The sequence below is a fragment of the Streptomyces sp. NPDC047886 genome (genome assembly GCF_043204435.1).
Classification (GTDB): Bacteria; Actinomycetota; Actinomycetes; order Streptomycetales; family Streptomycetaceae; genus Streptomyces.
The window spans coordinates 630,640-687,307 of sequence record NZ_JBIDCF010000002.1 but is presented as its reverse complement, the minus strand read 5'-3'; the positions used below and the strand labels follow the sequence as shown (position 1 = coordinate 687,307).

Here is a 56,668-nt window from a genome sequence, read left to right as displayed (position 1 = left end):
CCGGCAGGTCGCCCTTGATGTAGAGGTCCAGGCACGAGGTGACGAACGCCTTGCGGGAGGCGGGCGTACGGGCCGCGTCGGAGAAGTGGGTGGACCAGCTCCAGCCGCCCAGCGAGATCATCACCTTCAGGCCGGGGTGCCTGGCTTTGAGTTCGCGCAGTTGGTTGAAGTTCCCCGCGAGCGGCTGATCGGCGGTGTCGGCGACGCCGTCCACCGAGTCGGCCGCGTCGAGCGGACGGGCGTAGTCGGCCCAGGCGTCCGCCTCGCCGGGAATGTTGCCGGTGAAGCAGGTGCCTTGCGGACTGACGTTGCCGAAGGCGTAGTTGATGTGGGTGAGCTTGCCGGCCGTACCGCTCGTATCGAGGTCCTTGACCTGGAAGTCCCGCCCGTAGACGCCCCACTGGGTGAAGTAGCCGACGCGCTTGTACGTGGTCGGGTGCCCCGTGCCGTGCGCGGCGTCGGCCGTCCCGACGGCGGAGGCGGCGGCGGGGGTGGTCGTGGCGGGGGTGGTGGCGGCGGTGGCCGGGGCCAGGCCGGAGAGGAGGGAGAAGGAGCAGGCGGCGATGGTCAGCCGGAAGAGGTCGCGTCGACGCATGAGGCTCATTTCGGTACGGGGTCATTCGGTCGGACGTGCCGGAGCCGTGCTGAGCGTGCGGCAGGAACCTATTGGTCTGGACCATTCCGGTCAAGAGGGTGGGCGCCCTGTCGGGCGGGGTGGCGCTTTCTACCCCGGGTAAGGCCGGGTGAACCAGCAGCCATCACTTCGAGTGAAACATTGGCCCATGCTTGCGATTCTCGACGGACCGTTGCGACTCTGTAGCTGTCTGTCAACCTGATGGGAGTGGCCCGTGACTTTCGGTGAGCAGCCCGCCTATCTGCGCGTTGCGAGCGATCTGCGGAGAAAGATCGTCAACGGCTCGCTGCCGCCGCACACGCGGCTTCCCTCGCAGGCCCGTATCCGCGAGGAGTACGGGGTCTCGGACACGGTCGCGCTGGAGGCCCGCAAGGTGCTGATGGCCGAAGGTCTGGTCGAGGGCCGCTCCGGTTCGGGGACATACGTCCGCGAGCGGCCCGTGCCGCGCCGGATCGCCCGCTCCGGATACCGCCCCCCGGCCGGTATGAATCCGTTCCGGCAGGAGCAGGCGGCCGAAGGCGCGCGCGGCACCTGGGAGTCCAGCAGCGAGCAGGAGCACGCGAGCGGACGGGTCGCCGAGCGGCTCGGAATCGCCCCGGGAGACCCGGTGATGCGCACGCGGTACGTGTTCCGGGACGGCGGCGAGCCGATGATGCTCTCCACCTCCTGGGAGCCGCTCGCCGTGACGGGCCGTACGCCGGTCATGCTGCCGGAGGAGGGGCCGCTCGGCGGCTGCGGCGTCGTGGACCGGATGGCGGCGATCGACGTCGTCGTGGACAACGTGGTGGAGGAGGTCGGCGCCCGGCCGGGGCTGGCGGAGGAGCTGCTGACCCTCGGGGGAGTGCCGGGTCATGTGGTGATGGTGGTGGAGCGTACGTACTTCGCGTCGGGGCGGGCGGTGGAGACGGCGGACGTGGTGGTGCCGGCCGACCGCTACCGGATCGCCTACCACCTACCCGTGCGGTGAACTGACGTGCGCTCAGCCCCGCTGGGCGCACGTGGCCCGAGGGGGCAGGGGGCAGGGAGCAGAGGGCAGAGGGCAGGGGGCGGGAGGCAAGGGGCAAGGGGGCAAGGGGGCGCACTCGGCCGGGTGCGCCCCCTTCTGCCGTGGGTTCACTGGCCGGATGTGTATCTCTTTGTAAAAACACGGATCCTCTGCGTGAAGGTCAGGCGTAAGCTCAGGCATATGCGGATTGCGGTTTCCTCGGGACCCTTAGAGGCATGCGGCCCGGCGGGGGGAGAGACGTGATGAGCGACAGCGGTGCGATGCTCCCCTGGCTGGTGATCCGCCAGGACGACAACGGCAACCACTACCGGGTGGGGAGGTACGCGACCAGGGACGAGGCGCAGCAGGTCGCCGACAGTCTCGACGCGCGCGGACACGAGCAGCTGTACTGGGTCGAGCGCATGGGCCAGCCCGCGCGCTGACCCGCGCCGAACTTCGCGGGCCGCGCGCCCGCGCACGATGACCGGGCCGGGGCGGCGACCTCCTGAGCGCACCGTTCGGCGAGGCCGACGTCCACGGACCGAAGACGCACGGGCCGATGCCCGCGTGCGCCCACACTCCACGCGTCCGCGCCCCACGCGTCCACGCCTCACGCGTCTACGCACGGGGCGACCCCTGTCGTGTGCGGCGGTGCCGCGTGCGCCCAGGCGTCCATGCCCGACGCCCACGCGTCCATGCCACCGCGCGTCCATGCCCGACGCCCACGCGTCCATGCCCCGTGCGTCCAGCCCGACGCGTCCGTGCGCCGATGTCCCGCGCTCCCGTGCCCACGCCCCGGGCCCCGGGTCGCCCGGGGGATACGCTCGCGGGCATGACCGAACGTGTGGTGGTGGCCGGGGCCGTGGTGGACCGTGGGCGGCTGCTGGCGGCCCGGCGGAGCGCGCCGCCCGCGCTGGCCGGCCGCTGGGAGCTGCCCGGCGGAAAGCTGGAGCCCGGCGAGACGCCGGAGCAGGCGCTCGTACGGGAGCTGCGGGAGGAGCTGGGGGTCGAGGCCGAGCCGGGTGAGCGCATCCCCGGCGAGTGGCCGCTCGGGCCCGGGTACGTCCTCCAGGTGTGGACCGCCCGGCTGCTCTCCGGCGAGCCGAGGCCCCTGGAGGATCACGACGAACTGCGCTGGTTGTCCCGTCAGGAATGGGACAGTGTCGACTGGCTGGATCAGGACCTCCCCGCCGTCGCCGAGGCCGTGCGCCGACTGCCTGTCAGCACCGAGGACCAGGACGGCTCCACCGGCTCGGTCGGCCGCCCCGAAGACGCCCCGCCGCCCGGAGTGCGCGACTGACCCGGTACGCCGTTCGTGCCACGATGCGCCCACCTCTGCGATAGTCCGCCGTAAATATCGGGTATGGACTGATTAACCCCCCGAAAACGGACGTGGGTCTGCTGCTGGTCTGGGGATGTGGTCGGTGTGATCGACACCGAGGGAGAGTGCGCCGAGTGGACCTTTCCGGCTGAGCTCGACGCCGTACGCAACGCCCGTCATGCCGTACGCGACACGCTGCGCGCGTGGCAGCTGGACGCCGCGATCGGGGATATGACGGTGCTCCTCGTGAGTGAGCTCGTGACCAATTCCTTGCGGTACGCCTACGGGCCGATCGGCGTACGGCTCGTCCGCCTTCCCCGCGACGGCGAAGAGTTTCCGCCACACCCCGCCCTGCTGGTGGAGGTCTCCGATCCGCTTCCGGATCCGCCCCGTGAACGCGACGCGGGACCGGACGACGAAGGGGGCCGTGGCCTGCGGCTCATCGCCTGCTCGGCCCGCCGGTGGGGGACGCGCAAGGGACGCACGGGCAAGACGGTGTGGTTCGAGCTGGCCCTGCCTGGTTAGAAGACTGAAGGGACAACGATCACTCCGGGCCCGGCGCGAAATGAACGAGACCAGCCTGTGATCGTGAACGGCGTGCCGACGGGGGCCGTAGTGCTGAATACTGCGGGAATGGCCGGTCCGGTGCGGTGAGCTGGAGGGGACGGTCGCGTGAGCGAGATACCTGAGACGGCGAACGGCGTCATGTGGCAGAGCAGCCCGCCTGGCTCGATCTATGACTACATCAGAGTCGCGTCGTTCTCGATCGGCCCCGACGGGCTGGTCGACCAGTGGAGCCTGCGCGCCGCCGACCTGTTCGGCATCCCGGCCGACCAGGCGATCGGCAGGGACCCGGTCGAGGCGTTCATGCCCGCCGACCTCCGTCCCCGGGGTCACCGCAGGGTCGCGGAGATCCTCGACGGCAAGGAGTGGACCGGACTGGTCCCGTTCCGGATGGGCGGGGAGCGGCCGATACGGGGCATCGCCGAGCTCTACGTCATGCCGACCGAGACGGAGACCGGCGAGCGCGCGGCGCTCTGCATCGTCGTCGACGTCCGGGCGCTGCGCCGTATAGAGACAGATCTTGCGGCCTCGCAGGCGATTTTCGGTCAATCCCCCTTCGGCTTCCTGCTGTTCGGTACGGATCTGACGGTGCAGCGGGCCAACCAGCGCTTCGTCACCGTCTTCGGCGGCTCCGCCGACGACCACCGGGGCCGGACCGTCCACGACTATCTGTCCCGGTCGGAGGCGGACCGGATGACCGCCGCGCTCCGCCGCGTCCTGGAGACCGGGGAGTCCGTCACCGACCTCCAGATCGTCGGAGCCGTCCCCGGCGGCACCGAGCGCAGGCACTGGGCCATCAACCTCTACCGGGTGCACAGCGGCGCCGGCCGCCCGGTGGGAGTCGCCGGACTCGGCATCGACGTCACCCGCCGCCACAACGCCGCCCGCGAGGCCGCGAACGCCCGCCGCAACCTCGCCCTCCTCAACGAGGCGGGCGCTCGCATCGGCAACTCCCTCGACCTGGAGACCACCGCCCGCGAACTGCTCGACGTCGCCGTCCCCGGCTTCTGCGACCTGGCGTCCGTCGACCTCTACCAGGGGCTCCTCACCGGCGACGAGGCGGCGCCCGGCCGGGGCGACCGCACGGCCGAACTGCGCCGGGTCGCGTTCTCCAGCGCCGTGGCCGACACCCCGCTCCTCGCCGCCGGCGGCGGGACCGGCTGCTGCGAGACCCAGCCGACGGAGGTCGGAGCCGTCCACCGCTACCCGTTCAACTCGCCCTGCGCGCAGGCCCTGCGCACCGGGCGGCCGCAGACCGTGCCGGCGGCCGACGGCAGCCTCGTCCAGTCCACGCTGGCCGTGCCGATGGTCGCGCACGACACCGTCGTCGGGCTGGTCCGGTTCTCCCGTACGAAGGGCAGCGAACCGTTCGGCGAGCGGGACCGCGCCCTCGCCGTCGAGCTGGCCTCCCGCGCGGCCGTCTGCATCGACAACGCGCGTCTCTACCGCAGGGAGCACGAGCGGGCGCTGATCCTCCAGCGCAGCCTGCTGCCGCCCGGCGACCCGGAGGCGGCCGGACTCGACATCGCCTGCCGCTACCTGCCGGGCAACACGGCCACCGAGGTGGGCGGCGACTGGTTCGACGTGATCGAACTGCCCGGCCACCGCACCGCGCTCGTCGTCGGCGACGTCATGGGACGCGGCCTGCGCGCCGCCGTCGCCATGGGCGAACTGCGAACCGCCGTACGCACCTTGGCCCAGCTCGACCTGGAGCCCGCCGAGGTCCTCTCACACCTGGACGAGATCGCCCGTGGGCTCGGCGCGCCGATCGGCGCCCAGCGGGCGTCCCGCGCCGCGCACAAGCCGCGCGGCCCCGAGCTGTCCGAGGTGTACCTCGCGACCTGCGTGTACGCGGTGTACGACGCGGTCACCCGCCGCTGCACGTTCGCCAACGCGGGTCATCTGCCGCCGGTCGTGGTCGAACCCGGCGAGAAGGCGATGCTGCTCGACGTACCGCCGGGGATGCCGCTCGGCGTCGGCGGCGAGCCGTTCGAGGAGGTGGAGGTCGAACTGCCGGAGGGCGCCCTGCTGGCCCTGTACACCGATGGGCTCGTGGAATCCAGGGACCATCCGCTGGACGAGGGCCTCCAGGCGTTCCGGCAGGCCCTCACCGACGGCGGGCGCCCCCTCGAAGACGTGTGCGACCACATTCTCAACACGCTCGACACCCGGCACGGCGAGGACGACATCGCGCTGCTCATGGCCCGCGTCCAGGGCCTGCCCGCCGAGGCCGTCGGCGACTGGCGGCTGCCGCGCGAGCCCCGCTCGGTCGGGCGCGCCCGGGAGTACGCGCGCGCCCAGCTGCTGGCGTGGGACCTCGAACCGCTCCTGGACACGGTCGAACTGCTCGTGAGCGAACTGGTCACCAACGCCCTGCGGTACGGCGAGGGAGAGATCCGCCTGCGCCTCCTGCGGGACCGCACCCTGGTGTGCGAGGTGTGGGACTCCGGCCTCGTCCAGCCCAGACGCCGCCGCGCCCGGGACACCGACGAGGGCGGGCGCGGCCTGCAACTGGTGGGCCTGCTCAGCGCGTGCTGGGGCTCCCGCCGCACCCCGCGCGGCAAGACGGTCTGGTTCGAACTGTCCCTCCCCGACGGCGACGCCACCACGGAACCGACGGTGGACCAGCTGCTGAGCATGTTCTGACCCGCAGGGAGAAGCCCGGAGCCCGGCCGCCCCGGGCCCGCCGGCGCACGTCCCGCGCGGCGGCCGGACACCCGGCCATCACCCGCGTCGACAACCCCGCGGGTCACTACACCTAGGCCGCCGACTTCAGCGCGGCCAGGCGGGCTTCGATCTCCGCGGCGTCGCCCATGGCGTCGAGCTGCTCGAACTGGGCGTCCAGCGACGAGGCGGCGAGTTCCTGCTTGCCGAGGGCCTTCGCCTCCTCGCGGCGCACCTTGTCCTCGAACCTGCTGATCTCGCTCGTCGGATCCAGGACGTCGACGCTCTTGACGGCGTCCATCATCCGGTTGCGGGCCTCCGCCGACCTCGCGCGGGCCACCAGTTCGTCCCGCTTGGCGTGCAGCTCGCTCAGCTTGGCCTTCATCCGGGTCAGGCCGTCCTTCAGCTGTTCCACGACCTCCGTCTGGGAGGCGATCATCGGTTCGGCGGTCGCGGCCTCCTTCTCCGACTGGAGCTGGCGCCCGAGCGCGACCTTCGCCAGGTTGTCGAACTTGTCCGCCAGTTCGGGACGGTCCGCCGCCCGCAGCTCGTCCGCCTTGGTGCTGGCCGCCCGCGCCTTCTCGCCCCACTCGCGGGCCGCCTCCACGTCCTCGTCGTGGTCCTCCTCCAGCAGCCGCAGGTTGCCGATCGTCGCCGCGACCGCCTGCTCGGCCTCGTCGATGTTGGCCGCGTAGTCGCGGATCAGCTGGTCCAGCATGCGCTGGGGGTCCTCGGCCTGGTCCAGCAGGGCGTTGACGTTGGCCTTCGCCAGCCGGCCGACACGGCCGAGGATGGAATGCTTGCTCATGGCACCTCTCCTGATCTGAACCTGTGAACTGCCGGACTCCGTCGCCTTCCGCCGGTGGGTCAGAAGCGGCCTCCGCCGCCCAGCCGCCCCCGCGTCCCCCCGCCGCCGAAGCGCCCGGGGCCGCCGCCCGGCGGAGCGGGACCGAAGCCGCCGCGTCCCCCGCCGAGCACGCCGCCCAGCAGGATGCCGCCCAGCACCGCGCCGCCCACCCCGCCGAATCCGCCGGGACCGCCGCCGCCCGGGGTGCCGTACACGCGGACGTCCTGCTCGGCGAGGTCCTGCGCCTGCCGGGCCAGCGCGTCCGCCCGCTGTGCCTCCGCCAGCGCCGCGAACGGCTCCCCACCGGGCTCGGCACCCGCACCGCCGGCCGCCCGTTCCGCCGCCGCCAGCCGCCGCTGCGCCTCCGCGAGCCGGGTGCGGGCGGCGCTGCCGACGGCGCCGCGGTGCGTCGTGACGTAGTCGGCCGCCGCGGCGGTGGCGGACCTGGCCGCCAGCATCGCCTGGTCGAGCAGGGCCCGCGCCCGCCGCGCCGCCTCCTCCCGTTCCCGCTCCCCGGCCAGGGCCTCGTCGAGCGCGGCGTCGGCCTCCTCGACCCGGCGCAGCGCGTCGATCGGGTCGTACCGCTCGGCGTCCATCTCGTGCCGTACGGCGGCGAGCACCGAATCGGCCCGTGCGATCCGTCCTTGCAGGCCGGCCGTGGACACGCCGTCGGGTGTGCCCTTCAGCAGCCCGTGCGCGTCCGCGAGGTCGGTCTCGGTCTCGGCTACCGCGCCCGGCAGCTTCCCGGCGGCCTCGGCGAGCTCCAGCGCCCGCCGGTCCACCGCGTCGACGAGCCGGGCCGCCTGGTCGACGGCGCCCTCGGCGGCCCGTAGGTGGACGGCGGCCGCACCGTTGTCGTCGGCGGCCACCGCCGCGTGGGCCCGCTCCAGGTTGGCCGCCGCGAACAGCAGCCGGTCCCTGGCCTCATCGACGCCGCCCGCCACCGGCGACGCCGCGGACTCCGCGTACCGGCGCCGCATGGCGACGAGCGCCGCCTCCGCCGTACCGAGCCGGTCGTTCAGCTCCCGGTGCGCGGCGTCGGCGGCGGCGAGCGCCTCGGGGGCGGCCCGCTCCAGGGCCCGCAGCCGGTCGAACGCCTCGGACTCGGCGTCCAGCCGCCGGCCGGCGTCGGCGCACCGGGCGGTGATCTCCTGCAGCATGGCCCTGCGGGTGGCGTCGTCCTCCGGGTACGCGTCGTCCAGCCGTTGCCGCAGCCGGAACGCCGCCGTCAGCTCGCCGCGCGCGTACGCCAGCGCCTCGGTGAAGGGCCGCGCCGCCTCCTCACCGAACCGGGCGACCGCGAACCCCAGCTCCTCCTCGCTGGTGCGGACGGCGTCGTCGGTCTCGACCAGCGCCTTCCCCGCCCGCGCGTCCAGGTCGGCGAGCGGTGGCTCGTGCGTGCCGCCGTGCGGTGTCGTACGGGTCTCGGCCCTGCGCCGGCGTTTGGTGTACGTGTACGCGGCGACCGCGCCGGCCCCGAGGACCAGTGCGGCCGGCAGCACCAGGTCCGACCAGGTCCAGCCGCTGCCGCCCGGGTCGCGCGCGCCCGGCGTGATGGACGGCACCGGTACGGGGCTGCCCGCGAGGGCGGCGGAGTATCCGTCGGCGGCGCCGATGGCCGCGCCCGCCCAGTCGTTGGCGCGCAGGGCCGGTTCGACGGCGATCCGCGCGACCTCGTCGAGTGCCGCCTGGGAGAGCCGGGAGCGGGGGTCGGCCGAGTAGGCGTACTGCCGGTCGTGGGTGGCGACGGCGAGCAGGATGTCGTCGGCGCCGAGCCCGTTCACGGTGGCGGTGGTGTCCGCCCAGTCCTGTGCGGACCGTCCGGAGAAGTCCCGCACGTAGACGACGAAGAGCTGGACGCGCCGGTCGTCGTAGAGCCGGTCGAGGGCGCGGGCGACATCGCGTTCCCGGTCGCCGAGGGCCCCGACCTTGTCGGTGATCTGGCCCTGCCGGGCGAGCGGGACCGGTTCCTCCGCACGGGCGCCCGCGACGGCGGGCACCACCAGCCACCACACCGCCACCAGCACAGCGAGAACGGCCCGGAAGGCCAGGGTGGCTCTTCGCGTCACATATGTGAGGCTAAGCCGCCGCCCGCACCTCCGCGACCGGACGCCCGGCCCCGCCGGTCACCGTCAGCGGGCGCCCTTCCGGCGGCCGATCCTGCTGCCGAGCCAGACCAGCGGGTCGTACTTGCGGTCCACGGCCCGTTCCTTGAGGGGGATCAGCGCGTTGTCGGTGATCTTGATCTGTTCGGGGCAGACCTCCGTACAGCACTTGGTGATGTTGCAGTAGCCGAGTCCGTGCTCCTCCTGGGCCGTCCGCTTGCGGTCGAGGCCCGTTTCGGCGGCCGCGTCCAGCGGGTGCATGTCGAGTTCCGCGATCCGCATCAGGAAGCGCGGCCCGGCGAAGGGCGTCTTGTTCTCCTCGTGGTCCCGCACCACATGGCAGGTGTCCTGGCACAGGAAGCACTCGATGCACTTGCGGAACTCCTGCGAGCGTTCCACATCGATCTGCCCCATCCGGTAGTCGCCCGGAGCGACGCCCGGGGGCGGCACGAACGACGGGATCTCCCGGGCCTTGGCGTAGTTGTACGACACGTCCGTCACCAGGTCCCGTACCACGGGGAACGCCCGCAGCGGGGTGACCGTGACGACCTCGTCGCGGGTGAACACCGACATCCGGGTCATGCACATCAGCCGGGGCCGCCCGTTGACCTCGGCGCTGCACGAGCCGCACTTGCCCGCCTTGCAGTTCCAGCGGACGGCGAGGTCCGGCGCCTGGGTGGCCTGCAGCCGGTGGATGATGTCGAGGACGACCTCGCCGTCGTTCACCTCGACGGAGAAGTCCCGCAGGCCGCCGCCGTCCGCGTCGCCCCGCCACACCTTGAACCGGGCCGTGTACGAGGTCATTCGGTGAGCTCCTCTTCGGCGAGGTACTTGACCAGCTCCTCCTTGTCGAACAGGGCGAGCAGGTCGGGACGGACGGGCTCCGTGGTGGTCCGCTCCAGGGCGATCCCGGCCCCGTCCAGGGAGTCGTCGAGCCGGCACAGCAGGTTCACGCGGCGCCACTCGCGCCGCATCGCCGGGTGGTCCTCCCGGGTGTGCCCGCCCCGGCTCTCGGTGCGCTCCAGCGCCGCGCGGGCCACGCACTCGCTGACCAGCAGCATGTTGCGCAGGTCCAGCGCCAGGTGCCAGCCGGGGTTGAACTGCCGGTGGCCCTCCACCGACGCCCGTCCGGCCCGCCTCCGCAGCTCGGCCAGCTTCTCCAGCGCCCGCTCCATCTCCTCCGCGCGCCGGATGATGCCCACCAGGTCGTTCATGGCCTGCTGGAGCTCCTGGTGCAGGGTGTACGGGTTCTCCCCGGCGGTCTCCCCGGCGCCCGGCCCGGCGGTCTCTCCGGCGCCCGGCCCCGCGGCCCCGGCCGCCGTCCCGGTCGCGCCGAACGGCCGCAGCGCCTCCCGCGCCGCCTCGTCCACCCGGGCCGGGTCCGCCACGGGGCGGGTGGCGAGCCCGGTCGCGTACCGGGCCGCGTGGAGCCCGGCCCTGCGCCCGAAGACCAGCAGGTCCGACAGCGAGTTGCCGCCCAGCCGGTTCGAGCCGTGCATCCCGCCCGCGACCTCCCCGGCCGCGAAGAGCCCGGGGACGCCGACCGCCGCCGCCGTGTCCGAGTCGACGGCGACGCCGCCCATCACGTAGTGGCAGGTCGGCCCGACCTCCATGGCCTCGGCGGTGATGTCGACGTCCGCCAGCTCCTTGAACTGGTGGTACATCGACGGCAGCCGGCGGCGGATCTCGTCGGCCGGCAGCCGGGTCGACACGTCCAGGAACACCCCGCCGTGCGGGGAGCCGCGCCCCGCCTTGACCTCGGAGTTGATCGCGCGGGCCACCTCGTCGCGCGGCAGCAGCTCGGGCGGGCGCCGGTTGTTGTCGGGGTCCTCGTACCAGCGGTCGCCCTCGGCCTCGGACTCGGCGTACTTGTCCTTGAAGACGTCAGGGACGTAGTCGAACATGAACCGCTTGCCGTCGGAGTTCCGCAGCACCCCGCCGTCGCCGCGCACCGACTCGGTGACGAGGATGCCCTTCACGGACGGCGGCCAGACCATCCCGGTCGGATGGAACTGCACGAACTCCATGTTGAGCAGCGGCGCGCCCGCGAGCAGCGCCAGCGCGTGCCCGTCGCCGGTGTACTCCCAGGAGTTGGACGTCACCTTGAACGACTTGCCGATCCCGCCGGTCGCCAGGATCACCGCCGGGGCCTCCAGCACGAAGAACCGGCCCGACTCGCGCTCGTAGCAGAAGACGCCCGAGACCCGGCCGTCCGCGTCCGTGAGGATCCGGGTGACCGTGCACTCCTGGAAGACCTTCAGCCGGGACTCGTGGTCCCCGGACTCCTTGAAGTCCTCCTGTTGCAGCGCGACCGTCTTCTGCTGGAGGGTACGGATCAGCTCCAGGCCCGTGCGGTCGCCGACGTGCGCGAGGCGCGGGTACTCATGGCCGCCGAAGTTGCGCTGCGAGATCCGCCCGTCCTTCGTACGGTCGAACAGCGCGCCCCAGGTCTCCAGCTCCCACACCCGGTCCGGGGCCTCGCGGGCGTGCAGCTCGGCCATCCGCCACTGGTTGAGGAACTTCCCGCCGCGCATGGTGTCCCGGAAGTGGACCTGCCAGTTGTCGCCCGCGTTCACATTGCCCATGGCCGCCGCGATGCCGCCCTCGGCCATCACCGTGTGCGCCTTGCCGAAGAGGGACTTGCAGATGACGGCCGTACGGGCGCCCCGCTCGCGCGCCTCGATGGCGGCGCGCAGCCCGGCGCCGCCCGCGCCGACCACCACGACGTCCCACTCCTGCCGTTCCGCTCGGGTCATCGATAGGCACCTTTTCCTCTAGAAGAAGCGCGGGTCGTCGAAGGCGCCGGTCGCGAGCAGGTACACGTAGAAGTCGGCGAGGGCCACGCTCAGCAGGGACGCCCAGGCGAGCTGCATGTGGCGGGCGTTCAGCCGGCTCACCCAGGTCCACATCCGGTACCGGACCGGGTGCTTGGAGAAGTTCTTGAGCCGGCCGCCGACGATGTGCCGGCACGAGTGGCAGGAGATCGTGTACGCCCAGATGAGCACGATGTTGACGAGGAAGACGACCGTGCCGAGCCCCATGTGGCCCCAGGCGTACGAGGCGTCGCGGAAGGCGAGCACGGTGTCGTAGGTGAGGATCCCGGCGACCGGCACGGCGGCGTAGAAGAAGTACCGGTGGATGTTCTGCAGGATCAGCGGGAAGCGGGTCTCGCCGGTGTACGCGCGGTGCGGTTCGGCGACCGCGCAGGCCGGGGGAGACGCCCAGAAGCCCCGGTAGTAGGCCTTGCGGTAGTAGTAGCAGGTCAGCCGGAAGCCGAGCGGGAAGATCAGGATCAGCAGGGCGGGCGAGAGGCCCCACCAGCCGCCGAAGATTTCCCAGTTCGGTCCGCCCTTCATGGGGACGCAGTTCTCGGCGAGGCAGGGCGAGTAGAACGGCGACACATAGGGCGCCGCGTAGTAGTCGCCGTTCGCGAACGCCCGCCACGTCGAGTACACGACGAACGCGAGCAGACCGGCGGCGGTCGCGGCGGGCGCGAGCCACCACCGGTCGGTGCGGAGATGACGGGGCGCGATGGCGGCGCGTGAGGCGCTGTGCACGCCGTACGCGCCGCCCCGGCCCGTGGCGGTGCCGGGTGGTTCGGTGCCTGTGGCCAACGAGGTCTCCGAGGTCTGGCGTGGTCTCCCGGGGGGAGCGGGCCGTTCGGGCGCGCGTGCCGTTCAGGCGGCAGGTCAGGGCGCGTGCCGGTCGCGGGCGCCCAGGCCCTCGTCGTCCGAGTCGGTCCACAGGGTGGAGTCGTACGGGGTGTCGGGGATGGTCACCATGCCCTCGGGACGCTGTGCGGGCTTGCGCGCCTGCTGCTGCGCGAGGTCCCGTTCCAGCTGTCCGACCGAGCGGACCAGGTCGTCGAGACAGCGCTTGACGGCTGTCAGATCGTCCTGAAGCGACATCAGTTGCCCTCACTTCCGCGGTAGCGGGCGGCAAACACGCGCCTGGTGTCCCGCCGGCCGGGCGCGGCGGAGACATTGAGGGAGTGTCGCGCGTCACGTCCCTCGTTGTGAAGCGGCGTGCAGGGATTCCACTCGTCTGCCTGCCCGCTTTTCGGACACGTTGGGCCGCACGGGTGGTGTTGTCGGCGTCCACCGTCGTGTCGCCGCTTCCGGGCCCGTTCGGTCCTTTTCAGTGTATGGGCAATAGGTGTGATCATCGCCAAATTCCGCATTCAGGACGAAGAGGTACACGACATGTCCCTGGTCGGCGCCCCACGCGGGAGGACATGCACCCGCACCCACCGGTCGGCCGCGCTTCTCACCAGCGCGGTCCTCGCGGTCTCCGCACTCGCCGGCTGCAGCTCCGCCGACGCCGGGAGCGACGCGAAGCCCGTCCCGGCGGACATCGCCCCCGCCGACCGCGCCCGGGTCGCCGACGGCGGAGCGCTCCGCTGGGCCGTCGACGCGATGCCCACCACCCTCAACGCGTTCCAGGCCGACGCCGACGGCGCCACCGCCCGCATCGCCGGGGCGGTGCTGCCGTCCCTGTTCACACTGGACGAGCGCGGCCGCCCGCAGCTCAACGCCGACTACCTGGAGTCCGCCGAGATCGTCGAGCGCGAGCCCAAGCAGGTCGTCCTGTACAAGCTGAACCAGCAGGCGGTGTGGACCGACGGCCGGGAGATCGGGGCGCCCGACTTCGTCGCCCAGTGGCGGGCCCTCAGCGGCAAGGACAGCGCCTACTGGACCGCCCGCAACGCCGGCTACGAGCGCATCCAGAAGATCGAGCGCGGCGCCGACGACCTCCAGGTCAGGGTCACCTTCAGCAAGCCGTACGCCGACTGGCGGGCGCTGTTCACGCCGCTCTACCCCAAGGACGTGATGGGGTCGCCCGACGCCTTCAACGACGGCGCCCGCACCGCGTTGAAGGCGACCGCGGGCCCCTTCCGCCCCGGCGCGACCGACACCAAGGCCGGCACCGTCACCCTCGAGCGGAATCCGCGCTGGTGGGGCCGGCCCGCCAAGCTCGACCGGATCGTCCTGCGCGCCGTGCCCCGCACCGAGCGCGCCGCCGCGCTCACCCGGGGCACCGTCGATCTGGCCGAGATCGACCGCCGCGCCGCCGACCGGATCGCCGGCGCGGCACGGGAGGGCACGGCCGGCGCGCAGGCCCTCGCCCACGGCCCCGGAGCCGACACGGCTCCGTCCGCCGCGCTGAAGTCCTGGGCGCTGGCGTACGGCTCCGACGAGGAGAAGGCCGCGGACGCGCGGGCGGCCCGCGCCCGTCAGCAGAAGGCCGCGACGGCGTACCTGGCCACGCAGCGGGCGCTGCGCGGGTACGTCGTACGCAAGTCCCTGGAGCCCGCCTACACCCAGCTCGCCCTGAACGGCGGGTCCGGGCCGCTCGCCGACGAACGGGTGCGGCGCGCGGTCGCCCGCGCCCTGGACCGGCAGGAGCTCGCCGAGCTGGTCCTGAAGCCGCTGGGCCTGCCCGCGCGGCCGGTCGGCAGCCATCTCGCGCTGGCCGGGCAGCGGGCGTACGCCGACAGCAGCGGCGCACTCGGCGAGCAGGACACCGAGGAGGCGCGGGCACTGCTGGCGGACGCGGGCTGGACGAAGGGCGGCGGCCGGAGGACCGCCGAGTCCGACGAGGGCACGAAGGCCGGCAGCGAGGCTTCGCCGTCCACGGGCGCGAGCGCCCCCGCACGGGCCTCCGCCGCTCCGGGGGCCCCGGCCGCCGGCCGGGGTTCCGACGACCGGGCGTCGAACGACGGGCTGTACATCGTCGGCGACGACAAGCCGGGCATCGGCGGCCAGGGCCGTGAGTCCGGTACGTACATCCTGGCCCCGGCGCCGGCCGCGGCCCTGCACAGCGTCGCCGTGCAGCGCCAGGCCCGCTCCCTCACGGCCGCGCGGACGCCCGCGGCCGTCGGGGAGAAGGACGCCGGGGCGGACAGGGCCGGTGCCGCCGAGGACGGTGCCGCGGCCGACCGGCCCAAGGGCGGCGTACCCGGCGCCTACGCCCCGCGCGGCACCGCGGCCCCCGCCGCCGGGCCGCTCGGCAAGGACGGCAAGCCGCTCACCCTGCGGTTCGTGCTGCCCTCGGGCCCCGGCTCCGAGACCCTGCGCACCGTCGGCGAGAAGATCACCCGGATGCTGGACCGCATCGGCGTGGGCACCCGGATCGTCAAGGTCTCCGACGAGAGCTACTTCAAGGACCACATCGCCTCCGGCGACTTCGACCTCGCCCTGTACTCCTGGCCCGCGACCGCGTTCCCCGCGACGGACGGACGGCCGATCTACGCCAAGCCGGAGCCGGCCGGTGACGGCTCCCTGCTGGTGGAGCAGAACTACACCCGCGTCGGTACGGACCACATCGACCAGCTCTTCGACCAGGCGGCCGCCGAGCTGGACGAGGGGACGGCCCGGGACCTGGTGAAGCAGGCCGACGCCCGGATCTGGGCCGCCGCCGCTTCCATCCCCCTCTACCAGCGTCCGCAGCTGGTCGCGGCCAAGGCGTCCGTGGTGAACGCGGGGGCGTTCGGTTTCCTGAGCCCCCGCTACGAGGACATCGGCTTCAAGAAGGCCGGCGGGCGCTGAGCCGGTCCGCTCCCGCCCCACTCCCGCCCCGTTCCCGATCCCGCCCGGGTCACCCGTGCCCGCCGGTCCGCCGGCGGGCACACCCGTGTGCGGAGGCCGCGCGGGCGGGCGGGTGCGGCGGGGCCTGGGCAGGGCCCTGTTCGATCATGGGTTCCCGGGTGGGGAGGCCGTGTGGGCGACGGCCCCGTACCATGGACAGAGCCGTGGCGCGTCCGCCCGGCGGGCGTACGACGAACAAAGAGACGCCGCACCCACGATCCGAGAGAAGCGCAAGCCACTCATGCCCACGCGCCACGACATCCGAAACGTCGCCATCGTCGCCCACGTCGACCACGGCAAGACGACCATCGTCGACGCCATGCTCAAGCAGGCCGGTGCCTTCGCCGCCCACCAGCTCGACTCGGTCGACGACCGCATGATGGACTCGAACGACCTGGAGCGTGAGAAGGGCATCACGATCCTCGCCAAGAACACGGCGGTCAAGTACCACCCGAAGGACGGCGGGGCCCCGATCACGATCAACATCATCGACACCCCCGGCCACGCCGACTTCGGTGGTGAGGTCGAGCGAGGTCTGTCGATGGTCGACGGCGTCGTGCTGCTCGTGGACGCCTCCGAGGGCCCGCTGCCGCAGACCCGCTTCGTGCTCCGCAAGGCGCTCCAGCGCCGGATGCCCGTCATCCTCTGCATCAACAAGACGGACCGCCCGGACTCCCGGATCGACGAGGTCGTCAACGAGACCTACGACCTCTTCCTGGACCTGGACGCGGACGAGGAGCAGATCGAGTTCCCCATCGTCTACGCGTGCGGCCGTGACGGCATCGCCTCGCTGACCAAGCCGGAGGACGGCACGGTCCCGGCCGACTCCTCCAACCTGGAGCCGTTCTTCTCCACGATCCTGGAGCACATCCCGGCCCCGGTGTACGACGAGGAGGCCCCGCTCCAGGCCCACGTCACCAACCTGGACGCCGACAACTTCCTCGGCCGCATCGCGCTGCTCCGCGTCGAGCAGGGCGAGCTGCGCAAGGGCCAGACGGTCGCGTGGATCAAGCGCGACGGCACCATCGCCAACGTACGCATCAGCGAGCTGATGATGACCGAGGCGCTCACCCGCAAGCCGGCCGAGGTGGCGGGCCCCGGCGACATCTGCGCCGTCGCCGGTATCCCGGACATCATGATCGGCGAGACGCTGGCCGACCCGGAGAACCCGATCGCGCTGCCGCTGATCACGGTCGACGAGCCGGCGATCTCGATGGTCATCGGTACGAACACCTCGCCGCTGGTCGGCCGTGGCGCCACCGGCAAGGGCGCGGACAACAAGGCGGCCGTCAAGGACCGGAAGGTCACCGCCCGCCAGGTGAAGGACCGCCTGGACCGCGAGCTGGTCGGTAACGTCTCGCTGCGCGTGCTGGACACCGAGCGTCCCGACGCCTGGGAGGTGCAGGGCCGTGGTGAGCTGGCGCTGGCCATCCTGGTCGAGCAGATGCGCCGTGAGGGCTTCGAGCTGACCATCGGCAAGCCGCAGGTGGTCACCAAGGAGGTCGACGGCAAGGTCCACGAGCCGGTCGAGCGCATGACCATCGACGTGCCCGAGGAGCACATGGGCGCCGTCACGCAGCTCATGGGCGTCCGCAAGGGCCGCATGGACAACATGTCCAACCACGGCTCCGGCTGGGTCCGCATGGAGTTCGTCGTGCCGTCCCGCGGCCTCATCGGCTTCCGTACGGAGTTCCTGACGCAGACGCGCGGCACGGGCATCGCCCACTCCATCCACGAGGGCCACGAGCCGTGGTTCGGCACGCTGACGACCCGTAACAACGGCTCGCTGGTCGCCGACCGCTCCGGCGCGGTCACCGCCTTCGCGATGACGAACCTCCAGGAGCGCGGCGTGCTCTTCGTGGAGCCGGGCACCGAGGTGTACGAGGGCATGATCGTCGGCGAGAACTCCCGCTCCGACGACATGGACGTCAACATCACCAAGGAGAAGAAGCTCACCAACATGCGGTCGTCCTCGGCCGATTCCTTCGAGGCGATCGTCCCGCCGCGCAAGCTCTCGCTGGAGCAGTCGCTGGAGTTCTGCCGCGACGACGAGTGCGTCGAGGTGACGCCGGAGGCCGTGCGCATCCGCAAGGTGAACCTGGACGCGCGTGAGCGCGCCCGTTCCGCCTCGCGCGCCAAGCACGGCTGACGGCCCCCGTGTGCCCCCGTCGGGCCGCGTGCGTGCCCCGTGAGGGCGTACGCGCGTCTGACGGGGGCGACGCGGGAGTGACGGCGGTTCACGTACGGCCGGTGCACGGCTGACGCGTGACCGACGGCGCCGAAGGCCGCCGGGTCCGATCCGACCCGGCGGCCTTCGGCGCTTTTTCATGCCCGGAATGCCCCTTTGTTCGGGGTGAATCCGCCCACATCGCCGCGCTGTCCGTCAAGGACTTTTAACCCCGGGAGCGTCCGCATATCGGCCGTCGCTCTCCGGAACATGTGTTAACAGTCCGTTTCGCGGGTGTCTGTCTGTGCTCACTTTGTCTGGATTTCGGTCGCGGGGGTCTGGGCGATGTTGTCAAAACGAGACCCTTTAAGTGTGGTTTACAGCCCGGACGTACTTAATAGTTGGCTCCACTGAGCTCGGGTCGATGGGTCACGCGCTGTGGGGAGCGCCGACTCGCGAGCACACGGGGTACTGCTCCAAGCCGTCAGGGGTGTCGGCTGGATGTCATGTGCCCAACCTTGCAGTGAATACGTGGACTCATGAGGAGGAACCCATGCGCGGTGCCACGAGCGCCAGTGGGGTCGGGTCGTCGCAGATGGCTTGTACGGCCGGTTCGCAGCGCACATCACCCGGTCAGGCCGCCTGCCGCGGTCGGCGATTCTGAGACCCGGTCAACCGCTCGGCTCGCGCTCCTTGGGGGGTAATCCACCCCGACTGACGTTCTTTCCGGCCTGTCGGCCCATGGGTGTACCCGTGGGCGAGCAGGGTCGTGGCCGTACCCTTCGACGGGTGTTCGGCCTGCGCCGGAGGGGCGTCTCGCGGCGGCCATGACGGTGACGAGCGCACACACCGCTCGTCCGTCGAATCGCGCGCAGGATCGCGGGTCACCCGACACCCGTGAATGGACACACCATGACCAGTCCAATTGAGATCGAGGGCTCCGACGCCTCAGTCGCCTTGGACAAAGAGACCACGGCCAAGCCCGAAGAGGCGGAGACCAAGGGACACACCGGCCGGTCGCCCGGCCAGCTGATGTGGGCGCGCTTCAAGCGCGACCGCACGGGCATGATCTCCGCCTGTGTGGTGCTCCTCTACTTCGTCGTCTCGGCCCTGGCGCCGGTGATCTCGGCGGTGTACGGCAAGGACCCGTACACGCTGTACCCGACGCAGCCCGGCTACGAGAACATCCTCGACGACTTCGCCATGCCGGTCGGCTCCTTCGGCGGCATCTCCGGCGAGTTCTGGTTCGGTGTCGAACCGAACCTGGGCCGCGACGTGTTCACCATGCTGCTGTACGGCATGCGGACGTCGCTGTACATGGCCGTCGTGCTGACCGTTCTCAGCGTCGTCACGGGCGTCGTCATCGGCATGGTGGGTGGCTTCTTCGGCGGCAAGGTCGACTACTGGCTGGGCCGTACGACCGACTTCTTCCTCGCCTTCCCGAGCCAGCTGTTCTTCATCGCCTTCATGCCCGTCGTGACCGCGCTGTTCGTGTCGCCGACCGACGAGACCCCGACGTACCTGCGCGCGGTGGCCATCATCCTGGTGATGTGGTTCCTCGGCTGGATGGGTATGGCGCGTCTGGTGCGCAGTTCCGTACTCTCCCTGCGTGAGCGGGAGTTCGTCGAGGCCGCCAAGGTCTCGGGAGCCTCGCGGTGGCGGATCGTCCGCAAGGAGATCCTGCCGAACATCGTGACGCCGATCCTGGTGCAGGGCACCTACATGCTGCCCAGCGCCATCCTCTCGATCGCGTTCCTCTCCTTCGTCGGTGTCGGCTTCGTCGAGCCGACGCCCGACTGGGGCCGCATGTTCGCCATCGGCGCCGAGATCTACGAGCAGGACCCCGCGTTCATGTTCTTCCCGGGACTCGCCCTCGTGGTGTTCGTCCTGGCCTTCAACCTTCTCGGCGACTCGGTACGCGACGCGTTCGACCCCAAGACCGGACGGTGACGTCCACGGGCGGGGGTGGCTGCCGCCCTCGCCCCGGGCAACCGGACGGTAGGCAGCACTTTCTGGACAACAACTCACAGGTAGGTGCAACGAGCATCATGAAGTCCTTCCGATCGCGCTCCGCGCGCGCCATAGTCGTCGGCATCGCTGCCGGCTCCCTGGCGCTGACCGGCTGCTCCAACGACAGCGGCAAGGCCACCAAGGACGACTCGAAGTCCAAGGCGGACGCCGCGGCGCAGTCCAAGCCCGTCCAGTACGGTGACGCCGCTGCCTCCACCGGTCCGGCCAAGGAGGTCGCCGGTGCCAAGCCCGGTGGCTCCATCAACGTGTACATGCAGTCGGACCTGACCCACATGGACCCGGGTCAGATCTACGTCAGCGACGCCGGCCAGTTCGCCAACCTGGTGCACCGCAAGCTGACGAACTACCAGGAGGACGCGCAGGGCAACCTGACGGTCGTCGGTGACATCGCCACCGACTCCGGCAAGTCGTCCGAGGGCGGCAAGGTCTGGACGTACACGCTGAAGGACGGCATCAAGGACGAGGACGGCAACGTCATCACGTCCGCCGACGTCCGCCACTCCATCGAGCGCCTCTACTCCGAGGTCATCTTCGACGGCCCGTCGTTCGTCCAGAGCTGGCTCTCCGGCGACGACTACCGCAAGGCGCTGCCGGACGGCCCCTACAAGGGCAAGCACCTCCCGGACACCGTCCTGGAGACCCCGGACGCCAAGACGGTCGTCTTCAAGTTCAACCAGCCGCGCCCGGACCTGCCGCAGGCCCTCGCCATGGCCGGTTACGCCATCGTGCCCGAGAAGCAGGACACGAAGGAGAAGTACGACAAGGCGCCCAAGGCGCTCGGCCCGTACAAGATCGCCGAGTACAAGTCCGGCAAGTCCCTGAAGCTGGTCAAGAACACCAACTGGGACCCGAAGACCGACTCGGTGCGTCACCAGTACGTCGACGGCTACAACTTCACCACCACGATCGACCAGGCCAGCCAGACCAAGCGTCTGATCGCCGACCAGGGTGACGCCAAGAACGCCATCCAGTTCACGGACTCGGTCGAGCCGGCCCAGATCAAGGACGTGGTGACGGACCCGAAGGTCAACAAGCGCACCATCAAGGGCTACCAGCCCTACGTGTGGCAGCTGACCTTCAACCTGGACCGCATCAAGGACAAGAAGGTCCGCGACGCGATCACCTACGCCATCCCGAACGCCCGCATGATCCAGGCCGACGGTGGCAAGTACGGCGGTGAGCTGGCCGGTGGCCTGTTCGCCCCGACCCTGCCGGGCTACGACCCGAGCTACGACCCGTTCGGCAAGTCCAAGAAGCCCAACGGCGACCCGGAGAAGGCCAAGGAGCTGCTGAAGGAGGCGGGCGTCAAGCAGGGCACCAAGCTGACCTACGCCTACTCCAACACCCCGCGTGGCCAGAAGCAGTCCGTCATCATCAAGGACGCGCTCAACGCGATCGGCTTCGACGTCCAGGCCAAGGAGATCGAGCGCGCGAGCTACTACGAGCAGATCGGCAAGGTCAAGAACCAGTTCGACCTGTACATGACCGGTTGGGGCCAGGACTGGTCCTCCCCGTCCACGGTCGTCACCCCGGTCTACGACGGCACGCTGATCTCTGACGGTGCCTCGAACTACTCCCACATCAACGACCCCAAGGTCAACGCCCTCATCAAGGAGGCCCTGACCCTGGAGCCGCAGGCGGCTGCCAAGAAGTGGGAAGAGGCGCACCACCGCATCGTCGAGGAGATCAACCCGGCCGCCCCGGTGTACTACTCGAAGCAGCTCCAGCTCTTCGGTTCCAACATCGGCGGTGCCCGCTACAGCACCAACTCCAGCTACATCAACATCAACGAGCTGTACCTGAAGCAGCCGTAACACCGGATCTCGGCTGACCCGTGGGGGTGCGCGCCAGGCGGAGCGCACCCCCACGGGCCCTCGAACCCCTCACCGCCCGCCGCTTCCGAAGAGAGCAGCCGCCCGCCATGCTTCAGTTCCTCATCCGCAGGTTGACCGGCGCCGCCGTGATCATGTTCTTGATCGGCGCCTTCACGTTCTTCCTGTTCTACACAATCCCCCAGGACTTCGCCGCCCTCTCCTGTGGCAAGAACTGCTCGCCGGAGAACCTGGCCGTCATCCGGGCGAACCTCGGACTCGACGAGCCGATCACCACCCAGTTCTGGACCTTCATGGTCGGTATCGTGGCCGGCCGGGACTTCGCCCTCGGCCACTGTGCGGCCCCGTGCCTCGGGGTCTCCTTCGGCTCCAACGAGTTCGTCTGGTCCTCGATCGTCGACCGCTTCCCGCTGACGCTGTCGCTGACCGTCGGCGGCCTCATCATCTTCCTGGTGCTGGGCCTCGGCTCGGGTCTGCTCGCCGCCTGGAAGCGCGGCACCGCCCTCGACAAGGCCGTCAGCGGCGCGTCGATGGTGCTCAGCTCGTTCCAGATCTACTTCCTGGGGCCGATCGTCCTTGGCATCTTCGTCTACAGCACCGGCTGGATGGAGAACCCCAAGTACGTTCCGTTCATGGAAGACCCGATCGGCTGGGCCGTCGGTCTGCTGATCCCCTGGCTCGTGATGGCCACGATCTTCACCGCGCAGTACACGCGTATGTCCCGCTCCACGATGATCGAGCAGCTCCAGGAGGAGCACGTCCGCACCGCGCGCGCCAAGGGCATGCGCCAGCGCTACGTCTTCTTCCGCTACGCCTGGCGCGGCTCGCTGACCCCGATCGTCACCATCATCGGTATGGACCTCAGCGCCCTGCTCGCGGGCGCGGTCGTCACCGAGTTCACCTTCGACCTGGCCGGTATCGGCCGGCTCGCGGTCGAGGCATCGCTGACCAAGGACCTCCCGCTGACGATGGGCGTCATGCTGTTCGGAGCCTTCTTCATCCTGCTCCTGAACATCGTCGTGGACCTCGCCTACGCCTACATCGACCCGCGCGTGCGCCTCGCCTAGGAGAACGACCGTGACCACAATGACCAAGACCGAAGACACACCGGCCCCGACCGGGCCGGAGGCCTTCCTCTCGGTCCGCGACCTGCGGGTGCGGTTCTCCACCGAGGACGGCATCGTCAAGGCGGTCGACGGCCTCTCCTTCGACGTCGAGCGTGGCAAGACGCTGGGCATCGTCGGTGAGTCGGGCTCCGGCAAGTCCGTCACCAACCTGACCGTGCTCGGCCTGCACAACCGCAAGACCACCGACATCCAGGGTGAGATCATCCTGGACGGCCAGGAGCTGACCGGGGCCCCCGAGAAGGAGATGGAGAAGCTTCGCGGCAACAAGGTCGCGATGATCTTCCAGGACCCGCTGACGGCGCTCTCGCCGTACTACACGGTGGGCCGGCAGCTCTCCGAGCCGTACATGAAGCACATGGGCGCCTCCAAGAAGGAGGCGAAGGCACGGGCCATCGAGATGCTCGACAAGGTCGGCATCCCGCAGCCCGCCGTCCGCTTCAACGACTACCCGCACCAGTTCTCCGGCGGTATGCGCCAGCGCGCCATGATCGCCATGGCCCTGATGTGCGACCCCGACCTGCTCATCGCCGACGAGCCGACCACGGCCCTCGACGTGACCGTGCAGGCGCAGATCCTGGACCTGCTCAAGGACCTCCAGCAGGAGTTCGGGTCGGCGATCGTCTTCATCACCCACGACCTGGGCGTCATCGCCAACATGGCCGACGACCTCCTCGTGATGTACGCCGGCCGCGCCGTGGAGCGCGGCAGCGTCCGCGAGGTGCTCCGGGCCCCGCAGCACCCCTACACCTGGGGTCTGCTGAGCTCGATGCCGCGTCTGGGCGGTGACACCAGCGAGGCGCTCGTGCCGATCCCCGGCTCCCCGCCCAGCCTGCTCAACCCGCCCACCGGCTGCCCCTTCCACCCGCGCTGCGCCTTCACCGACCAGGTGACCGGCGGCCGGTGCTCGGGCGAGCGGCCGCTGCTGGCGGACGGGCGCGCCGCTGCCTGCCACCTCTCCGGTGAGCAGAAGCAGACCATCTTCATCGATCAGATCAAGCCCCGGCTGGGCTAGGGAGACGCAGAGACATGAGCGAGAACGTCACTCTGCCGCAGCAGCAGGGTTCCTCAGGAGCCGTCGACCGGGGCGAGCCCCTGCTCACCGTCGAGGGCCTGACCAAGCACTTCCCCATCTACGGCGGTTTCCCGTTCAAGCGGCAGGTCGGGGCCGTCAAGGCCGTCGACGGTGTCGACCTGACGATGTACCCGGGCGAGAGCCTCGGCCTCGTCGGCGAGTCCGGCTGCGGCAAGTCCACCACCGGCCGGCTGATCACCAAGCTGATGGACCCGACCGGTGGAAAGATCACCTACGCCGGTCATGACATCACGCACGCCGGCCGCAGGAAGATGGCGCCGATCCGGTCCGAGATCCAGATGATCTTCCAGGACCCGTACTCGTCGCTGAACCCCCGCCAGACCGTGGGCTCCATCATCAAGAGCCCGATGGAGGTCAACGGCATCAACCCGCCCGGCGGCCGGGAGGCGCGGGTGCGTGAGCTCCTGGAGACCGTGGGTCTGAACCCGGAGCACTACAACCGCTTCCCGCACGAGTTCTCGGGCGGCCAGCGGCAGCGCATCGGTGTCGCGCGGGCGCTCGCCCTGGAGCCGAAGCTGATCGTCGCTGACGAGCCGGTCTCCGCGCTCGACGTGTCGATCCAGGCGCAGGTCGTGAACCTGCTCCAGAAGGTCCAGGAAGAGCTGGGCATCGCGTTCCTGTTCATCGCGCACGACCTCGCGGTCGTCCGGCACTTCTCGCAGCGCGTGGCCGTCATGTACCTGGGCAAGGTCATGGAGGTCGCCGACCGCGACTCGCTGTACAACCGGCCCCGCCACCCGTACACGCACGCGCTGCTGTCCGCGGTGCCCGAGGCGAACGTGGACTCGGGCCAGCGCGAGCGGATCCGGCTCTCCGGCGACGTGCCGTCGCCGATCAACCCGCCGAGCGGCTGCCGCTTCCGCACCCGCTGCTGGAAGGCGCAGGACAAGTGCGCCACGGAGGAGCCGCCGCTGGTCCAGCTGTCGGGCAACGCCGCCGGCCACCTCACGGCGTGCCACTTCCCTGAGGAGCCGACCACCGAGCGGCACGGCGCGGACATCGTCCTCGACCCGGCGCTCGCGGCGCTGGAGGGCGACGACCACCGCTAGCCGGACGAGACCGGCCGTCAGCTCCGGAGAAGAGCGGACCGAGGGCCCCCTGCCACTGGCGGGGGGCCCTCGGCGTTCTTCCGTCCGGCGGTCCGGCGGTCCGGCGGTCCGGCGGCCCGGTGCGACCGCCGGGTGACACGTCGCCCCCTACGGACGCGATGGACGTGCGGCCTGACCGTTATGAGGTGATATTTGGGCCTAAGTGAGACGTGGGCCGGGTGAGCCCCGGGAACTCGGGAACGACAGGAGGCACTCCATGCGCGGAGCCACGCACGCCAAGTGGGCCGTATGCGCGGTCGCCGTCGCCCTCGCGGCGACCGCCTGCGGCGGTGGCGGTGGCGACGGCGGAGGCGACGGGATCGTCCGTTCCTCCTGGGGCGACCCGCAGAACCCGCTGGAGCCGGCCAACACCAACGAGGTCCAGGGCGGCAAGGTCCTCGACATGGTCTTCCGGGGCCTCAAGAAGTACGACCCGGAGACCGGTGAGGCCGAGGACATGGTCGCCGAGAAGATCGAGACGACCGACTCGCAGAACTTCACCGTCACGCTCAAGGACGGCTGGACCTTCAGCAACGGCGAGAAGGTCACCGCCAAGTCCTTCGTGGACGCCTGGAACTACGCCGCCCACATCGACAACAAGCAGAACAACGCCCCCTTCTTCGCCGACATCGTCGGGTACGACGAGGTCCACCCGGACGCCGGGGCCGCCAAGGCCAAGACGATGAGCGGACTGGTCGTCAAGGACGAGCGGACGTTCACGGTCGCCCTGAAGGACGAGTTCTCGACCTGGCCGGAGACCCTCGGCTACCAGGCGTTCATGCCCCTGCCCCGGGCGTTCTTCACCGACTACGACGCCTGGCTGAACAAGCCCGTCGGCAACGGCCCGTACACCATCGAGTCGTACGCCAAGGGCAGCAGCATGAAGCTGCGCAAGTGGGAGGAGTACGACGGACCCGACAAGGCCCAGAACGCCGGCGTCGACCTCAACGTCTACACCGACAACAACACCGCCTACACCGACCTGATGGCCGGCAACCTGGATCTCGTCGACGACATCCCGGCCCAGCAGCTGAAGAACGTCAAGAACGACCTCGGCGACCGCTACATCAACCAGCCCGCCCTGATCATCCAGACGCTGGTCTTCCCGATGTACCGGCCCGAGTGGAACAAGCCCGGCATGGAGAAGGTCCGCCTCGGCCTGTCCAAGGCGATCAACCGCGACGAGATCACCCGGCAGATCTTCCAGGAGACCCGCACCCCCGCCAAGGACTGGACGTCCCCGGCGCTCGGTGACACCGGCGGCTACAAGGACGTGTGCGGCGACGCCTGCGGGTTCGACGCGGCTGAGGCGAAGCGGCTGATCGAGGAGGGCGGCGGCCTGCCCGGCGGCAAGGTGACGCTCACCTCCAACGTGGACACCGGCTCGCACCGCCAGTGGATGGACGCCGTCTGCAACAGCGTCAACAACGTCCTCGGCAAGGGCCCCGTCTGCACCGTGAACCCCGTCGGGACCTTCGCCGACTTCCGCAACCAGGTCACCACGGACAAGATGACCGGCCCGTTCCGCTCCGGCTGGCAGGCGGACTACCCGCTCATCCAGAACTTCCTCGAACCGCTCTACTACACCGGCGGCTCCTCCAACAACGGCAAGTTCAGCGACAGGCGGTTCGACTCCCTCGTGGACCGGGCCAACGCGGAGAGCGACCAGGCCGAGGCGGTGAAGCTCTTCCAGGAGGCGGAGCAGATCCTGGCCGAGCAGATGCCCGCCATTCCGCTCTGGTACCAGAACGGCAGCGCCGGCTACTCCGAGCGGCTCTCCGACGTGGCCCTGAACCAGTTCAGCGTCCCCGTCTACGACCAGATCAAGGTCGGCTGACACCCCGCCCGCCGACACCCGTCCCGCGGTACTCCGCCCGACGGCACGCGTTCGCCGGCACCCCCGCTCGCCGACACCCCCGCGCCCGGCCGTCCGGCTCCCCGCCCCTCGGAGCCGGACGGCCGTCCGTACCACCCCGGGAGGCCCCATGGGACGCTATGTGATCCGGCGGCTGCTCCAGATGATCCCCGTGTTCATCGGCAGCACGCTCCTGATCTTCATCATGGTGTACGCGCTCGGCGACCCGGTCGCCGCGCTCTTCGGCGACAAGGCCCCCGACCCCGCCACGGCCGCCCGCATCCGCAAGGACCTCCACCTCGACCAGCCCCTGTGGAAGCAGTACCTCCTCTACATGGGCGCCATCTTCCAGGGCGACTTCGGGACCGCCTTCAACGGACAGCGGGTCACCGAACTGATGGGCTCCGCGTTCCCCGTGACGCTGCGGCTGACCGTGGTGGCCATCGCCATCGAGATCGTCGTCGGCATCACCCTCGGCGTCATCAGCGGCCTCAAGCGCGGCCGCCCCCTCGACACCGGCCTGCTGGTCCTCACGCTGATCGTCATCTCCGTCCCCACCTTCGTCTCCGGCTACCTCCTCCAGTTCCTCCTGGGCGTGAAATGGGGGATCGTCCGCCCCTCGGTCTCCTCCGAAGCCCCGTTCGACGAACTGCTCCTGCCGGGCGCCGTCCTCGCCCTGGTCTCCCTCGCCTACGTCACCCGGCTCAGCCGCACCTCCATCGCCGAGAACGTCCGCGCCGACTACGTCCGCACCGCCATCGCCAAGGGCCTGCCGCGCCGCCGGGTCGTCACCCGCCACCTGCTGCGCAACTCCCTCATCCCGGTCGTCACGTTCATCGGCGCCGACGTCGGCGCCCTGATGGGCGGAGCCATCGTCACCGAGCGCATCTTCAACATCCACGGCGTCGGCTACCAGCTCTACCAGGGCATCCTGCGCAACAACTCGCCCACGGTCGTGGGGTTCGTGACGATCCTCGTGATCGTCTTCCTGGTGGCCAACCTGCTCGTCGACCTGCTGTACGCGGTCCTGGACCCGAGGATCCGGTATGCCTGAGCCGACCGACCCCAAGGACCCGAAGGACCCCGACGGGCTGCGCGACCCGAACGACCCGCACAGCCCGTACGAGCCCTACGACAACCCCCGCGAAGCGATCGCACCGACCGGCGCGGGCGGCGCCATGGACCTCGCCATGAGTGAAGCCGAGACGCTCGACAAGCGACCCGACCCCGCACCCGACGAGACCGGCGCGGGCGGCCACGACGCCCCCGGCGGCCCCGGCGGCCGGCCCCGCAGCCTGTGGACCGACGCCTGGCACCAGCTGCGCCGCAACCCCGTCTTCATCGTCTCCTCGCTGCTCATCCTCTTCCTGGTGCTGATCGCGGTCTGGCCGCAGATCCTGACCAGCGCGGACCCGCTGCAGTGCGATCTGTCCAAGTCGCAGCAGGGCTCCGCGCCCGGCCACCCCTTCGGCTACGACACCCAGGGCTGCGACGTGTACACGCGCACCGTCCACGGGGCCCGCGCCTCCATCACGGTCGGCGTGGCCGCCACCCTCGGCGCCGCCCTGCTGGGCAGCCTCCTCGGCGGGCTCGCCGGGTTCTTCGGCGGCTGGAGCGACGCGCTGCTCTCCCGTACCGCCGACATCTTCTTCGGCATCCCCGTGGTCCTCGGCGGACTGGTGTTCCTGTCCGTCGTCACCAGCACCACCGTGTGGCCGGTGGTCGGCTTCATCGTGCTGCTCGGCTGGCCGCAGATCGCCCGTATCGCCCGGGGCTCCGTCATCACCGCCAAGCAGCACGACTACGTCCAGGCGGCCCGCTCCCTCGGCGCCGGCGGCGGACGCCTGCTCCTGCGGCACGTCGGCCCCAACGCGATCGCGCCCGTGATCGTCGTCGCGACCATCGCCCTCGGCACCTACATCTCGCTGGAGGCCACGCTGTCCTTCCTGGGCGTCGGCCTGCGGCCGCCGACCGTCTCCTGGGGCATCGACATCTCCAACGCCGCCCCGCAGATCCGCAACGCCCCGCACATGCTGCTGTGGCCCGCGGGCGCCCTGAGCGTCACCGTGCTCGCGTTCATCATGCTCGGCGACGCCGTCCGCGACGCCCTCGACCCCAAACTGCGCTGAGGAGCCCGCTGCCATGCTGCTCGAAGTGCGTGACCTCCACGTCGAGTTCCACACCCGCGACGGCGTCGCCAAGGCCGTCAACGGGGTCACCTACGCGGTCGGCGAGGGCGAGACGCTGGCCGTGCTCGGCGAGTCCGGCTCCGGCAAGTCCGTCACCGCCCAGGCGATCATGGGCATCCTCGACATGCCGCCGGGGCGGATCACCGGCGGTGAGATCGTCTTCCAGGGCCGTGACCTGCTGGCCCTCAAGGAGGACGAGCGGCGCAAGGTCCGCGGCGCCGAGATGGCGATGATCTTCCAGGACGCGCTCTCCGCGCTGAACCCCGTCCTCACGGTCGGCGACCAGCTCGGCGAGATGTTCACCGTCCACCGGGGCATGTCGAAGAAGGACGCCCGCGCGAAGGCCGTCGAACTGATCGACCGCGTCCGCATCCCCGCCGCCACCGAGCGCGTCCGGCAGTATCCGCACCAGTTCAGCGGCGGCATGCGCCAGCGGATCATGATCGCGATGGCGATGGCGCTCGAACCCGCCCTGATCATCGCGGACGAGCCCACCACCGCCCTCGACGTCACCGTCCAGGCCCAGATCATGGAACTGCTCGCCGAGCTCCAGCGGGAGCTGCGCATGGGCCTCATCCTGATCACCCACGACCTCGGCGTCGTCGCCGACGTGGCCGACCGGATCGCCGTCATGTACGCCGGGAAGATCGTGGAGACCTCCCCCGTCCACGACATCTACAAGGCGCCCGCCCACCCCTACACCCAGGGCCTGCTGGACTCGATCCCGCGCCTGGACCAGAAGGGCCAGGAGCTGTACGCCATCAAGGGCCTCCCGCCGAACCTGATGGCGATCCCCTCCGGCTGCCCCTTCCACCCGCGCTGCCCCCGCGCCCGGGACGTGTGCCGGACCGACGTGCCCCCGCTGTACGAGGTGTCGGCGACGCGCGGCAGCGCCTGCCACTTCTGGCAGGAGACGATCGACAAGGAGCCCGTCCGTGCCGCACGCTGAGACCGCCGCCCTGGACAAGCCCTCACCCCCGGACGCGGAGCCGATCCTGGAGGTCCGCGAGCTCGTCAAGCACTACCCGCTGACCCGGGGCGTCCTCTTCAAGCGGCAGATCGGCGCGGTCAAGGCCGTCGACGGCGTCTCCTTCGCGCTGCGCCCCGGCGAGACCCTCGGCATCGTGGGCGAGTCGGGCTGCGGCAAGTCCACGGTCGCGAAGACGCTGGTGAACCTGGAACGGCCGACGTCCGGGCAGATCCTCTACAAGGGCGAGGACATCACCGGACTGTCCGGGCGGGCGCTGAAGGCGGTGCGCCGCAACATCCAGATGGTGTTCCAGGACCCGTACACCTCGCTCAACCCCCGGATGACGGTCGGCGACATCATCGGCGAGCCCTACGACATCCACCCCGAGGTGGCGCCCAAGGGCGACCGCCGGCGCCGGGTCCAGGAGCTGCTGGACGTCGTGGGCCTGAACCCCGAGTACATCAACCGGTACCCGCACCAGTTCTCCGGCGGCCAGCGCCAGCGCATCGGCATCGCCCGGGGGCTCGCGCTCCAGCCGGAGATCATCGTCGCGGACGAGCCGGTCTCCGCGCTCGACGTCTCCGTCCAGGCCCAGGTCGTCAACCTGCTGGAGCGCCTGCAGGACGAGTTCGGTCTCTCGTACGTCTTCATCGCGCACGACCTGTCGATCGTCCGCCACATCTCCGACCGGGTGGGCGTGATGTACCTCGGGCGGATCGTGGAGACCGGCACCGACAGCGAGATCTACGACCACCCCACCCACCCGTACACCCAGGCGCTGCTGTCGGCGGTACCCGTCCCGGACCCGGCGGTCAGGGACCGGCGCGAACGCATCCTGCTCTCCGGTGACGTGCCGTCCCCGGCGAACCCGCCCTCCGGCTGCCGCTTCCGCACCCGCTGCTGGAAGGCCCGGGAGCGCTGCGCCCTGGAGGTACCGCTCCTGGCGGTCCCGGCGGTGTTCCGTGAGGTGGACAGCCCGGCCCGGCACGACTCGGCGTGCCACTTCGCGGAGGAGCTGCGGGTGATCCCCGGCGACACGGAGGGCCGGATCGGGAGGGTCACCCCCGACAAATGAGGTGAATGCGCCTCAATTCCGTTAACACGTACGACACTCGGCCGACCCCGTACCGATATACGGACACGCCACTCTGAGCAGCGTACGGCCGTGCGGGTGCCGTGGACCGGCCGGGGGGCGTCATGCCACCCCGGCCGGTCGTCTTCCCCCGGTTCCGGCGCGCCCCTACTTCAGCTCCAGCGACCGCTTCAGGAACTCGACCTGGAGCAGCAGCATGTTCTCGGCGACCTGCTCTTGCGGGGTCATATGCGTGACCCCTGACAGCGGGAGCACCTCATGGGGGCGCCCGGCGGCCAGCAGGGCCGAGGACAGCCGCAGGGTGTGTGCCATCACCACATTGTCGTCACTCAGACCATGGATGATCATCATGGGCCTGGCCGGGTTCTCCGGTGCGACCAGCCCGTCGTCCCACACCAGCGAGTTCGCCTCGTACACCTCGGGCGCGTCCTGCGGCAGCCCGAGGTACCGCTCGGTGTAGTGCGTGTCGTACAGCCGCTGGTCGGTCACCGGCGCCCCCACCACCGCCGCGTGGAAGACGTCGGGGCGCCGCAGCACCGCCATCGCCGCGAGGAACCCGCCGTACGACCAACCGCGGATCGCCACCCGCCCCAGGTCGAGCGGGAACCGGTCCGCCAGCCCCTCCAGGGCGGCCACCTGGTCGTCCAGCGTCAGCGTGAGCCGCCCCGCGACCGCCTTCTCCCACGCGGGCGAGCGCCCCGGCGTGCCCCGCCCGTCCGCGACGACCACCGCGAAGCCCTGGTCGGCGAACCACTGGGACGTCAGATGCGGATTGTGCGCGGCCACCACCCGCTGGCCGTGCGGACCGCCGTACGGGTCCATCAGCACCGGCAGCGGCCCGTCGCCCTCGGCGTGGTCCCGGGGCAGCAGCACCGCGCACGGGATCCGCAGCGCGGTCGACGCGGTGAGCGTCAGGCGCGGCGACAGCGGCGGCCGCTCCGCGTGCGAGGCGACCGTGGCCACGGTCTCGCCGTCCCGGAGCACCCGCACGCTCGTCCCCGGAGCGTCCGGCCGCGCCGACGCCAGCAGGGTCACGCGCCCGGAGCGCACCGCCGTGTGGACGCCCGGCCCCTCGGAGATCCGCTCCACGCCCAGCTCGTTGACCCGGTACACATGGATCTCGCCAATCTCGGCGTCGGCCGCCTCCTCACCCGCCGAGGCCGAGACCAGTACGTCGCCCTCGCCCACGTCCAGGACCGCCCGTACGTGCAACTGCCCGCCCGTGAGCGGCCGGTCGCCGACGGCGAGCACCCGGGCGCCGCCCTCGTCCGCGATCCGTACGAGCCGCCCGTCCGGCGCCCACGCCGGGGCGCCCGGCATCGGCTCCAGCCACACGGCGTCCTCGTCGACATGGACCGTACGGGTCGACCCGGTCTCCGTGTCCACCGCCAGGTACAGCTGCGTGCGCTGGTCCCGTGCCTGCACCAGCAGCAGCGGGGCACCCGCCGACGACCAGTGCACCCGCGCCAGATAGGGGTACCGCGTCCGGTCCCACACGACCTCCGTACGGGCCCCGTCGGCCGTTCCCACCAGGAACAGCCGTACCTCCGCGTTGGCGCCGCCCGCCGCCGGGTACGCCACCTCCGCCGGCTCCCGGTCCGGATGCGCGGGGTCCGGGATCCACCAGCGTCCCACGGGGGCGTTGTCGACCCGGGCCACCAGCAGCCGGTCCGAACCGGGCGACCACCAGAAGCCGCGCGACCGGCCCATCTCCTCGGCTGCGATGAACTCGGCGAGCCCGTACGTGACGTCGTCGCCGTCCGGCTCGGCCAGCACCCGGTCACCGTCGCCCTCGGCCCCCGTCACCCGCAGGGCGCCCTTCGCCACGTACGCCACGTGCCGCCCGTCCGGCGAAGGACGCGGGTCGATCACCGGGCCCCGGGCCGGCAGCCTGCGCGCCGTCCCGGCCCGCAGCTCCGCCGTGTACAGCCGCCCCGACAGCGCGAACGCCGCCAACTCGACCGCGTCGTCCACCGCGTACCCGACGATGCCGCCCGACCCCTCCCGGCTGCGCTCACGCCGGGCCCGCTCCTCCGGCGGCAGTTCCTCCTCCGCGCCGCCGAGGAGGGCGTCGGGATCCGCGGCGAGCCGCTCGCGGACCTCTCCCTCCAGGTCGAGCACCCACAGCTGGTTGGTGCGCCGCGTCCCGGTCGGGGAGCGCAGGAACACGACCCTGGAGCCGTCCGGTGAGACGGTGAACGAGCGGGGTGCGCCGAGGGTGAAGCGCTGCGTCCTGGCGTACTGGCGGGGGAAGGAGAACTGCTGCCGCGAGGTCATGTGACCGAAACTAGCGGCTGTGCGCCCCCCAATGCTGCCGTGCACCGATCGATGCCCGGGAACGGATAGTTATGATCCGTAGCGCAAGGTGGGTATGAACCTCCTGGCACATGCGCGCTGCCCGTTCCCGACCGACAGATGTATGGAGGTGAACCGCCGTGGCACTCTCGATTTCGGCGGTGGTGCTGCTGGCGATCGTCGTCTTCCTTCTCATCCGGAAATCCGGGCTGAAGGCCGGGCACGCGGTGGTCTGCATGCTGCTCGGCTTCTACCTCGCGAGCTCCTCCATCGCCCCCACGGTCAGCCAGCTGACGACCAGCGTGGCGGGCATGATCGGCAACTTCAAGTTCTGACGCGACCTCGCTCGGGCACGACCTCGTAGGGTGTGCGTATGACGGAACTGCCCGCCCGTCGTCTCCTCCTGGTGCACGCGCACCCCGACGACGAGTCGATCAACAACGGCGCCACCATGGCCAAGTACGCGGCCGAGGGTGCCCAGGTCACCCTGGTGACCTGTACACGCGGCGAGGAGGGCGAGGTCATTCCCGCCGGTCTCGCCCATCTCGCACCGGACCGGGACGACCGGCTCGGACCGTACCGCGTCGGCGAACTCGCCGCCGCGATGAAGGAGCTGGGCGTCACCGACCACCGGTTCCTCGGCGGGCCCGGCCGCTTCCGCGACTCCGGCATGATGGGCGTCCCGCAGAACGACCGCGACGGCGCCTTCTGGGGCACCGACGTGGACGAGGCGGCACCGCACCTGGTCGAGGTGATCCGCGAGGTGCGGCCGCAGGTGCTCGTGACGTACGACCCCGACGGCGGGTACGGACACCCGGACCACATCCAGGCCCACCGCGTCGCGACGCGCGCCGCCGAGCTGGCCGCCGACCCGGCGTACGAGCCCGGCCTCGGCGCCCCGCACGCCATCGCGAAGATCTACTGGAACCGGGTCCCGCGCACGGTCGCCGATGAGGGGTTCGCGCGGCTGCGCGCTGCGGGCGGCCTGTCGTTCCCGGGCATCGCCGACATCGCGGACGTCCCGGGCGTCGTGCCCGACGCGCGGGTGACGGCCGAGATCGACGGCACGGCCTACGCGGACCGCAAGGCCGCCGCGATGGCAGCGCACGCCACCCAGATCGTCGTGGACGGGGACTTCTTCGCGCTCTCCAACCACCTCGGCCAGCCCGTCTTCGTACGCGAGTACTACGAGCTGGTGCGGGGCGAGTCCGGGGCCCCCGAGGGCGAGCGCGAGCACGACCTCTTCGCGGGCGTCGACACGACCGCCGGCACCACCGGGGCGCCGACGGGAGCGGCGTCATGAGCGGCGGCGGCCCCGGGGCCTGGCTCGCCCGTCCGCCGAAGCCTCCCCGGGCGGGCCGGGTCGCCGCGTACCTCGGGCTCGCGGTGCTCGGCCTGCTGGTCGGCGTCGCGGGCGCGCTCGTCCAAGGCGGCTGGTTCCCCGGCGGGTTGCTGCTCGCCCTCGCCGCGACGGCCGGACTGTTCTACGGCGGGCTGCGTGCCACCGGTACGCAGCTGGGCGTGGTCGCGCCCGGCGCCGGCTGGCTCGTCGCCGTCGTGTTCCTCAGCTTCGGCCGGGGCGAGGGCGACAAGGTCTTCTGGGGCGGACTGTCCGAATTGGTGTACCTGCTGGGCGGCATGGCCATCGCTGTGATGTCGGCCACGATGTCCCACCCGCCGCAACGGGACGGCCGGTAGCCCCCACTTGGCGCGTGACGTGCCCCGACTTCGGCCGTAATGCCCGCTCATGGTGGACCGGTCGCCCGCTACGCGCCGACGGCGGCCAGTATGGTGGTGCGCGCCGCCGGACGCCCGTAGGTGCAAGAGCGGGCGGCGGAGCCAACCGGGAGAACCTGCTTTGAGTCGTGAAACTGACAGTTCGTCCTCCGGCCCGCAGGGGCGCGGCGGGGCCGCGTACCCCTCGGGAACACCGCCGTACGGCACGCCTGTGCGCCAGGAGGCCGCAGGGCCCGCCGTGGAACCGGACGAGCCGAAGACCGAGACCACGCTGACCACCCGCATCCGGATCAACATCCCCGGGTCGCGGCCGATCCCCCCGGTCGTCGTGCGCAAGCCGGTCGGCGAGGCCGACGCGGCGGCGGCGACCGGTGCGGACGAGCGGCCGAAGCCCGAGGGCGGAACCGAGCGCACCGGCAGCACCCCGCGCCCGCAGGCGCAGGCGCAGGCCCAGGCCCCGGCGGCCCCGGCCGAGCCGCAGGCGCCGGAGAAGCCCACCAGCGACTGGTTCGCCCCGCGCAAGGCGCCCGCGCCGAGCCCGCCCGCGGCCACCGCGCCCGCCCCCGCCGCGCCCCCCGCCCCCGCGCCCGGCGCGCCGGGCCCCCAGGGCGCCCCGCAGGGCGGTCACGCCGCTCCGGGCGCTCAGGGCGCTCAGGGCGAGGCCGGGCCCCAGGACGGCCGGGCAGGACAGGGCACCTCGGCCATGCCGTACTTCTCGGACGCCCCGCAGCAGCCGTCAGGCCCGACGACGGGCCCCATGACGGGCGGCAGCGCGCTGTCCAAGATCTCCGCCGCCGCTCCCCAGCCACCGCGCATGTCCGACGATACGGCCGTCCTCACCCCGCAGAACCCGGCCGCCCAGCCGCCCGTACAGCCTCCGCCGCAGGTCTCGGGTGACACCCTGACCAGCGGAATCCCCGTGGTCCCCGCGGACCACCGCGCCGCGCCATCGCCGTTCCCGATGTCCGGCCCGGCGCAGGTGGCGTCGGAGCACGTCGACGCGTTCGACGACCCCGACCCGTACGCCCCGGCAACCGGCCCGCAGACGCCCGCGCCCGCCCCCGAGCCGGCACGCGCGGCCGCGCCCGCCCCGAGGGCCAAGAAGAAGGGCCGCTCCAAACTGGTCCTGCTGGGCGTCGGCCTGGTCACCGCCCTGGGCATCGCGTACGGCGCCGGTCTGCTGATGAACCAGTCCGACGTACCCAAGGGCACGACGGTCCTGGGCGTCGACATCGGCGGCGGTACGAAGGAAGAGGCCGTCCAGAAGCTGGACGCCGCCCTCGGCAAGCGCGCCACGACCCCGCTGCGCCTCAGCGTCGGCGGCGTGGAGCACGAGATGGCCCCGGACAAGGCGGGCCTGTCCCTGGACAGCCAGGAGACCGTACGGGCCGCCGCGGGCAGCGACTACAACCCCATGTCCGTGATCGGCTCCCTGTTCGGCGGCGAGCGGATCGCCCAGCCGAAGATCCCCGTGGACGAGGAGAAGCTCAGCGTCGCCCTGGCCGACCTGGCGGGCAGCTCCGGCTCCGCCACCGACGGCACGATCAGGTTCGAGCCCGGCAAGGTCACCGCCGTACCCGGCAGGCCCGGCCGGTCGCTGGACGTCGCCCGTTCGATGATCTCGGTCCGCGACGCCTACCGCGCCCAGGTCGAGACCGGCCGGTCGAAGGTCGTGGAACTGCCCATCGCGACGCAGCAGCCCACCATCACGCAGGCGGAGCTGGACCGGGCGATGCGGGAGTTCGCGAAGCCCGCGATGTCCGACCTGATCACGATCAAGGCGGGCGGCAAGCAGATCCAGTTCGGCCCCCAGCGGTCCCTGCCGAAGATCCTCTCGATGAAGCCGATCGACGGCCGGCTCGTCGAGGTCTACGACAAGAAGGCCATAGAGGAGCTCCTGGACGGCGTCTTCGACGGCATCAAGATCACCAAGGGTGACGGCAAGCAGTACCAGGTCTCGGCCGACGACGTCGCCAGCGCCATGCAGAAGGCCCTCCTCGGCAAGACCCCGGCGGAGCGCACGGTCACGATCGAGCTGAACCCCCAGGGCTGACCCCCGGGCCGGAACCACGCCTCACGGGGCCGCACGCGACACCCGCGTGCGGCCCCGCGGCGTTCACCGCACCGGTCGGGCACACCGCGCACACGCACACGGTGGGTAACGGAGGGGCCACTTCTCCACCACGGCACCCGGCCGGGGCCGTACCGCCGTGACCGGCCCCCACGTACGCCCGCCGTCGCGCGACACCCGGATCGTCATCACCACCGCCCCCCGTACCGCCGCCGCTGCCGGTCGAGCCAGAACTCGATCTCCGCCGCCTCCGCCGTAGAGGCCGCCCGCAGGTCACAGGCGCGCACGCTCGCCACGAAGTGCACGAACCTGACGCGCCGCCAGTCGCCCTCCACCCCCAGTACCTTGCCCGGCCCGTAGACGTCGGTGCCCGTGTGCGCCACGAAGGCGCCGGGCGGGTGCGAGTTGTCCATGACGGAGATTCCTTCGCTCTCTGTGGCGTACCGCTCACACAGTGACGTCGGCGGGGCTACGCTCGGTAGGGGTTCGCATGTGACAACGTGCATGTCGCGAAGGGGAGTTGCGGATGGCCATCGAGGACAACCCGGAGTCCCGGGTGCGGTACGGCGAAGAGCTCAAGAGCCGCCGGGAAGCGGCCGGGCTCACGCAGGAGGAACTGGGGGAGCGCGCGATCATCTCCCGCTCGCTGATCGCCCACTTCGAAGCGGGCCGCCGCAGGCCGACCCCGGAGGACGCGAAGCGCCTTGACCAGGCGCTGGGGGCGGGCGGGTTCTTCGAGCGGTTCAGGCCGTCGCTGGACGAGCGTCAAGTGGCAGAGCACTTCCAGACAGCCAAGGAGTTCGAGCAGCAGGCCACGGAGATCCGCGAGTTCGCCAGCACACTGGTGCCTGGAATCCTTCAAACCGAGGCGTACATGCGAGCCCTGTACCGGTACGCCGTCCCCCGGATGACGGACGAGGAGTGTGACGAGGCTGTTGTCACACGCATCGGGCGAGCGCGCATCCTCGACAACCCCCAGTCGCCCGTGGTGTGGATTCTGATGGACGAGGCTGTGTTGCGGCGCAAGGTCGGCGGCCCGGTAGTGATGGCAGAACAGCTCTGGCATATCGTGGAGTTGGGCGAGCGGCACCGCGTCCGCGTGCACCTTCTTCCCTTCGGTCTTGGAGCCCATGCGCTACAGGAAGGGATGCTCTCGCTGATGCGGTTCAAGGAGCTACCGCCGGTTGCCTACGTGGAAGGCTGGAAGACGGGGAAGGTCTGGGACCTCCTGTCCCGCGTGGAGCAGGGGTTCGCTGCTTACGATCTTGCCTTGGGCGACGCACTGTCGCACCAGCGGTCGCTGGACCTCATCAGGTCCGTAGCAGAGGGATACGAGCATGAAGCGCAGCGAGCACAGCATCCCGGACGCGTCGATTCTTCCGCTGTGGCGCAAGTCGAGCTACAGCGGCGCGAACGAGGGTAGCTGCCTCGAAGTAAGCGACGCCTGGCGCAAGTCCAGCTACAGCGGCGGCAGCAGCGGTGACTGCCTCGAAGTGAACGACGCCTGCACCGGTCACGTCCCCGTCAGGGACAGCAAGAACCCCACCGGCCCCGCCGTGGTGTTCGGACCGTCCGCGTGGACGTCCTTCGTCGGGGCCGTGAAGGCGGACCGGCTGCCCTGACGGGGGTCACATGCGCATGGCCATCGGGAGCGCGAACAGGTAGACGTTGAACGCGCCGAAGACGACGAGCAGGACGGCGTACGGGGCGAGGGTGGCCGCCACGCGGGGGGAGCGCCGCTCGGCGGGGCCGCGGGCGATGCGCCAGGCGGTGTACGCCGAGCCCGCGACGCCGAGGACGACGACGGCGTACTGGAGTACCTGGATCGTGCCGGTCGGGACGAACGCGGCCGAGGTGCCGTGGGAGTCGTGGCCCAGGGCGGTCAGCGCGGTGTAGAAGACCGACTTGCCCTCGGCCAGCAGGTGGAACAGGTTGTGCGCGATGTGGCCGGCGACGTCGAGCGGGATGAGGGCGTAGCCGAACCGGGCGAAGTTCTGCCAGGCCGTACGGCCGGCCGTACGCGACGCGATGAGGGACGCGAGGGCCAGCAGCGCGGCGGGGGCGGCGATGGCGACGGCGAACGCGGCGGTGAAGATGACCGGGTAGCTGGTGACGCCGAAGGTGCGGGAGATCCAGTCGAGGATCTCGTCCCAGACCTGGAGCATCGTGATGTTCTGGATGAACACGATGCCCATGATCGCGACGGCGAGGAACGACTCGTCGATCTTCGGCTTGCGGATGAACCACAGTTCCTTCGTCGGTGGGCGAAGGGTGATGCTGATCGCGTCCTGGGGGCAGTTCTTGACGCAGTTGGCGCACAGGTTGCAGTTGGCCGACGAGTCCATGGTGCGGGGGAACTCGAACAGCGGGCACGGGGGAGCGGCGTCGCCGCCGTTGAAGCAGGCCGCCCGTGAGGTGCAGGTGGCGCAGATGGCGGGGTCGGCGCGGAGGGCGACGGCGCCCGCGCGGGCGTAGTTGCCGGAGAGGCCGCCGAGGAAGCACAGGTACCGGCAGAAGGTCCGGCGGGTGAAGAACGCGCCCGAGACGACCACGGCGGTGATCAGCAGCAGGAGCAGCATCCCGGTTCCCCAGGGGGACTCCACGATGCCGAAGACATGATCCGCCCAGGTGATGGCGATGAACTGGGCGTCGATGATCCAGATGCCGTAGCGCTTGAGGAAGCGGGGCACCGGGCGGTTGACGCCCACCAGCCGCTGGACGAGGTCGGACAGTTTGCCGAACGGGCAGACGGCGCACCAGGCGCGGCCGACGGCGATGAACACGATCGGGATCAGCGGCCACCAGAGCACCCAGACGAGGGCGGTGCCGAGGTTGTCGTGGGCGGAGTCGGGGCCGGCGAGGAGCTGGTACACGACGACGGCGAACACGGCGATGGCGGCCCACTGCAGGGCGCCGGGGTACCAGCGGCTGCGGAGGGCGGCGGCCACGGGCCGGTAGGAGAGCAGGTCGCGGCCGGTGCGCTCCGACTGGTCGGACCGTTCGCCGAGGGTGTCGCCGTCGGGCGGTGCGGCGGTCATCGGGTCTGCCCCCGGTCGCCGGTGCGGGGACGGGGACGGGGGTGGGCGGCGGCCCGGGTCCGGGAACGGCGGCGGACGACCGCCGCGGAGGCCAGGACACCGGCGTTGACCGCGCCGAAGGCGCCGAGGACCGCCGCGCGTGGGCGTTCGGTCTCCGTGCCGCCCTCGCCGGAGTGCCCGGAGTGCCCGGAGTGGCCCTCCGCCGGGGTTTCCGTACCCCCGCCTGAGTGATCATGTTCGGCGGGGGCCGTGGGCTTCGGGAAGTCGAAGGGCGGCTCGTCATGGGCGTGGGCGGCGGACGTACTGATCAGCGCGATCACCGGCGCCGCCAGCGACGCCACGACGATACGGCTGAGGGTGGGTCTCACGGCGCGCACCCTCCTTTCGAGGACGGTTCGCCCGATGGTGCACCGCCGCCACCGGCCGGGGGACGGGCCGACCGTCCCCACGACCGTCCCCCGCCCCCCGCCACCTCACCGCCCGTACGGCGAGCCCACCCGGACCTGGCGCCGACCCCGTGCCGTGTGCTGGCCCGGCCCCCGGGTACCGCCGGGGCCGGGTCCGCCGCGCGTCAGGCCACGCAGCCGTCGCGGGTGCAGGTGGCGGAGGCCACCGGGGTGGCGGGCACGGTCGAGTCGCTGGTCGCGTAGTAGGTGACCTTGACACTGGTCGCGCCGCCGAGGTTCACGACCTGCGGGCCGAAGGGCCGGTCGCCGACGGAGCAGTAGAGGCTCGACGTGCCCCGGTTGGTGGTGCCGACGGCCTCGAAGGCCACGTAACGGCACCCGCTGGCGACATGGTTGTTGCCCTCGAAGACGACGGAGCCCTCGCGCCAGGTCAGCGACCCCTTGGTCACGCTGTTCCCGTAGGACAGCTGGAACTGGGTGACCGGCTCCCGGGGGGCCGTGACGCAACCGCCGCTCCGTGTGCAGACCAGGTTGTTCTTCGTCGCGTACGTCTTCCCGCCGTCGCCGGAGACCCAGTACGTCACCCGGACGCTGTCCGCCGCGATGTCGAGAAGCTGCCCCGCGAAGGGAGCCGTGTCGCCCGGCACGGACCCGGGGCACAGCGGACTGCTGCTGCCGCGCCTGGTCGTTCCGTCGGCGGCCGTGGCGGTGACCTCGACGAAGCGGCAGCCGCTGTAGACCCGGTGGGTGCCCTTGTAGGTCAGCGATCCGGCGTTCCACTGGAGGTGTCCGTAGGCGAGACTGCTGCCGTACGCCATCTCGAACTGGCTGATGTCGGGGTAGGCCACCTGCGGGCGGAGCGCGGAGACCGACACCATGTCGAACACGCCCCAGTAGTCGGAGCCGAACTGGTTCGTCGGCTCCTGGGTCTGGGTGTTCACGTGGGTGAAGGCCTCGACGCCCACCCAGCCCTGGAAGCGCCCGGAGTCGTCGATGACCTGGAGCATCGGCCGGGGGTGGGAGTTGTCGTCGTAGCACTGGGCGCCCTGGGCGAGGGCCTGGCACCAGTACTCCTCCGTGTTGCGCCGGCCGCCGCCGACCTGGCCGATGTACCGGACGCGGTCGGTGTCCGCGGCGGAGCAGCTGGTGCCGGGCTGGAGGTAGCCGATGCACTCGGCGGTCAGGCACTTCCGCCACGGGTCACGCGGGTTGTTGCCCGCCGTGCCGCCGAACGTCCAGTCGCCGCCCGCGCCTTCGCGGCCGACGATGTGGCTCGCCGTGTCGGAGCCGTTCATCTTCAGGTCCTTGGCGACCACGAAGGCGCCCCGGTAGCGCTCCGCGTTGTAGCGCGGGTCGTCGCGCAGCTGGTCCATGGAGGCGCGGCTCGTGCCGTCGAGCGGGGCGTTGCTGCCGTACCCGATGCCGAAGGTGGCGGTGTAGTTCGAGAACCCGTTCGCGCCGGACTCGGGGATCACCACGTTCGTGGCGCTCGTGGTCGTGTAGGCGCCGTAGTAGGTCGGGCTGGTGATGCGGGCGACACCGCCGTCGGCGAGCCCGGTCTCCACGTTCCAGTACTCGGTCAGGGGCTTGAGGAGCGCGCTCCCCGCGGCGTTCTTCGTCCAGTGCACGGTCAGCCGGTCGCCCACCAGCTCGTAGGTGCCCGTGAAGCCGCCCTGCGGGGAGTTCTGGAAGCCCGCGACGGTCCTGATCGGACACTGGGGGACGTTCCCGCCGCAGTCGGCCGTCATGACGTTCTGCCGACGGGGCCGGTCCTGCTGGTTCCACGCCCAGTAGGTGGTGGTGACCGTGCCGTCCGTGCCGAACACGTAGTACCCGAGCCGGACCCAGTTGCGGTAGCTGTTCCGGTCAGGGGTGTTCAGACCGCCGACCGAGACGACCCAGTTCGTCTTGCCTCCCGGCGGTGCGACGACCGCCTGGGCCGGGCCCGTGGACGCGACCATCGAGGCCAGGACCATGAGCGCGCCGAGCAGCGCGCCGGTGAGTCTTCTGAAAGCGCGGGCATGCGCGTGGTGGTGCATCGTCCCCTCCCTGCGTTTCCGGATCCGGCCCGGAAAGCCGTCGCTCCGTCATGAAGCGCCGGCGTGCAGCTTACGGAGCGGCACGCGGGCGGCTGCGGCCCCGGGTGGCAGTGGCCGTGGGCGGCAGCGGCCGCGAGCTGCAGTGGCCACGGGCGTTGCTCAGACTGCCGTGACGCCCGCGTCGATCAACGCAGGGGCCGGGAGGGCCGATCGACAAGGTGAGGAAGTACCTTGACCGCGAGTGAGCGGGACCTCGCCGAGTAGCACCTAGCAGGGCTCGGGGGCGCGACGACGTCGCGCCCCCGAGCGCGTATCGCAGGAGGAAGAGAACGCGATGACAGCCGACCCCCGCCCCGGTACCGAGTTGTTCGTGCTGTGGCACGCCCGCCACCTGGTGCGGGAAGAGGACGGGCGCACGATCCATCGAGACGCGGACGGTGCGATGCACCTGGACGAGGAGGAGTGGAGGATTCTCGGCGTCTACACGGCGAAGGAGGCCGCGCAGGCCCAGCGCGACAAGGCGAGCACGCTCCCGGGATTCCGCGACGAGCCCGAATGCTTCGACATTTCGCCGCTGGTCCTCGATGAGGACCTGTGGACCGACGGCTATTTCACGGAGTATCCCGACGGGTCCACTCAGGACTGATCGGCCGCTCTCCCTTCCCGACGCGTAGACGAAGGCCCGAAAATGAACCGAACGCTTCATCTCCTGGTGCACAGGCATCACGCCCCCGAAGAGCCTGACGACATGGCTCCGGACTTCATGGAAGACGGGGAACCCCTGTTCTGGGACGACAGTGAGGACAGCTTCAAGATCCTCGGCCTGTACTCCAGCAGGCGGCTGGCCGAGGAACGGATCGAACGGGCACGGACCCTGCCCGGGTTCAGGCGATCACCCGAGGGCTTCACCGTGCACACGTACACAGTCGACACGGCGCACTGGACCGACGGCTTCCGTACGGACGAGGTCACCGACGAGGTCACCGACGAGGACACCGGCGAACCGGCCGCCCCCGATCGCTCCGGCGAACCCCCCGCCTGAGCAGCGCCCGACGGACGGATCCGTCCGTCCCGCGGCGCGCCCCCTTCGCCTCATCCGACGCATTACCGCATCACTCGACACAGAGACCAAAGGTGGTCCGATACATGGAGTCGACCCCCCACTCCACCCCGGCGCTCGGCGCGGGTTGGACGGTGACCCTGGTGATCGACGCGGTCGCCACGCTGCTGACGGCCCTTGTCCTGGGAGGCGTGGGCCTGCTGCTTCCGGCCTTCGCCGAGGACTACGACATGTCCACAACCAGGCACCTCTCCGAAGCCGCGGCCTTCTTCGGCGGCTCAGCCCTGCTCGTCGTCTCGCTGGTCGTCACGACTCTGCTGGTCCGGGGCAGGCCTGGGAGACGCCGGATCGGCCTGGTGACCGCCACCGCGCGCCTCGGCTGCCTGGTGGCGGGAGCAGCCGCCCTCGTCATCTACGGAGCCGTCACCTACGGCTTCTGACGACCCGTTCTCGATCGAGGAGCGCCTCACCCGTGGGCATCCGCCCGACGGCTGACCGGCGTCAGTTGAGCAGCGCCCGCGCCGCGCGGGCGGCGGCTCGGATCGTGGAGGCGGTGGCCGCGTCCACCGCCTCCACGATCTCGGCGTACGCCTCCATCTCCGCCGCGCCCGCGAGAAACTGGCCCCGCTCCACGAGCAGTTGGGCCCGCTCGTAGCGCAGCCTGGCCGCGTGCGACGGCAGCAGCAGCGACAGCTCCACCGCCCACAGCGCCACCTCGGAGCGTTCCGGGCGGCCCGCCGCCCAGGCGCGGATGTTGTTCAGGATCCGCAGCACGATCTCCAGCGGATCGGCGGGCCGCAGCATCGACGGGGTCAGCCGCTCGCCGGTCGCGCCCACCACCAGCAGCTCGGCGTCCGCGCCGGTCAGCAGCCGCCCCGAACCGAACGGGTCCGCCAGCACCTGGTCGTCCGGGTCGCCGAAGCCGACGACGAAGTGACCCGGCAGCGCCACCCCGTACACATGCGCGCCCGCCCGCCTGGCGACCTCGATCCACACCACCGACAGCAGGATCGGCAGGCCCCGCCGGCGCCGCAGCACCTCGTGCAGCAGCGACGACTCCAGGCGCCGGTAGTCCCCGGGCGTGCCGTGGAAGCCGCACCGCGTGCCGAGCAGCCCGCCGAGCGCGACCGCCCACGCGTGCGGGTCCTTCGCGCCGTACGGCAGCAGCCCGGCCAGCCGGTCGAGCTCGATCTCGGCGGCGTCCATGCCCGGCTGCCCGAGCGCCGGGTCCGCCTCGGCGCCGATCAGCAGGCACAGGGTCGTCAGGTCGGGCCGCTCCTCGCGGGCCTCCTCGGCGAACCGTTCACGCCATTCGCGCATAGGTCTCACGTACCCGTTCGGGAGCGCCCGGAGGCATCGGCGGAGCCGGAGGGGCCGTCGGCGGCCTCCGGGGCCCGGAAGTGGTGGTAGTGGTGATGGACCCCGAAGCCCATCCCGTCGTACAGCGCCCGCGCCCCGTCGTTGTCCGACTCCACCTGGAGCCACGCCGCCGACGCGCCCTCCTCCAGCGCTCGCGCCGCCAGCGCCGCCATCACCGCCGTGGCCAGGCCCTGCCTGCGGTACGCCGGGTCCACCTCGACCGCCATGAAGCCGGCCCACCGGCCGTCCACCACGCACCGCCCGATCGCCGCGGGCACCTCGCCCTCGCCGGCCACGGAGGCGAACCACACCGACGGCCCGGCGGACAGCACGGCCCGCACATGCGGGCCCGGCACGCCGACCCGCTGGTAGCGCCGCAGCCACGCCTCGTCGAGCGTCCGGGACAGGACCACACCGGGTGCCCCCGGCATCCCGGGTGTCCCGGGCGTCCCGGGTGTCCCGGGCACCCCCGGCGTCCTGGCCGTCCCGGGTGTCTCCGGCGTCCCGGCCGTCCCGGGTGCCCCCGGTGCCTCGGGAACGTCCGCGACCGCCGCCAGCGCCCCGATCCGTACCTCCACCGTCACCTGGCGCCGCCAGCCGCGTTCCTCCAGCGCCGCGCACAGCGGCTCCTGCGTGCCCTCCGCACCGGTCGCCACCTGCACGTACGGCGGCAGGCCCCGCTCCCCGTACCAGTCCCGCACCCGCGCCAGCGCCGCGTCCAGGGGCATCCCGGGATCACCGAGCGGCAGCACCGAGTTGGCCCGCCGGGTGAACCCCCGCGCCGCGCGCAGCGTCCACTCTCCGAGTGGTTCGCTCTCCACCGGCTGCCACGCCCGCGCCAGCACCGGCGCGAGCTCGGCGAAGGCCGCCGCGGGACCGCGCCGACGGGCCGGCGCGGCGGGCACGACCTTGCCCGCCACCAGCGACGATTCCGGGATACGGACGGTTTCGCCGGTCCTTCGTGTGATCACGAGCACACCTCGGTCCCACGATGTGAGAACCCCGACCGTGTCGGTGAACTTCTCCGAGCCGGGACCTTCGTCCCCCGTGCGGCGGACAGAGACACGTTTTCCCACGTCAGAGGGGGTGATTCGGACCTCGAGTCGTCCGCCCGCAGTGAACTCCACAGCTCTCTTCGCCCCTCCTGTTCGGATCGTCCCCCGGAACGGAGATACTAGGTGCGGGCATCGACGACGCCGCGCTCCCGCGCAGACAGCCCTACCGAGGAGGAACGACAGCGTGACCTACGTCATCGCGCAGCCTTGTGTCGACGTCAAGGACAAGGCGTGCATCGAGGAGTGCCCCGTCGACTGCATCTACGAGGGCCAGCGGTCCTTGTACATCCACCCGGACGAATGCGTCGACTGCGGGGCCTGTGAGCCGGTCTGCCCGGTCGAGGCGATCTTCTACGAGGACGACACTCCGGAGGAGTGGAAGGACTACTACAAGGCGAACGTCGAGTTCTTCGACGACCTCGGCTCGCCCGGTGGTGCCTCCAAGCTCGGCCTGATCGAGCGCGACCACCCCTTCATCGCCGCCCTGCCGCCGCAGAACGGCTGATCGCTCATCCACACCCTCGGTCCCGTACGGTCTCACCGCTGTACGGGACCGACGCGTTTCCCGCCTGCCCGAAGCGTCCGGGCGAGAGTCCGTACGAGAAAGTGAGCACCGTGTCCGCGTCCGCAGTCTCCTCGCGTCTGCCCGTCTTCCCCTGGGACAAGCTGGAGCCGTACAAGAAGACGGCCGGGGCTCACCCCGACGGCATCGTCGACCTGTCGGTCGGTACGCCGGTGGACCCGGTGCCCGAGCTGATCCGGGAGGCCCTCGTCGGCGCGGCCGACTCGCCGGGCTACCCCACCGTGTGGGGCACCGCCGCACTGCGGGACGCGCTGACCGGCTGGTGCGAGCGGCGGCTCGGCGCACGGGACGTGGCGCACACCAACGTGCTGCCCGTGGTCGGCTCCAAGGAACTGGTCGCCTGGCTGCCGACCCAGCTCGGCCTGGGACCCGGCGACAAGGTGGCCTACCCGCGCCTCGCCTACCCGACATACGAGGTCGGCGCCCGCCTCGCAGGTGCCACCCCCGTCGTCTACGACGACCCGTGCGAGCTGGACCCGGCCGGCCTCAAGCTGCTGTGGCTCAACTCGCCGTCCAACCCGACCGGCAGGGTCCTCGCCAAGGACGAGCTGATCCGTGTCGTCGCCTGGGCGCGCGAGCACGGCGTGCTGCTCTTCAGCGACGAGTGCTACCTGGAGCTCGGCTGGGAGGCCGACCCCGTCTCGGTGCTCCATCCCGACGTCTGCGGCGGTACGTACGAGGGAATCGTCGCCGTCCACTCGCTGTCCAAGCGCTCCAACCTCGCCGGCTACCGGGCGGCGTTCCTCGCGGGCGACGCGGCCGTCCTCGGCGAACTGCTCCAGATCCGCAAGCACGGCGGCATGATGACGCCCGCGCCCGTGCAGGCGGCGACCGTCGCCGCGCTCGGCGACGACCGCCACGTGGCGGAGCAGCGGGCCCGGTACGCGGCGCGGCGCACGGCTCTGCGTACGGCCCTGGTGGCGCACGGCTTCCGCATCGAGCACAGCGAGGCCAGCCTCTACCTGTGGGCCACCCGCGACGAACCGTGCTGGGACACCGTCGCGTACCTGGCGGAGCTCGGCATCCTGGTGGCGCCCGGCGACTTCTACGGCCAGGCGGGCGAGCGCTTCGTACGGGTGGCCTTCACGGCGACGGACGAGCGGGTCGCGGCGGCGGTCAAGCGGCTCGGCTGACCACGGCGGCCTGACCCGCGCTCGCCCTGGCCCACGGGCGCGCGGATACGCGGAGGGGCCCGGGGAGTCGCACTCCCCGGGCCCCTCCGCGCTGCGGGACCGACCGTCGGGTCAGCCGAGCGGGGCGCCCGCCGGCAGGCCGCCGATCAGGCCGCCGCCGGGGAGGCCGCCACCGAGGCCGCCACCCAGGGTGTCGGCGCCCGGCAGACCGCCCTTGGCGGAGTCGCCCGCGACCTCGGTCGTGGTGCCGGTGGCGTCGCCGACGACGTCGCCGCCGCTCTTCGCGACGTCTCCGGCGGCCTTCTGGGCGAGCGGGGTGGCCTTCTTCGTGGTCTTGCTGGCGGCCTTGCCCACGGTGGGAACGGTCTTCTTGACCGCCTTGCTGCCCGCGTCACCCGCCAGGCCGGTGGCCTTCTGCGCGGCGCCGTCCACCGTGTCGGTGAGCGAGGACGGGTCGACGGCGCTGAGGCCACCGGCGAGGTCGGTGTTCTGGGGCAGGTCCACGGCGCTCGCGGAGCCGGCCGCACCGACCACGGAGGCCGCTCCCGCTGCGGTGAGCAGCGCGGCACTGGCGATCCGGCGGGTCAGGGGGAGGGACATGGTGCTCCTTCGACGGGGAAGAGGACGTTCGACTGGTGATGCCTGTGTGATGCCTGTCCGACGATCGGACGCTGTGACAACCGCTCGGAGGGCGGGGGAGGTTGCGGTGGCCGAAGGTAAAGAGTTGGCAATGCGGCGCATGATCCGGCGCGCCCAAATCCGGGCAAACAATGGGCTTTCCGAAGTTCAGCAGAACCGTCACTGCCCCGGATTCCCAAGGGAAATGACATACCGTCCGAGGCGTGGCGACGACGTGCCACCAAGAGGGGTGGCCAGGGAGTGAAGTGCCCCCGCCGGGTGAATTCCCGTACGGCTGACCGAGAGTTGTGCGAGTGGGTCGTGATTACTCTGTGATCAGAGGCGACTACGATGCGGTGATGGTGTGCGCGAACACCGGACCGCTGCCGGGCCGCTGCCCGGCCGCTGTCGTACGCCGAAACGCGCCGCGCGTGTGGTGCGTGGCGGCGCGCACCACCCGGCGCGCGCCGCCACGTCATGAACGCGCGCCGATCGCCGCCATCACGCGATCACGGCGCAGATCGCACCGATCGCGTCCATCGCGCCGATCGCACCGATCACTTCGAGGGGCGGATCACCTCAAGACGCGGGCCACGCGGGCCACCCGGGTCACGCGGGCCACGCGGGCCACCCGGGCCATGCGGACCACCCGGGCCACGCGGGCCCTGCGGACCACGCGGGCCGTTTCCCGGCGCGGATCACTTCGCGACGCGGATCCGGACCTCGTCCAGGCGTGACGCGTCCTCGGGGGCGGTCCGCCAGCCCTCGTCCGCCTCGCGTGCGCTCCACACCCGCCCCGCGTAACGGACCTCCGCGAGCCCCAGCGCGTCCGCCTGCGCGACCGCCCACTGGGCGAGCTCCCAGCCGCGCCGGGAGCCGTCGGCCCGGGGGTCCGAGCCCGCGGCGCCCTCGGGCCCGGCCGAACCGGCCGCCTCCGTCGCCGGGACCGGTACGGAGATCACGTCACCGCCGTCGTCCGCGCCGGACTTGTCGGCGTCCGGCTTCCCGGCGCCGGCCTTCCCCGCCTTGGGCGAGGCCGCCGGTGCCATGCCCTTGCCGAACGACCGCACCAGCTCCGCCCGGACCTTCGCCGGGTCGCCGGGGCCCGAGTCGCGCGACGGCGTGCACGTCAGCGACGCGGGCGTCCGCCCGGTGAGCGCGGCGGCGAGCAGCGTGGCGTCCGGTTCGTGCTTCGCGTACGCCTGCGGGTAGCCGCTGCGCTGTACCCGCTGCGCGGCGACGGTCAGCGGGAGGCGCGAGTAGCCCGGGACCTCGGCCAGGCGCTCGTAGAACGCCCCTGCCGAGAAGACCGGGTCGAGGATCTGCGCCTCGGTGCCCCAGCCCTGCGAGGGGCGTTGCTGGAACAGGCCGAGCGAGTCCCGGTCGCCGTAGGTGATGTTGCGCAGGGCCGACTCCTGGAGGGCGGTCGCCAGCGCGATGGTCACCGCGCGCTCCGGCATGCCGCGCGTGGTGCCGACGGCGGAGATCGTCGCGGCGTTGGCGGCCTGCTCGGGCGTGAAGCGGTAGACGCTGTTGCCGGTGCCGGCCGTGCAGTGCGGGGCGCCCCCGCCGCCCGATTCGTACTGTACGGCCACATATCCTGCGATTCCCAGGAGAACGGCGAACGCCGCCGCGACGCGGACGCGGCGGCCACGGCGGGGAGAGGTGGCGGGCTCGGACACGGGGCCCACCGTACTGGAGGCCGGGATAGGGTCGGGCACATGCCCGACGCCAAGCCCTTCACCGCACTGGACCTGACGCAGGACGGCCCGTCGCTGACCGCCGCGCTGGTCGATTTCCCGTCCGTCAGCGGCACCGAGAAGCCGCTCGCCGACGCCATCGAGGAGGCGCTGCTGACCCTGCCGCACCTCACCGTCGACCGGTACGGCAACAACGTCGTCGCCCGCACCCACCTCGGCAGGGCCGAGCGGGTCGTGCTGGCCGGGCACATCGACACGGTGCCGATCGCCGACAACGTCCCCTCGCGGCTGGACGAGAACGGCGTGCTGTGGGGTTGCGGCACCTCCGACATGAAGTCCGGCGTCGCCGTCCAGCTGCGGATCGCGGCGACCGTGCCGGAGCCCAACCGCGACCTCACCTTCGTGTTCTACGACAACGAGGAAGTCGCCGCACACCTCAACGGTCTCGGGCATGTGGCCGCCGCACACCCCGACTGGCTGGTGGGCGACTTCGCGGTGCTGCTGGAGCCGTCGGACGGCCAGGTCGAGGGCGGCTGCCAGGGCACGCTCCGCGTCCATCTGCGGATGAAGGGCGAACGCGCCCACTCGGCGCGCAGTTGGATGGGCGCCAACGCCATCCACGCCGCCGCGCCCATCCTGGCCAGGCTCGCCGCGTACGAGCCGCGCCGCCCCGTCATCGACGGGCTGGAGTACCGCGAGGGCCTCAACGCCGTCGGTATCGAGGGCGGGGTGGCCACCAACGTCATCCCCGACGACTGCACCGTGGTCGTGAACTACCGGTACGCGCCCGACCGCTCCATGGAGGAGGCCGAGGCCCACGTACGCGAGGTCTTCGCCGACTGCGACATCGCCGAGTTCGTGGTGGACGACCACACGGGCGGTGCGCTGCCCGGGCTCTCGCACCCCGCCGCCGCGGCGTTCATGGCCGCCGTCGGCGGCACCGCCCAGCCCAAGTTCGGCTGGACCGACGTGTCCCGGTTCAGCGCCCTCGGCGTGCCCGCGGTCAACTACGGGCCCGGTGACGCGCTCTTCGCGCACAAGAGGGACGAGCACGTGGCCATCGACAAGATCACGCACTGCGAACGGCGACTGTACGACTGGCTCACTGCCTGACCTCCGTAATTTCGCCTTTCGTCACGTCCGTCGCCCTACGCTGATCCAGGAAACGATGTTCAGCGGAGGGAGCAGGTCATGGGTAACCCCGAGGCCGAGGCCGAAGGACTGCGAGCACTGGCGGAGCAGCGGCTCGGGCCGGTTCTGCGCCGCAGGGAGCAGGTGCAGCCCGGCACCACCGACCAGCGGCTGCTGGACACGGCGGGAGACTCCGAGTGGGTCCACACCGACCCGTGGCGCGTCATGCGCATTCAGTCGGAGTTCGTCGAGGGGTTCGGCGCGCTGGCCGAACTGCCGAGCGCGATCAGCGTCTTCGGCTCGGCCCGCACTCCCGAGGGCACGCCCGAGTACGAGGCGGGCGTCGCGCTCGGCAAGGCGCTCGTGGAGGCCGGTTTCGCGGTGATCACGGGCGGCGGACCGGGGGCGATGGAGGCGGCGAACCGGGGAGCGCGGGAGGCGAAGGGCATCTCGGTCGGCCTCGGTATCGAGCTGCCCTTCGAGCAGGGCCTGAACCCGCACGTCGACATCGGCGTGAACTTCCGCTACTTCTTCGTCCGCAAGACGATGTTCGTGAAGTACGCGCAGGGCTTCGTCGTCCTGCCGGGCGGCCTCGGCACCCTGGACGAGCTGTTCGAGGCGCTCACGCTGGTCCAGACCCGGAAGGTGACCCGCTTCCCGATCGTGCTGTTCGGCACGGAGTACTGGGGCGGCCTGGTCGACTGGCTGCGCGGCACCGTGATCGCCCAGGGCAAGGCCGCCGAGCGCGACCTGATGCTCTTCCACGTCACGGACGACGTGACGGAGGCGGTGGCCCTGGTGAGCAAGGAGGCCGGCCGCTAGCGCCCGTGCTCGTCCCGCTGTGGGCAGTCGTTCCGCCGGGGCGGAACGGGTGGGCACAGCGGACCCACGGCGTGCAGCCGTCACGCCCGCGTCCACCCCCACGTCGGGGCGCGGGCGGGCGGGCGCGGGCGGGCGCGAACCGGCGGCGGGCCGCCTACGCCAGGCCGCGGCGGGCGACGGCGGGCTCCCGGTGGCCCGCGATGGTCGCCACCATGTCCAGCACCTGCCGCGTCTCCGCGACCTCGTGCACCCGGTACACCCGCGCCCCCAGCCACGCCGACACCGCCGTCGTCGCCAGCGTGCCGAGCACCCGCTCCTTCACCGGCCGGTCCAGCGTCTCGCCGACGAAGTCCTTGTTGGACAGCGAGACCAGCACCGGCCAGCCCGTCTCCACCATCTCCCCGAGGCGCCGGGTCGCCTCCAGCGAGTGGCGGGTGTTCTTGCCGAAGTCATGGCCCGGGTCGATCAGGACCGACTCCCGGGGCACGCCCAGTTCCACCGCCCGCTCGGCCAGCCCCACGGTCACCCGCAGGATGTCCGCCATCACGTCGTCGTACGTCACCCGGTGCGGCCGCGTGCGCGGCTCCGCGCCGCCCGCGTGCGTGCACACCAGCCCCGCCCCGTGCCGTGCGGCGACCTCCGCCAGCTTCGGGTCGACACCGCCCCACGCGTCGTTCAGCAGGTCGGCGCCGGCCTCGCAGACGGCCTCGCCGACCTCGTGCCGCCAGGTGTCGACGCTGATCACCACGTCCGGGTGGCGTCGCCGCACCTCGGCCACGAAACCGACCGTGCGCCGCGCCTCCTCCTCGGCCGTCACCTCCTCACCGGGACCGGCCTTCACCCCGCCGATGTCGATGATGGCGGCGCCGTCCGCGACCGCCTGCTCGACGCGGGCGAGCGCCGGCTCGTCGCGGAACGTGGCCCCCTGGTCGTAGAAGGAGTCCGGGGTCCGGTTCACGATGGCCATGATCACCGGCTCGTGCGCGTCGAATTCGCGTCGTCCCAGGCGCAGCATCCCGTATGTCCTCCTCGCGTTCGGTCGCCTGCGACCCTAACCGTCACAGGGGCATGGCACGATCGGCACCGGACGTTATCCGCTCCTGGGAGAGGCACGCTGTGTTCTGGTTTTTGCTGATCGCGATGGTCGTGGTCGTCGCGGCGGTCACGGTGGCCGTGGTCGGCGGCGGTGAGACCGAGGTGCTTCCCGAGGCGGCGCCCCAGCACCTGGTGGACCCGCTGCCGCTGACCCGGCCGGTGGGCCGGGCGGACGTCGAGGCGCTGCGGCTGCCGGTGTCGCCCCGCGGGTACCGCATGGACGACGTGGACGACGTGCTGAGCCGACTGGGCGCGGAGCTCGCCGAGCGCGACGCGCGGATCGCCGAACTGGAGGCGGCGCTGGCCGGGGCGCAGGCCACGGCGGTCGGCGGCGGCGACCTGTTCGAGCAGCCAGGACAGCACCGTGCCCAGCGGCCGGAGGAGCGCGACCGTCCCCAGCGGCCGGAGGAGCGCGACGAGGACGCGCCGTACGGCGAGGAGGGCGACCGATGACCGGTGGCGCCGTGCCGGGCCCCGACGGCAGGCCGCGCTGCCCCTGGGGCGTGTCCACGGAGGACTACGTCGCGTACCACGACGACGAGTGGGGCCGCGCCGTCCACGGTGACGACGCCCTGTTCGAACGGCTCTGCCTGGAGGCGTTCCAGTCCGGCCTGTCCTGGATCACGATCCTGCGCCGCAGGGAGGGCTTCCGCCGCGCCTTCGCCGACTTCAGGATCGCGGCGGTCGCGGAGTTCACCGAGGCCGACAAGGAGCGCCTCATCGCCGACGCGGCCATCATCCGCAACCGCGCCAAGATCGAGGCGAGCCTCGCCAACGCGCGCGTGCTCGCCGACTGGGCCCCCGGCGAGCTGGACTCCCTGATCTGGTCGTACGCGCCCGACCCCGCGACCCGCCCCGCTCCCCGGAGCATCGCCGACGTCCCGGCGGTCACGGAGGAGTCGACCGCCCTGTCGAAGGAGCTCAAGAGGCGGGGCCTGCGCTTCATCGGCCCGACCACGGCATACGCGCTGATGCAGGCGTGCGGCCTGGTGGACGACCACCTGGCCGACTGCGTCGCCCGCACCCGCCCGGGTCTCCGGCCGCCCGGCGGCCTTCCGGTGGAATCCCCGGGGGGCGGGGTCGAGCGGCTGGCGGGGCGGCCTGTCTAGCGGCCAGGTCGAGCGGCGTGTCTAGCGGCCAGGACCAGCGGCGCTCTCGCCGCCGGGTCTACCGGCCGAGGTAGCGGGGCTTCTCCTTGGCCAGGAACGCCTGGACGGCGATCGAGTGGTCCTCGGACGCGCCGGCCTTCGTCTGGAGCTCGTCCTCCTTCTCCAGGGCCTCGGTGAGCGTGTGCCCCGCCCCGTACGCCAGGGACTCCTTCAGCGCCGCGTACGCCACCGTCGGGCCCTCCGCCAGGGCGCGGGCCGCGGCGGTGGCCTCGGCGGCGAGCTCCGCCGCCGGCACCAGCCGGTTGACCAGGCCCAGCTCGTACGCCTCCCGCGCGGGCATGGAGCGGGGGAACAGCAGCAGGTCGGCCGCGCGGCTCTGGCCGATCAGCCGGGGCAGCGTCCAGGAGATGCCCGAGTCGGCGGTCAGCGCGACCCCGGCGAACGACGTGTTGAACGAGGCGGTGTCCGCGACGACCCGGTAGTCGGCCGCCAGCGCGAAGCCGAAGCCCGCACCTGCCGCGACCCCGTTCACGCCCGCCACCACGGGCTTCGGCATCCCGGTGATGGCCCGGACGATCGGGTTGTAGTGCTCGCGCACGGTGGACATCGTCTGCCCGGTCCCGGCCTCGCGGTCCGCCGCCAGCAGCGAGACGTGCTCCTTGAGGTCCTGGCCCACGCAGAACGCCCGCCCGGTCGCGGTCAGCAGCACCGCCCGTACGGCGGGGTCGGAACCGGCCGCCTCCAGGGCGTCGCGCAGGGCGACCTTCGCGGCCACGTTCATGGCGTTCATGGCCTCGGGCCGGTTGATCGTGACGGTCGCGAGTCCGTCGCTCACCTCGTACAGCACGGTGTCGGCCATGACAGGGTCCCCTTTGCGGCTCCGGCGGTGGTGTTCCCGCCCAGCATGGCGGAGATCATCGGGCCCCGGCATGTGACCTGCGTCAACAAATGACCCTGCGTGCCACGGCTCGCGGCGGCGAAGTATCGCAGGTCGATCGCCGAATTGGGGGGTTTTGCGCAAGCGGGTTGCGCAACCGATGGCATCCGATGTTGGTCATCGGGTGTCACCATGCGGGATAATGACCTGGAAGCAATGTGTTCGATGCCGGTGACACGTGCCCTTTCCCGGGCCGTCGGCTGGACGATGAGCTGGTTTCAGGAAGGGGAACGAGCATGGCGGCCATGAAGCCGCGGACGGGCGACGGCCCGCTCGAGGTGACCAAGGAGGGGCGGGGCATCGTCATGCGCGTTCCGCTCGAAGGCGGCGGTCGACTTGTCGTCGAGCTGACCCCTGACGAGGCCGATGCCCTGGGCGATGCCCTGAAGAAGGTCGTCGGCTGACACAGCGCAGCCCCTGAGTTCTTTCGGAGAGCCCCGGCACGTACCCCCACACGGGTCCGCGCCGGGGCTTTCGTCATGCGCCCGGGGCTCCCCGGGCCGGATCCGCGGACGCCCGCCCGGCGGCACGGCCGCGCGAGGGGTTCAGCCGCGCCGCACCGCGCACAGCAGCCCGTCGCCGATCGGCAGCAGCGAGGGCAGCAGCTCCTCGCTCTCCCGTACCGTCCGCAGCAGCTCGCGCAGGGTGAGCACCTCGGCCGGCTGGGCCGCCGAGTCGACCGTGCGGCCGTCCGCGAAGACGCCCTCGAAGCAGACGAGCCCGCCCGGACGCAGCAGGCGCAACGATTCAGCGAGGTAGTCCAGGCACTCCGTGCGGTCCCCGTCGCAGAACACGAGGTCGTAGCCGCCGTCCGCGAGCCGGGGGAGTACGTCGAGGGCCCGGCCCGGGATGAACCGCGCCCGGTTCCCGGCGAAGCCGGCGGCCCGGAACGCCTGCCGCGCGAACTGCTGCCGCTCCGGCTCGGTGTCCACGGTGGTCAGGACGCCGTCCGGGCGCATGCCGTGCAGCAGGTAGATGCCGGAGACGCCGGTACCCGTACCGATCTCGGCCACCGCCTTGGCGTCCGCCGTGGCAGCCAGCAGGCGCAGCGCGGCGCCCGTGCCTGGCGAAACCGAGGGCAGCCCTGCCTCGCGGGCCCTGTCACGGGCCCAGCGGAGTGCTTCGTCCTCGGCGACAAAGGCGTCGGCGAACGCCCAGCTCGTCTGCCGGTTGGCGGTGATGACCCTCTCCTGTTCCCGTAGTTGGCGGCAACGGTGACTGTAGCCGTTCGGCGGCGGGAACCCGCAGATGGGACCGGGCGTTGACGAGGGCAGGGGGGATTACATGGATCAAGACCAGAAGCCGGTCCCAAATTCACGTAAAGATT

At 71.4% G+C, this 56,668-nt stretch carries 52 protein-coding genes (1 of these 52 cut by a window edge); 33 read left to right on the top strand and 19 right to left on the bottom strand.

Annotated elements, in window-relative coordinates; translation table 11 throughout:
• Window positions 1–595 carry the 5' portion of a glycoside hydrolase family 18 protein gene (locus ACGF5U_RS08780; protein WP_392712424.1) on the bottom strand. The gene continues 788 nt to the left of window position 1, outside the view, so only the first 595 of its 1,383 coding nucleotides appear in the window; its start codon is at window positions 593–595; its stop codon lies beyond the left edge, outside the window.
• Between the two features lie 253 nt (window positions 596–848).
• Here ACGF5U_RS08780 and ACGF5U_RS08775 point away from each other — a divergent pair, with 253 nt between their 5' ends.
• The 5 genes from ACGF5U_RS08775 (at window position 849) to ACGF5U_RS08755 (ending at window position 6,150) form a co-directional block, all read left to right on the top strand.
• A complete protein-coding gene (locus ACGF5U_RS08775; RefSeq protein WP_392712426.1) occupies window positions 849–1,601 on the top strand; it encodes a GntR family transcriptional regulator in 753 nt (250 codons plus the stop codon).
• A gap of 281 nt (window positions 1,602–1,882) precedes the next feature.
• Window positions 1,883–2,062 carry an SPOR domain-containing protein gene (locus ACGF5U_RS08770; protein WP_392712427.1) on the top strand — a complete coding sequence of 60 codons (180 nt, stop codon included), beginning with the start codon at window positions 1,883–1,885 and terminating at the stop codon, window positions 2,060–2,062.
• Window positions 2,063–2,451: 389 nt separating this feature from the next.
• Window positions 2,452–2,919: a (deoxy)nucleoside triphosphate pyrophosphohydrolase gene (locus ACGF5U_RS08765; RefSeq protein ID WP_392712428.1), complete on the top strand. Its 468-nt coding sequence runs from the start codon at window positions 2,452–2,454 to the stop codon at window positions 2,917–2,919.
• Between the two features lie 117 nt (window positions 2,920–3,036).
• Window positions 3,037–3,465, top strand: a complete 429-nt coding sequence (locus tag ACGF5U_RS08760) for an ATP-binding protein (protein ID WP_392712429.1) — start codon at window positions 3,037–3,039, stop codon at window positions 3,463–3,465.
• Window positions 3,466–3,612: 147 nt separating this feature from the next.
• A complete protein-coding gene (locus tag ACGF5U_RS08755) occupies window positions 3,613–6,150 on the top strand; it encodes a SpoIIE family protein phosphatase (protein ID WP_392712431.1) in 2,538 nt (845 codons plus the stop codon).
• Between the two features lie 112 nt (window positions 6,151–6,262).
• Here the strand turns inward: ACGF5U_RS08755 and ACGF5U_RS08750 are convergent, their stop codons facing one another.
• From ACGF5U_RS08750 to ACGF5U_RS08725, 6 genes are all read right to left on the bottom strand, one after another.
• On the bottom strand, window positions 6,263–6,976 hold the full coding sequence (locus tag ACGF5U_RS08750) for a PspA/IM30 family protein (protein WP_392712432.1): 714 nt from the start codon (window positions 6,974–6,976) through the stop codon (window positions 6,263–6,265).
• Window positions 6,977–7,035: 59 nt separating this feature from the next.
• Entirely contained in the window at window positions 7,036–9,084 is a 2,049-nt protein-coding gene (locus ACGF5U_RS08745; RefSeq protein ID WP_392712434.1) for a TPM domain-containing protein, read from the bottom strand.
• Between the two features lie 63 nt (window positions 9,085–9,147).
• Window positions 9,148–9,924 (bottom strand): succinate dehydrogenase/fumarate reductase iron-sulfur subunit, encoded by a 777-nt coding sequence (locus tag ACGF5U_RS08740; RefSeq protein ID WP_392712435.1) that lies wholly within the window; start codon window positions 9,922–9,924, stop codon window positions 9,148–9,150.
• Window positions 9,921–11,876: a fumarate reductase/succinate dehydrogenase flavoprotein subunit gene (locus ACGF5U_RS08735; protein ID WP_392712436.1), complete on the bottom strand. Its 1,956-nt coding sequence runs from the start codon at window positions 11,874–11,876 to the stop codon at window positions 9,921–9,923. Before ACGF5U_RS08735 ends, ACGF5U_RS08740 begins: the two co-directional genes overlap by 4 nt.
• A gap of 18 nt (window positions 11,877–11,894) precedes the next feature.
• Window positions 11,895–12,734: a hypothetical protein gene (locus ACGF5U_RS08730; RefSeq protein ID WP_392712437.1), complete on the bottom strand. Its 840-nt coding sequence runs from the start codon at window positions 12,732–12,734 to the stop codon at window positions 11,895–11,897.
• Window positions 12,735–12,809: 75 nt separating this feature from the next.
• Window positions 12,810–13,028 carry a hypothetical protein gene (locus ACGF5U_RS08725; RefSeq protein ID WP_392712438.1) on the bottom strand — a complete coding sequence of 73 codons (219 nt, stop codon included), beginning with the start codon at window positions 13,026–13,028 and terminating at the stop codon, window positions 12,810–12,812.
• A 294-nt stretch (window positions 13,029–13,322) separates the two neighbouring features.
• On the opposite strand from ACGF5U_RS08725, the gene ACGF5U_RS08720 reads away from it, so the two are divergent.
• The 12 genes from ACGF5U_RS08720 (at window position 13,323) to ACGF5U_RS08665 (ending at window position 31,134) form a co-directional block, all read left to right on the top strand.
• Entirely contained in the window at window positions 13,323–15,668 is a 2,346-nt protein-coding gene (locus ACGF5U_RS08720) for an ABC transporter family substrate-binding protein (protein WP_392712440.1), read from the top strand.
• A gap of 280 nt (window positions 15,669–15,948) precedes the next feature.
• A complete protein-coding gene (gene typA / locus ACGF5U_RS08715; protein ID WP_392712441.1) occupies window positions 15,949–17,856 on the top strand; it encodes a translational GTPase TypA in 1,908 nt (635 codons plus the stop codon).
• A 930-nt stretch (window positions 17,857–18,786) separates the two neighbouring features.
• Window positions 18,787–19,824: an ABC transporter permease gene (locus ACGF5U_RS08710; RefSeq protein ID WP_392712442.1), complete on the top strand. Its 1,038-nt coding sequence runs from the start codon at window positions 18,787–18,789 to the stop codon at window positions 19,822–19,824.
• Between the two features lie 98 nt (window positions 19,825–19,922).
• Window positions 19,923–21,719 (top strand): ABC transporter substrate-binding protein, encoded by a 1,797-nt coding sequence (locus ACGF5U_RS08705; RefSeq protein WP_392712444.1) that lies wholly within the window; start codon window positions 19,923–19,925, stop codon window positions 21,717–21,719.
• Window positions 21,720–21,826: 107 nt separating this feature from the next.
• Window positions 21,827–22,804 carry an ABC transporter permease gene (locus tag ACGF5U_RS08700; RefSeq protein WP_392712445.1) on the top strand — a complete coding sequence of 326 codons (978 nt, stop codon included), beginning with the start codon at window positions 21,827–21,829 and terminating at the stop codon, window positions 22,802–22,804.
• A gap of 10 nt (window positions 22,805–22,814) precedes the next feature.
• Window positions 22,815–23,876 (top strand): ABC transporter ATP-binding protein, encoded by a 1,062-nt coding sequence (locus tag ACGF5U_RS08695; protein WP_392712447.1) that lies wholly within the window; start codon window positions 22,815–22,817, stop codon window positions 23,874–23,876.
• Window positions 23,877–23,890: 14 nt separating this feature from the next.
• Window positions 23,891–25,006, top strand: a complete 1,116-nt coding sequence (locus ACGF5U_RS08690) for an ABC transporter ATP-binding protein (protein ID WP_392712448.1) — start codon at window positions 23,891–23,893, stop codon at window positions 25,004–25,006.
• Window positions 25,007–25,262: 256 nt separating this feature from the next.
• Window positions 25,263–26,882, top strand: coding sequence for an ABC transporter substrate-binding protein (locus ACGF5U_RS08685; protein WP_392712449.1), 1,620 nt, complete (start codon window positions 25,263–25,265; stop codon window positions 26,880–26,882).
• Window positions 26,883–27,030: 148 nt separating this feature from the next.
• A complete protein-coding gene (locus ACGF5U_RS08680; protein WP_392712451.1) occupies window positions 27,031–27,954 on the top strand; it encodes an ABC transporter permease in 924 nt (307 codons plus the stop codon).
• Between the two features lie 124 nt (window positions 27,955–28,078).
• Complete coding sequence (locus tag ACGF5U_RS08675) at window positions 28,079–29,029, top strand: ABC transporter permease (RefSeq protein WP_392712659.1); 951 nt, start codon at window positions 28,079–28,081, stop codon at window positions 29,027–29,029.
• A gap of 13 nt (window positions 29,030–29,042) precedes the next feature.
• The gene (locus ACGF5U_RS08670; RefSeq protein ID WP_392712452.1) at window positions 29,043–30,038 is read left to right on the top strand and encodes an ABC transporter ATP-binding protein; all 996 of its coding nucleotides are present in this window, start codon (window positions 29,043–29,045) and stop codon (window positions 30,036–30,038) included.
• Window positions 30,025–31,134: an ABC transporter ATP-binding protein gene (locus ACGF5U_RS08665; protein WP_392712453.1), complete on the top strand. Its 1,110-nt coding sequence runs from the start codon at window positions 30,025–30,027 to the stop codon at window positions 31,132–31,134. The genes ACGF5U_RS08670 and ACGF5U_RS08665 overlap by 14 nt, the downstream gene beginning before the upstream one ends.
• Before the next feature lie 165 nt (window positions 31,135–31,299).
• On the opposite strand, the gene ACGF5U_RS08660 is transcribed toward ACGF5U_RS08665, so the two are convergent.
• A complete protein-coding gene (locus ACGF5U_RS08660) occupies window positions 31,300–33,429 on the bottom strand; it encodes a prolyl oligopeptidase family serine peptidase (protein WP_392712454.1) in 2,130 nt (709 codons plus the stop codon).
• Between the two features lie 158 nt (window positions 33,430–33,587).
• Between ACGF5U_RS08660 and ACGF5U_RS08655 the strand changes: the two genes are divergently transcribed.
• From ACGF5U_RS08655 to ACGF5U_RS08640, 4 genes are all read left to right on the top strand, one after another.
• Window positions 33,588–33,782, top strand: a complete 195-nt coding sequence (locus ACGF5U_RS08655; protein WP_392712455.1) for a hypothetical protein — start codon at window positions 33,588–33,590, stop codon at window positions 33,780–33,782.
• A gap of 38 nt (window positions 33,783–33,820) precedes the next feature.
• Window positions 33,821–34,750, top strand: coding sequence for an N-acetyl-1-D-myo-inositol-2-amino-2-deoxy-alpha-D-glucopyranoside deacetylase (gene mshB / locus ACGF5U_RS08650; RefSeq protein WP_392712456.1), 930 nt, complete (start codon window positions 33,821–33,823; stop codon window positions 34,748–34,750).
• A complete protein-coding gene (locus ACGF5U_RS08645; RefSeq protein WP_392712457.1) occupies window positions 34,747–35,145 on the top strand; it encodes a DUF6113 family protein in 399 nt (132 codons plus the stop codon). The genes mshB and ACGF5U_RS08645 overlap by 4 nt, the downstream gene beginning before the upstream one ends.
• A 160-nt stretch (window positions 35,146–35,305) precedes the next feature.
• Complete coding sequence (locus tag ACGF5U_RS08640; protein WP_392712458.1) at window positions 35,306–37,237, top strand: peptidoglycan binding domain-containing protein; 1,932 nt, start codon at window positions 35,306–35,308, stop codon at window positions 37,235–37,237.
• A gap of 206 nt (window positions 37,238–37,443) precedes the next feature.
• Here ACGF5U_RS08640 and ACGF5U_RS08635 read toward each other — a convergent pair whose 3' ends face one another.
• The gene (locus tag ACGF5U_RS08635) at window positions 37,444–37,668 is read right to left on the bottom strand and encodes a hypothetical protein (RefSeq protein WP_392712459.1); all 225 of its coding nucleotides are present in this window, start codon (window positions 37,666–37,668) and stop codon (window positions 37,444–37,446) included.
• Between the two features lie 113 nt (window positions 37,669–37,781).
• On the opposite strand from ACGF5U_RS08635, the gene ACGF5U_RS08630 reads away from it, so the two are divergent.
• Both ACGF5U_RS08630 and ACGF5U_RS08625 read left to right on the top strand, forming a co-directional pair.
• Window positions 37,782–38,678: a Scr1 family TA system antitoxin-like transcriptional regulator gene (locus tag ACGF5U_RS08630; protein WP_392712460.1), complete on the top strand. Its 897-nt coding sequence runs from the start codon at window positions 37,782–37,784 to the stop codon at window positions 38,676–38,678.
• Window positions 38,593–38,877, top strand: a complete 285-nt coding sequence (locus ACGF5U_RS08625; RefSeq protein ID WP_392712461.1) for a DUF397 domain-containing protein — start codon at window positions 38,593–38,595, stop codon at window positions 38,875–38,877. Before ACGF5U_RS08630 ends, ACGF5U_RS08625 begins: the two co-directional genes overlap by 86 nt.
• 6 nt (window positions 38,878–38,883) lie before the next feature.
• On the opposite strand, the gene ACGF5U_RS08620 is transcribed toward ACGF5U_RS08625, so the two are convergent.
• From ACGF5U_RS08620 to ACGF5U_RS08610, 3 genes are all read right to left on the bottom strand, one after another.
• The gene (locus tag ACGF5U_RS08620) at window positions 38,884–40,293 is read right to left on the bottom strand and encodes a 4Fe-4S binding protein (protein ID WP_392712462.1); all 1,410 of its coding nucleotides are present in this window, start codon (window positions 40,291–40,293) and stop codon (window positions 38,884–38,886) included.
• Window positions 40,290–40,661 carry a hypothetical protein gene (locus ACGF5U_RS08615; protein ID WP_392712463.1) on the bottom strand — a complete coding sequence of 124 codons (372 nt, stop codon included), beginning with the start codon at window positions 40,659–40,661 and terminating at the stop codon, window positions 40,290–40,292. The genes ACGF5U_RS08620 and ACGF5U_RS08615 overlap by 4 nt, the downstream gene beginning before the upstream one ends.
• Window positions 40,662–40,864: 203 nt before the next feature.
• Window positions 40,865–42,739 (bottom strand): hypothetical protein, encoded by a 1,875-nt coding sequence (locus tag ACGF5U_RS08610; protein ID WP_392712464.1) that lies wholly within the window; start codon window positions 42,737–42,739, stop codon window positions 40,865–40,867.
• 334 nt (window positions 42,740–43,073) lie between these two features.
• Here ACGF5U_RS08610 and ACGF5U_RS08605 point away from each other — a divergent pair, with 334 nt between their 5' ends.
• The 3 genes from ACGF5U_RS08605 to ACGF5U_RS08595 all read left to right on the top strand — a co-directional run bounded on the left by ACGF5U_RS08605 (window position 43,074) and on the right by ACGF5U_RS08595 (window position 44,239).
• On the top strand, window positions 43,074–43,385 hold the full coding sequence (locus tag ACGF5U_RS08605; protein ID WP_392712465.1) for a hypothetical protein: 312 nt from the start codon (window positions 43,074–43,076) through the stop codon (window positions 43,383–43,385).
• 102 nt (window positions 43,386–43,487) lie between these two features.
• Window positions 43,488–43,781: a hypothetical protein gene (locus ACGF5U_RS08600; protein WP_392712466.1), complete on the top strand. Its 294-nt coding sequence runs from the start codon at window positions 43,488–43,490 to the stop codon at window positions 43,779–43,781.
• A gap of 104 nt (window positions 43,782–43,885) precedes the next feature.
• Window positions 43,886–44,239, top strand: coding sequence for a hypothetical protein (locus tag ACGF5U_RS08595; RefSeq protein WP_392712467.1), 354 nt, complete (start codon window positions 43,886–43,888; stop codon window positions 44,237–44,239).
• A gap of 61 nt (window positions 44,240–44,300) precedes the next feature.
• Here the strand turns inward: ACGF5U_RS08595 and ACGF5U_RS08590 are convergent, their stop codons facing one another.
• Both ACGF5U_RS08590 and ACGF5U_RS08585 read right to left on the bottom strand, forming a co-directional pair.
• Window positions 44,301–45,119: a tetratricopeptide repeat protein gene (locus ACGF5U_RS08590; protein WP_392712469.1), complete on the bottom strand. Its 819-nt coding sequence runs from the start codon at window positions 45,117–45,119 to the stop codon at window positions 44,301–44,303.
• 5 nt (window positions 45,120–45,124) lie between these two features.
• On the bottom strand, window positions 45,125–46,285 hold the full coding sequence (locus ACGF5U_RS08585) for a GNAT family N-acetyltransferase (protein ID WP_392712470.1): 1,161 nt from the start codon (window positions 46,283–46,285) through the stop codon (window positions 45,125–45,127).
• Between the two features lie 112 nt (window positions 46,286–46,397).
• On the opposite strand from ACGF5U_RS08585, the gene fdxA reads away from it, so the two are divergent.
• Window positions 46,398–46,718: a ferredoxin gene (gene fdxA, locus ACGF5U_RS08580; protein ID WP_031078476.1), complete on the top strand. Its 321-nt coding sequence runs from the start codon at window positions 46,398–46,400 to the stop codon at window positions 46,716–46,718.
• A gap of 110 nt (window positions 46,719–46,828) precedes the next feature.
• Entirely contained in the window at window positions 46,829–47,929 is a 1,101-nt protein-coding gene (locus ACGF5U_RS08575) for a bifunctional succinyldiaminopimelate transaminase/glutamate-prephenate aminotransferase (protein WP_392712473.1), read from the top strand.
• Window positions 47,930–48,040: 111 nt separating this feature from the next.
• Here ACGF5U_RS08575 and ACGF5U_RS08570 read toward each other — a convergent pair whose 3' ends face one another.
• A complete protein-coding gene (locus ACGF5U_RS08570) occupies window positions 48,041–48,529 on the bottom strand; it encodes an ATP-binding protein (RefSeq protein ID WP_392712475.1) in 489 nt (162 codons plus the stop codon).
• A 716-nt stretch (window positions 48,530–49,245) separates the two neighbouring features.
• Window positions 49,246–50,238, bottom strand: coding sequence for a hypothetical protein (locus ACGF5U_RS08565; RefSeq protein ID WP_392712661.1), 993 nt, complete (start codon window positions 50,236–50,238; stop codon window positions 49,246–49,248).
• A gap of 30 nt (window positions 50,239–50,268) precedes the next feature.
• Here ACGF5U_RS08565 and dapE point away from each other — a divergent pair, with 30 nt between their 5' ends.
• Together dapE and ACGF5U_RS08555 are read left to right on the top strand one after the other, a co-directional pair.
• Entirely contained in the window at window positions 50,269–51,360 is a 1,092-nt protein-coding gene (dapE, locus tag ACGF5U_RS08560; protein ID WP_392712477.1) for a succinyl-diaminopimelate desuccinylase, read from the top strand.
• 78 nt (window positions 51,361–51,438) lie between these two features.
• A complete protein-coding gene (locus ACGF5U_RS08555) occupies window positions 51,439–52,200 on the top strand; it encodes a TIGR00730 family Rossman fold protein (protein ID WP_392712479.1) in 762 nt (253 codons plus the stop codon).
• A gap of 154 nt (window positions 52,201–52,354) precedes the next feature.
• Here ACGF5U_RS08555 and folP read toward each other — a convergent pair whose 3' ends face one another.
• Window positions 52,355–53,215 (bottom strand): dihydropteroate synthase, encoded by an 861-nt coding sequence (gene folP / locus ACGF5U_RS08550; protein WP_392712481.1) that lies wholly within the window; start codon window positions 53,213–53,215, stop codon window positions 52,355–52,357.
• Between the two features lie 53 nt (window positions 53,216–53,268).
• Between folP and ACGF5U_RS08545 the strand changes: the two genes are divergently transcribed.
• Window positions 53,269–53,748 carry a cell division protein DivIVA gene (locus ACGF5U_RS08545; RefSeq protein WP_392712482.1) on the top strand — a complete coding sequence of 160 codons (480 nt, stop codon included), beginning with the start codon at window positions 53,269–53,271 and terminating at the stop codon, window positions 53,746–53,748.
• A complete protein-coding gene (locus ACGF5U_RS08540) occupies window positions 53,745–54,404 on the top strand; it encodes a DNA-3-methyladenine glycosylase I (RefSeq protein WP_392712484.1) in 660 nt (219 codons plus the stop codon). Before ACGF5U_RS08545 ends, ACGF5U_RS08540 begins: the two co-directional genes overlap by 4 nt.
• Before the next feature lie 58 nt (window positions 54,405–54,462).
• Here the strand turns inward: ACGF5U_RS08540 and ACGF5U_RS08535 are convergent, their stop codons facing one another.
• Window positions 54,463–55,263 (bottom strand): enoyl-CoA hydratase/isomerase family protein, encoded by an 801-nt coding sequence (locus ACGF5U_RS08535; RefSeq protein WP_392712486.1) that lies wholly within the window; start codon window positions 55,261–55,263, stop codon window positions 54,463–54,465.
• Window positions 55,264–55,577: 314 nt separating this feature from the next.
• Here ACGF5U_RS08535 and ACGF5U_RS08530 point away from each other — a divergent pair, with 314 nt between their 5' ends.
• A complete protein-coding gene (locus ACGF5U_RS08530) occupies window positions 55,578–55,745 on the top strand; it encodes a DUF3117 domain-containing protein (RefSeq protein ID WP_003966491.1) in 168 nt (55 codons plus the stop codon).
• Window positions 55,746–55,886: 141 nt separating this feature from the next.
• Here the strand turns inward: ACGF5U_RS08530 and ACGF5U_RS08525 are convergent, their stop codons facing one another.
• The gene (locus tag ACGF5U_RS08525; protein ID WP_392712663.1) at window positions 55,887–56,591 is read right to left on the bottom strand and encodes an O-methyltransferase; all 705 of its coding nucleotides are present in this window, start codon (window positions 56,589–56,591) and stop codon (window positions 55,887–55,889) included.
• Window positions 56,592–56,668 lie beyond the last annotated feature (77 nt).

Coding starts and splice junctions, on each gene's coding strand:
- ACGF5U_RS08705 (WP_392712444.1), top strand. CDS start 19,923: ATGAAGTCCTTCCGATCGCGCTCCGCGCGCGCCATAGTCGTCGGCATC.
- ACGF5U_RS08720 (WP_392712440.1), top strand. CDS start 13,323: ATGTCCCTGGTCGGCGCCCCACGCGGGAGGACATGCACCCGCACCCAC.
- ACGF5U_RS08605 (WP_392712465.1), top strand. CDS start 43,074: ATGACAGCCGACCCCCGCCCCGGTACCGAGTTGTTCGTGCTGTGGCAC.
- typA (WP_392712441.1), top strand. CDS start 15,949: ATGCCCACGCGCCACGACATCCGAAACGTCGCCATCGTCGCCCACGTC.
- ACGF5U_RS08540 (WP_392712484.1), top strand. CDS start 53,745: ATGACCGGTGGCGCCGTGCCGGGCCCCGACGGCAGGCCGCGCTGCCCC.
- ACGF5U_RS08685 (WP_392712449.1), top strand. CDS start 25,263: ATGCGCGGAGCCACGCACGCCAAGTGGGCCGTATGCGCGGTCGCCGTC.
- ACGF5U_RS08660 (WP_392712454.1), bottom strand. CDS start 33,429: ATGACCTCGCGGCAGCAGTTCTCCTTCCCCCGCCAGTACGCCAGGACG.
- ACGF5U_RS08635 (WP_392712459.1), bottom strand. CDS start 37,668: ATGGACAACTCGCACCCGCCCGGCGCCTTCGTGGCGCACACGGGCACC.
- ACGF5U_RS08675 (WP_392712659.1), top strand. CDS start 28,079: ATGGACCTCGCCATGAGTGAAGCCGAGACGCTCGACAAGCGACCCGAC.
- ACGF5U_RS08680 (WP_392712451.1), top strand. CDS start 27,031: ATGGGACGCTATGTGATCCGGCGGCTGCTCCAGATGATCCCCGTGTTC.
- ACGF5U_RS08625 (WP_392712461.1), top strand. CDS start 38,593: ATGAAGCGCAGCGAGCACAGCATCCCGGACGCGTCGATTCTTCCGCTG.
- ACGF5U_RS08750 (WP_392712432.1), bottom strand. CDS start 6,976: ATGAGCAAGCATTCCATCCTCGGCCGTGTCGGCCGGCTGGCGAAGGCC.
- ACGF5U_RS08600 (WP_392712466.1), top strand. CDS start 43,488: ATGGCTCCGGACTTCATGGAAGACGGGGAACCCCTGTTCTGGGACGAC.
- mshB (WP_392712456.1), top strand. CDS start 33,821: ATGACGGAACTGCCCGCCCGTCGTCTCCTCCTGGTGCACGCGCACCCC.
- ACGF5U_RS08535 (WP_392712486.1), bottom strand. CDS start 55,263: ATGGCCGACACCGTGCTGTACGAGGTGAGCGACGGACTCGCGACCGTC.
- ACGF5U_RS08555 (WP_392712479.1), top strand. CDS start 51,439: ATGGGTAACCCCGAGGCCGAGGCCGAAGGACTGCGAGCACTGGCGGAG.
- ACGF5U_RS08725 (WP_392712438.1), bottom strand. CDS start 13,028: ATGTCGCTTCAGGACGATCTGACAGCCGTCAAGCGCTGTCTCGACGAC.
- ACGF5U_RS08630 (WP_392712460.1), top strand. CDS start 37,782: ATGGCCATCGAGGACAACCCGGAGTCCCGGGTGCGGTACGGCGAAGAG.
- ACGF5U_RS08770 (WP_392712427.1), top strand. CDS start 1,883: ATGAGCGACAGCGGTGCGATGCTCCCCTGGCTGGTGATCCGCCAGGAC.
- ACGF5U_RS08570 (WP_392712475.1), bottom strand. CDS start 48,529: ATGTCCCTCCCCCTGACCCGCCGGATCGCCAGTGCCGCGCTGCTCACC.
- folP (WP_392712481.1), bottom strand. CDS start 53,215: ATGCTGCGCCTGGGACGACGCGAATTCGACGCGCACGAGCCGGTGATC.
- ACGF5U_RS08530 (WP_003966491.1), top strand. CDS start 55,578: ATGGCGGCCATGAAGCCGCGGACGGGCGACGGCCCGCTCGAGGTGACC.
- ACGF5U_RS08595 (WP_392712467.1), top strand. CDS start 43,886: ATGGAGTCGACCCCCCACTCCACCCCGGCGCTCGGCGCGGGTTGGACG.
- ACGF5U_RS08670 (WP_392712452.1), top strand. CDS start 29,043: ATGCTGCTCGAAGTGCGTGACCTCCACGTCGAGTTCCACACCCGCGAC.
- ACGF5U_RS08545 (WP_392712482.1), top strand. CDS start 53,269: ATGGCACGATCGGCACCGGACGTTATCCGCTCCTGGGAGAGGCACGCT.
- ACGF5U_RS08690 (WP_392712448.1), top strand. CDS start 23,891: ATGAGCGAGAACGTCACTCTGCCGCAGCAGCAGGGTTCCTCAGGAGCC.
- ACGF5U_RS08765 (WP_392712428.1), top strand. CDS start 2,452: ATGACCGAACGTGTGGTGGTGGCCGGGGCCGTGGTGGACCGTGGGCGG.
- ACGF5U_RS08735 (WP_392712436.1), bottom strand. CDS start 11,876: ATGACCCGAGCGGAACGGCAGGAGTGGGACGTCGTGGTGGTCGGCGCG.
- ACGF5U_RS08740 (WP_392712435.1), bottom strand. CDS start 9,924: ATGACCTCGTACACGGCCCGGTTCAAGGTGTGGCGGGGCGACGCGGAC.
- ACGF5U_RS08620 (WP_392712462.1), bottom strand. CDS start 40,293: ATGACCGCCGCACCGCCCGACGGCGACACCCTCGGCGAACGGTCCGAC.
- ACGF5U_RS08645 (WP_392712457.1), top strand. CDS start 34,747: ATGAGCGGCGGCGGCCCCGGGGCCTGGCTCGCCCGTCCGCCGAAGCCT.
- dapE (WP_392712477.1), top strand. CDS start 50,269: ATGCCCGACGCCAAGCCCTTCACCGCACTGGACCTGACGCAGGACGGC.
- ACGF5U_RS08700 (WP_392712445.1), top strand. CDS start 21,827: ATGCTTCAGTTCCTCATCCGCAGGTTGACCGGCGCCGCCGTGATCATG.
- ACGF5U_RS08610 (WP_392712464.1), bottom strand. CDS start 42,739: ATGCACCACCACGCGCATGCCCGCGCTTTCAGAAGACTCACCGGCGCG.
- ACGF5U_RS08590 (WP_392712469.1), bottom strand. CDS start 45,119: ATGCGCGAATGGCGTGAACGGTTCGCCGAGGAGGCCCGCGAGGAGCGG.
- ACGF5U_RS08710 (WP_392712442.1), top strand. CDS start 18,787: ATGACCAGTCCAATTGAGATCGAGGGCTCCGACGCCTCAGTCGCCTTG.